This is a genomic window from Corallococcus sp. AB030, from assembly GCF_003668965.1.
GTDB classification, from domain to species: Bacteria; Myxococcota; Myxococcia; order Myxococcales; family Myxococcaceae; genus Corallococcus; species Corallococcus exiguus.
Map to the genome: position 1 here is coordinate 1 of NZ_RAWQ01000030.1, position 55,903 is coordinate 55,903.

Sequence of the window (55,903 nt, forward strand, 5' to 3'; positions counted from 1 at the left end):
CGGCGACTCCGGTGGAGAGGGTGGGGGCGGGCACGGGAGCCCGCTCGAGGTCGATCCAGTGGCGCTGCCGCTGGAAGGGATACGTAGGAAGGGTGACGCGCTGGCGCTGCTCGTCGGCGTGGAAGGCCCGCCAGTCGAGGGCCACGCCCCGGCGCCAGAGCTGGCCCGCGGCGGTCAGGAGGGCGCTCCAGTCCGCGGCATCGCCGGTGGACTCGCCCAGGGAGGCGAACACCCGCGAGCGCTGGTCGGCCGTGGCCTGCTGCCGCGCCAGCGTGGCGAGCGTCACGCGCGGGCCCACCTCCAACATCAGGTGGTCGCCCTTGTCCCAGAGCGTGCGCAGCGCGGGGGAGAAGCGGACCGTGTCGCGCAGGTGCCGCGCCCAGTAGTCAGGGGACGTCGCCTCGGAGTCCTTCAGCCACGTGCCCGTCGCGGTGGAGACGATGGGGATGCGCGGTGCGGACAGGCGCATGCCCTTCACCGTCTCCAGGAAGGGCGCCACCGCGGCGTCCATCATGGGCGAGTGGAATGCGTGCGACGTCTGGAGCATCCGGCACGCGGTGCCCTCCGCCTCCAACGTGGCCTGCAGCCGCTGCACGGCCTCCGTGGGGCCGGACACCACGCACAGGCGGGGTCCGTTGTCCGACGCGATGGCCATTCCGTCCGTCAGCTTGGGGGCCACCGCTTCGGCGGACAGGCGCACCGACAGCATGCTGCCCGGCGCCTGCGCCTGCATGAGCTGGCCGCGCTTCGCCACCAGGTGCAGCGCGTCCTCCAGCGTGAAGACGCCCGCGAGGCACGCGGCGACGAACTCGCCCACGCTGTGGCCCACGAGCGCGCCCGGCCGCACGCCCCAGCTCCACCAGAGCTGCGCGAGCGCGTACTCCACCGTGAAGAGGGCCGCCTGCGCGAACGACGTCTGGCGCAGCGTCTCCGCGGCCTCGGGAGACTCCGGGTCCTTCGGGAAGAGCACCTCGCGCAGGTCGCGCCCGAGCAGCGGCTTGAGCACCTCCGCGCACGCATCCACCGTGGCGCGGAAGGCCGGCGCGTGGCGGTACAGCCCGTGCGCCATGTCTGGATGCTGCGAACCCTGTCCCGGGAAGAGGAACGCGACGGGCGGCGTGGACTCCAGCGCGGAGGCCTCCGGCTCGGCGGCCGTCAGCGCCCGCACCGCTTCCTCATGGGTGCCCGCCACCACGGCGCGGCGGAACGGGAACGCCTTGCGGCCCGTGGCCAGCGTGTGCGCCACGTCCGCGAGCGAATCCTCCGGATGCGCCTGGAGGTGCGCGGCCAGCCGCAGCGCCGCCTGCGTCACGGCCGCGGGCGTCTTCGCGGACAGCGTGAGGAGCTGGCGCGGCTTCGACGGGCCGGAGGCGGGACGCTCCGGGGCCTCCTCCACCACGACGTGCGCGTTGGTGCCGCCCACGCCGAACGAGCTCACCCCCGCGCGCAGGGGGCCGGTGCCCTCCGGCCACGCGGAGCGCTTCGCCTGCACGAAGAAGGGGCTGCGCGGGAAGTCGATTTTCGGGTTGGGCGTCTGGAAGTGCAGCGTCGGCGGCAGCTCGCGGTGCTTCAGCGAGAGCACCGTCTTCAAGAGGCCCGCCACGCCCGCCGCGGCGGTGAGGTGGCCGAAGTTGCTCTTCACCGAACCGATGGCGCAGAAGCCCGTGTCGGAAGTGTGCGCGCGGAACGCCTGCGACAGCGCCTCCACCTCGATGGGGTCGCCCAGCGGCGTCGCCGTGCCGTGCGCCTCCACGTAGCGGATGGTGCGCGGGTCGATGCCCGCGTTCGCGTGCGCCGTGGCGATGGCGGTGGCCTGTCCCTCCACGCCCGGCGCCGCGAAGCTCACCTTGGCCGCGCCGTCGTTGTTGATGCCCACGCTGCGCAGGACGGCGTGGATGACGTCGCCGTCCGCCTGCGCGTCCGACAGGCGCTTGAGCACCACCGCGCCCAGGCCGTCGCTGAAGAGGGTGCCGGTGGCGTTCGCGTCGAAGGGGCGGCAGTGCCCGTCCTGGGAGAGCATGCCGCCCTCCTGGTACAGGTGGCCGGACTTCTGCGGCACCGTCACGGACGCGCCGCCCGCCAGCGCCACGTCGCACTGGTGCGTCTGGAGTGCCCAGAAGGCCTGCGCTACAGCGACGAGCGACGTGGAGCACGCGGTGTTGAGCGACAGCGCGGGCCCGCGCAGGTCCAGCTTGTGCGCGACGCGGGTCGCCACGTAGTCCTTCTCGTTGGCCACCATCGCTTGGAAGGCGCCCACCCGGCCCACGATGTCCTGCCGGGGCAGCACGTGCAGCGGCTGGTAGCTGTTGTTGTGCGTGCCCGCGAAGACGCCGACGAGGCCGGGGTACGTCTCCGGCACGCAGCCAGCGGACTCCAGCGCCTCCCACGCCGTCTCCAGGAACAGGCGCTGCTGCGGATCCATCACCTGCGCTTCCTTCGGCATGATGCCGAAGAAGGCCGCGTCGAACAGCTCCACGCCCTCCAGGGTGCCGCGCGCCCGCACGTACTCGGGGGCGTCGCGCTCGGCGGCGGGCACGGACGGGTCCACCTCCTCGCGCGTGAAGGTGGCGACGGACTCCACGCCGCCCACCAGGTTCTTCCAGAACGTCTCGATGTCGGGCGCGCCCGGGAAGCGGCCCGCCATGCCGATGATGGCCACCGGCTCCGCGCCGCCCGCCGCCTGCTGACGCTTCGCCTGCCGCGCCTCCGCCAGCTGCTTGAGCGACGGACGCGACGCATCCCCCGTCAGCACCGCCGCCAGCTGCGCCACCGTGGGGGACTGGAACAGCTGGACGATGGGGATCTCCAGCCCGTGCGCCTGCCGCAGCCGCGCCACGCACTGGAGCGCGAGCAGCGAGTTGCCACCCAGCTCGAAGAAGCTGTCGTGCACGCCCACCCGGTCGATGCGGAGCAGCTGCGCCCACGCGTCCGCGAGCGTGCGCTCCAGCGGCGAGCGCGGCGCGACGAACGCCTGCTGCAGCTCCGGCCGCGTGGGCAGCGGGGCGGGCAGGCTCCGGCGATCAATCTTGCCGCTGGGCGTGCGAGGCAGGGCGTCCATCACCACGAACGCGGAGGGCACCATGTAGTCCGGCACCCGCGTGGACAGGTGGCGCCGCAGCGTCCCGGCCGCGTGCTCCAGCGTGCCGTCCGGGACGACGTAGGCCACCAGCCGCTTGTCGCCGGGCACGTCCTCGCGCGCCACCACCGCCACCTGCTTCACCGCGGGGTGGCTGCCCAGCGCGACTTCAATCTCGCCCAGCTCGATGCGGTAGCCGCGCACCTTCACCTGGCCGTCGATGCGGCCGAGGAACTCCACGTTGCCGTCCGGCAGCACGCGCGCCAGGTCGCCCGTCTTGTAAGCGCGCTCGCTGGTGCCGGGCTTGAGCGGGTGCGGCACGAAGCGCTCCGCCGTCAGCGCCTCGCGGTGCAGGTAGCCCTTCGCCAGGCACACGCCCGCGAGGAACAGCTCGCCGGACTCACCCTGCGGCACGGGCTTCTTCTGCTCGTCCAGCACCAGCAGCTCGCAGCCGTCCACCGCCATGCCAATGGGCGGCAGCGCGGGCCACGTGTCGGGCGAGCCCCGGAGCACGTAGCTGGAGACGACGTGCGTCTCCGACGGGCCGTAGTGGTTGTGCAGCGCGCAGCCCGGCAGCGCGGCGAAGAACGCGCGCAGGTGGTGCGTCACCTGGAGCTGTTCGCCCGCGGTGACGACCTCGCGCAGGGTGGGCGGCACCTTCTGGTGCGAGGTGGCGATCTCCGCCAGGTTCTGCAGCGCGATGAAGGGCAGGAACAGCCGCTCCACGCGCTCGTCCGCCAACAGCTGCAACAGCAGCACGGCGTCCAGCCGCAGCGCGTCCCGCACCAGCACCAGCGTTCCGCCGGAGCACCAGGTGCCGAACAGCTCCTGGAACGACACGTCGAAGGACAGCGGGGAGAACTGCAGCGTGCGCGTGCCCGGCCCCGCGATGGACTGCCCCAGCTGCCACGCGATGAGGTTGGCGAGCGGCCGGTGTCCCATGGCCACGCCCTTGGGCGTGCCCGTGGAGCCGGACGTGTAGATGGCGTAGGCCAGCCCCTCCAGGCTGGACGCGTCCACCGGCGTGGCCGGGACTTCCGGAGCGAAGAGGGCAGGGGACTCATCCAGGCACAGTACCGGGCCCGCGAAGGCAGGCAGCCCCGCGCGCAGCTTCGCCTGGGTGAGCAGCACCGGCGCCTTCGCGTCCTCCAACATGAAAGCCAGACGTGGCGCGGGATAGGCCGGGTCCAATGGCAGATACGCGCCGCCTGCCTTGAGCACGGCCAGCACCGCCACCACCATCTCCACCGAGCGCTCCAGGCACACGCCCACGAGCACGTCCGTGGTGACGCCCAGGCCCCGCAGGTGGTGCGCGAGCTGGTTGGAGCGACGGTCCAGCGCCGCGTACGTCAGCCCCGCGCCTTCGAACCGGACCGCCTCGGCGTCAGGCGTCCGGGACGCCTGCGCGGTGAAACGCGCCACCACTGTCTGCATGAGCGCTGCGTCCACGGACTTATCCCCCGGGTCCATCAGACCGTCAGGTACCGAGCGTTTGAGATTGAAGAGAATGGGAAAGACGGGCCAATCCGGGCACGCAGCATGCCATGCCTGGAAAGGAATGATCGCGTCTGGGCAGATTCCTTACATCCGGCCGACCCCTCGGCCGCTCCCCAACCGCCACATTCAGAGAAAGCGCGAGAAGAACGCCAACACCCTGCGTGGATATTCTTCGGGCGAGGCCTGGAGGTAGCTTTCGTGCCCCGCACCCGGCACGCGCCACTTCTCCCACGGGCCTTGACCCTGGCGAAGCAGGTTTTCCAGGGCTGCGTCCGGCACCCATGGATCCGAATCGCCCGCCACCAGCAGGACGGGGCGACCCGCGAGCGCGGCCATGTCCCGCGCGGGTTGCACGGCGTTCACGTCCACGCCCGCGCGCTTCATCACCCCCAGCGCCGGCCACAGGCCCAGGGGTCCCCAGTGTCCCAGCTCGTCCTGGAGCGCCTGCGCGGGCGCCACGGCCGCGGCCTCCACCACCACGGCCTTGATGCGCGGATCCTCCGCCGCGGCCTTCAACACCGAATAGCCCCCCAGGGAGAACCCGAGCGCACCGATGCGCTTCGCGTCCACCTCTGGCTGGAGCGCGGCGAAGTCCACCGCCGCCCGCACCTGGGTCGCCTCGCGGTCGCCATAGGTGGACACGGTTCCGCTGCTCTCGCCGTGCGCGCCCAGGTCGAAGAGCACCAGCCCGTACCCGGCCCGGGCCAGGAACCGCGCCTCGGGCAACAGCTGCGTGCGGTTGCCTGACAGCCCATGGACCAGGACGACGAGCGCCCCGTCGCGCGGAGGCAGGTACCAGCCCTTGAGCTGGAGGCCGTCGCGGTCCTGGAACGCCACGTCGCGCAGGCCGGCGAACTCCGCTTCCTGGGGAGGACTGCCCACTGGTTGCCGGGGCGGGTGCACCTCCTGGGAGATGTATCGCGCGCTGCGCACCGCGACCCAGGCGGCCATCGCCAGCAGGGCCACGCCTCCCAGCAGAAGCCCGGCGACGAGCGGACGCTTCACGCGGACTCCCGGGCCACCCAGGCGTCGAGCTTCGCCTCGAGCACGTCCAGCGGCAGCGAGCCCGTCAGCAGCACCTCGTCGTGGAAGGCCTTCACGTCGAAGCGCGTCCCCAGCGCGGCCTCTGCCTTGTCTCGCAGCGCGCGGATGCGCAGCTGGCCGACCTTGTACGCCAGCGCCTGCCCGGGCCACGCGATGTAGCGGTCCACCTCGTTGGTGACGTCCAGCTCCTGGCGCGGCGCGTTCTCCATGAAGAAGTCCAGCGCCTGTTTCCGCGTCCAACGCTTCGCGTGCAGGCCGGTGTCCACCACCAGCCGCACCGCGCGCCACATCTCGTAGGCCAGCTGGCCGAACTTGTCGTGCGGGTCGTCGTACAGGCCCAGCTCGTCGCCCAGGGACTCGCTGTACAGCGCCCAGCCTTCATCGAAGGCCACGTAGGACGTGAAGCGGCGGAAGGCCGGCACGTCCGTCTGCTCGTTGGCGAGGCACACCTGGAAGTGGTGGCCGGGCACGGCCTCGTGCAGCGTCAGGGGCACCATCTCCCAGACGGGCCGCGTCTCCGGCCGGTAGAGGTTCACCTGGAAGGTGCCCGGGCGCGAGCCGTCCGCGGCGGCCGGGAAGTAGAAGCCCGTCGTCACGTCCGGGGCCATGGCCTCCGCGATGGGTTCGACCACGTAGGGGGTCTTCGGCATCGTCCGGAACAGCCGCGGGAGCAGCGGATCAATGCGGCGGGCCAGCGTCCGGTAGCGCGTGAGCAGCGACTCGCCCGTGGGTTCGTAGAAGCGCGTCTCCGTGCGCAGCGTGTCGAAGAAGCCCTGGAGCGTGCCGGTGAAGCCCGTGCGCGCCATCACCGCGTCCATCGCCGCGCGCAGCCGCTGGACCTCCGTCAGGCCCACCGCGTGGATCTCCTCCGGCGTCATCCGCGTCGTCGTGTGCCGGCGCGCGAGCACCGTGTACATCGCTTCACCGTCCGGGAACTGCCACACGCCCACCGTCTCCGGCGCGGCGGGCAGGTACTCCGTGGTGACGAAGTCCAGGGCGCGCTTCAGCGCCGGCACCACGGTGTTCCCGATGGCGTCGCGGCCCGCCTGCGCAAGCCTCCGCGCGTCCTCCGGCGTGAAGTCCTTGGGCATGCGGGTGAAGGGACTGAAGAAGCCGCTCTTTGTCGGATCCTTCACGACCTGTCGCTCCAGCTGCGGCGGGATGCGCTGGAGCACGATGCGCGGGTGGATGCGGTGCTGGCGCATTCCCTCGCGCATCAGCGCCACCACCTGATCCGCGTAGGCGCCGAAGCCCTCCAGCCGCTTCACCCAGTCCTCGTAGTCCCGCACCGTCTCGAAGCGCAGGGTGTCCGCGAGCTGGTACGCCGTCTGGAGCCCCGGCGGCTGCTTGAGCCCCTCCGGCAGGCCTCCCATCTGGTTGAGGGGCAGGAGGTGACTCTTCACCCCGTACTCTTCCAGCCACGTCTCGTGCATCCGGCGGAAGAGGTCCAGGTGCAGCCGGTCCGCGTCGTTGTCCAGCGCGGCGCGGTCCACGTCCTGGAGCCTGCGCAGCACGGCGTGGCTGTGCTGGTGATCCGCTTCCAGCGCCGTGAGGCTCAGGTCATCCCAGCGGTCATTCCAGCGCCGGTCCCCCAGGAGCGACGCGTAGGTGGGGTACTGCTGGAGCGAGTACTGCCACTCCGCTTCCAGCAGGGTGTGCAGCGAAGCGGACGCGACGCCGCGCTGGGGGACGGACTGGGATGACATGGACGGACTCCGGCTTGGAAACCGCGGCTAGACGAACAGAGAAGGATCGAACTCGTCCACGTTGACCGGCAGCAGCCGGGGCAGGGGGCGCTGGAACACGCGGGCGTTGAGCTCCAGGTCGACGACCTTCAGGCCCAGCGGGGTGAGATCGCGGAATTTCTGGCTCACGTACTCGCGCAGGCCCAGCACGGCGACCTGCCGCTTCTCTTCGAGCAGGGGCTTGAGCGCCTCCGCGAAGTCCGCGCCGTCGTGGCTGGCCAGGCCGACCGCCGCCTGCGGACGCTGGGTGCGGATGTTCTCCAGGAGCTTGAGGATGCCCAGGTCCACGACCTTCTGATCCGGACGGCCGTGCAGCAGCGCCACCTCACAGCCCGCGGACTTCAGCGCGCGCACGAAGCCAATCATCGCGTCCGGCAGCTGCTCACCCCGAGAGTTGAGCACCACCACGCAGCGCACCGGCTTGGGGAAATATGTGTCGCAGAAGGCGACGAGCCGGTCGAACTGCACCCGGTCCTGCGGCTCGGGCTTGCGCCCGACGATGTTGGAGACGGCCCAATCGACGTTCTCGGCGTCGATGAGGACGTAGGATGCGGCGGCGGGGCGGACGGATTGCATGGCGGGCACAATACGCGGGCTGCCGGCCGTTGGGGGTTTTCATCGACCCAGGCGAATTCGTTGGAACTCCTCGCGCAACAGCTCTGACACACGCCGCACCCGGGGAATATCCAGCGCGGATTTCGCGCACACCAGGTGGGTCTGACTCCGGGAGAAGGGCCCCAGGTCCACGTCCAGAGGGACGAGGCGCGAGGGGCGGGTGAAGCGGTGCGCCATGCGCGCCATCACCATCGCGCCCAGGCCCGCCTCCGCCGCCGCGACCAGCACCAGGTAGTTGTCCGCCGTGAATGACGGACTGAAGCCGGGGATCATCGACTCCAGTTGGGGGTTGGGCGGGACTGCTTCGAAGGGGGGCGCCCAGGCCACCCAGGGCAGCTGCTGGAGCGATAGCTTCTTCGGCAGCCGGGCCTTCAGGGCCTTGGACACGAAGACGGCGTTGGGGACCTCCAGCGTGTCCACGAGCTTCAGGTCCGCGCTGGTGGGAAGCCGTCCGCGCAGCGCGAGGTCCGCCTCACCGCGCCCCAGGTCCAGGTATTGAATCTGGGATTGCACCTCCAGGCGCAGGCCCGGGTGCTTCTGGGAGACGAAGGCGGCGAAGGGGGCCAGGAAGTCGAAGCTCATGTAGGGCGTGGCCGTCACGCGCACGATGCCCCGGGGCGAGCTGTCCGCGGACTCCGCCGCGCGGTGCAGCTCCCCGGCCCACTCCGCCATCTTCTTCGCGGGCACGAGCAACCGCTCTCCCGCGGACGTGAGCGCCGCGCCATCCACGCTCCGGCGGAACAGCGCGGAGCCCACCGCGTACTCCAGCGCGGCCAGCCGCCGGCTCACCGTGGGTTGTCCGATGCGCAGCCTCCGCGCGGCCCCGCTGAAGCTGCCCGTCTCCGCGATGGCGAGGAACAGCCGGGCGTCGTCCCAGGAGATATCCATGAATGGATGGCATCATGCCGATTTCGCGGATTCCCATCCATGAGCGCATCGCGCATCGTGCCGCCTGTCCCGAACGCCCGGTGCCTCGCGCCGAAAGGAAGAAGGTGTCCGTCATGAAGTCCTCCCTGCTCGCGCTCTGCCTCTGTGTCGCTGGGTTCGCCACTGGCTGCGCCACGTCCTCGCACGGCGTCCAGAAGTCCACGCTCGGCGTGACGCGGCCGGCGGACGCGCTGCTCGCGGAGCTGGATGTGCCCGGGCCGGTGGAACTGGAGACCGTCACCTCGTGCGACTGGGCCGTGGACCGAAGCGGCCTCATCAACCTGGACCACCCGACGGCGAAGGCGGCGCACCTGGAGGACGGGGACGAGCCCGTGCAGGTCTTCTTCCACGCGATTCGTCATCCCACGAAGGGCATGTACATCGTGGACACCGGCGTGGAGACGGCGCTGCGGGATGCGCCGGACCGCGCGGCGCTGGGCGGCATCGTCACGAGCGCGATGCACATGGAGAAGATGACGGTGCTGGCGCCGCTGGGCGAGTGGCTGGCGAAGCAGCCCCAGCCGCTCTCTGGCGTCTTCCTCACGCACCTGCACCCGGACCACATCAGCGGCATGGCGGACGCACCGGCGGGGACGCCCGTGTACACCGGCCCGGGTGAGGCGGGCCTCCGCGCCTTCCGGAACCTGGTGGTGCAGGGCGCCACGGACCGCGCGCTGGAGGGCAAGCCGGCGCTGTCGGAGTGGAACTACACGGCCGACCCGAAGGGCCTCTTCGACGGCGCGGTGGACGTCTTCGGGGACGGCTCCGTGTGGGCTCTCTGGGTGCCGGGGCACACGCCGGGCAGCACCGCGTACCTCGTGCGCTCCACGAAGGGGCCGGTGCTGCTGTTGGGCGACGCCAGCCACACGCGCTGGGGCTGGGAGCACGACGTGGAGCCGGGCTCCTTCACGGACGACGGGCCCCGGGGCGTGGAGAGCTTCAAGAAGCTGCGCGCCTTTGTCGCGGCGCACCCGGCGGTGGAGGTGCGCTTCGGCCACCAGCACTGAGGCGTTCTGCTCCCCGGAACGCGCGGCGGTAGGCGAGGGGGCTGGTGGTGACGAAGCGCTGGAAGTGTTCGCGGAAAGAGGTGGGCGAGCCGAAGCCCACTTCTTCAGCGACGGCCTCCACGGACTGCTCGGTGGTCTCCAGCAGGTACTGGGCGCGGCGCACGCGGGCGTGGAGGAGCCACTGGAGGGGAGTGGTGCCGGTCTGCTCCCGGAAGCGGCGGCTCAAGGTGCGCTCGCTCATCGCCGCCTTCCGGGCGAGGGCTGGGAGCGTCAGTGGCCGGTCCAGGTGGTCCTCCATCCAGTGCAGGAGCGGCTCCAGCGACGCGCCTTCGGGGGCGGGAGGCACGTGGGTGATGAACTGGGACTGGCCGCCGTCGCGCTCCAGCGGCATCACGGCCAGCCGCGCAGCGTCCGCCGCCACCGCGGCGCCATGGTCGCGCCGCACCATGTGCAGGCAGAGGTCCAGCCCCGCCGCCGCGCCCGCGGAGGTGAGGAACTGGCCGTTGTCGACGTAGAGGACATTCGGATCCACCTGGATGGACGGGAAGCGCCGGGCCAGCTCCTCCGTGGCCATCCAGTGCGTGGTCGCGCGCAGCCCATCGAGCAGCCCTGTCGCGGCCAGGAGGAACGCTCCCGAGCAGATGGATGCGATGCGCGTGCCCCGGCCCGCGGCCGCGCGGAGGACCTTCACGAGCCTGGGCGGCACGGGCCCGGAGACATCCGTGATGCCGGGCAGGATGATGGTGTCCGCGCGCGCCAGGGCGCCCAGGCCATAATGGGTCTTCACCCGGAACGCGCCCGCGTGGACCTCCGGCGTCAGTCCGCAGACGCGGACCTGATAGCCGGGGCCGCCGAAGGGCAGCCGCACATGGCGGAAGACCTCGGTGGGAATCGAGAGGTCGAAGGGCACCACTCCGTCCAGCGCGACGATTGCCACGGTGTGCATGTCGGGACGATGCCAGGGCTGGTGGGTTCCCGCCAAGGTAAGTCGTGGCGGGAAGTCGTCGAAATATGGCGTTTCCGCCACTTACGGTGGGCGTGGGGCCCGTGTCATACGGACGGGGCTTCGTGGCGATGGCCGCCACGGCGTGCCAGGGACGTGTGACGGGGTGTTGATCTACCGCTTGCTGCTCCTGCTGAAGTTCGTGGGCGTGGTGCTCTACGGCGGCGGGCTCGTGGGGGCGCTGGTCGCGACGGAGTCCCGGGACCGCAAGCGCGCGGTGCACGCCATCGCGTCACCGGGGTTGGTGGTGACGTGGACGGCGGGCTACCTGCTCACGCTCCAGTTCAACATCGCATTGACGGAGGCGTGGATCCTGGGCGGGTTGACGCTGTCGCTGGTGTCGCAGCTGGCGCTGGTGGCCATGGCGTCCCGTGAGCGGCGCACGGTGGCGGGGGCACTCTGGGCCGCCGTGCCGTTCTTCTGCGTGTTGGTTCTGATGGTCTTCCGGCCGCGCTGGCCCTGGGTGGACACATGAATGCGCTGAGACAGCTGCGGTGGGTGGCCTTCCTGGAGGGGATGTCCTTCCTGGGGCTGCTCTTCATCGCGATGCCGGTGAAGTACCTGTTCGCTCAGCCCCTGGCGGTGCGGATTACAGGCAGCGTCCACGGGCTGTTGTTCCTGCTCTTCGTGTCCTCACTGTTCCGCGCGGCATCCGAACACGGCTGGACGGCGCGCCGTTCGCTCACGGTGTTCGGCGCGTCGCTGGTGCCGTTCGGGACTTTCGTGCTGGACCGCTCGCTGCGGCGGGAGGAGCAGCGAGCGGAGAGCTCCACACCTACCGCAGGCGGAACGAGCCCTCGGAGATGATCAGCAGCTCCACGCCGGTGGTGGCCTTGGGTCCGAAGGCCACCAGGGTGGCTGTGGCGCCGCCTCGCACCGCGGCGTCATAGGTGGCGAAGGCGTTGACCACCGCGTCCGCGAGCGCCGTGGCGGACGCCTTGCCGGACTGTTCCAGCACCGTGCCCAGCGCGGCTTCGAGCGTCGCGCCCGCCTGCGCGCCCGCATGCACCGCCGAGTCGAAGGCGAGCTGGTTGCTGCTCGTCACCCCCAGCTGGGCCCCCATCACGGACGCGCTTCCGCCGGTGGCGAGCTGGGTGTTGTAGTTCGCCCAGGCCGTCGCGGCGGCGTTGGCCGCCGTGGCGGAAGAGAGGTTCGCGCGCAGCGACGTGGCGGCGGTGTTCGCCTGTTGCAGCGTCAGGTCGGTGGCGCTCGCGCCCTGGAGCAGGGCCTTCACGGCGGCCTCGGTGGCCCGGGCCTCCAGCGCGGCGGCGGCTCGCACCGACGCGTCCGCGACCGCGATGCCCGCTCCCGAGGACAGCCGCGCGTCCACCGCGATGCGATAGGACACGCTCGCCTCGCGCTCCGCCTGCTGGTCTTGCGCGTCGTTCGCCTGGGGCGTGGCCGCGCGCACCGCCGCGAAGAACGTGTCGTAGGCGCCCACCGCGGACTGTCCGCCGGCATCCAGTGACGCGTCCAACTGCGCGGACGCAGCCCACGACGCGCTGAAGAGCTGCTCCTGCGTGACGGCCACGCCAGCCCGGGCGTACGCCTTGATCCGAGTCGCCTGCGCCGCGCGCACCGCCGCGCTCAACGCCTCCACCGACTCCGCCGCCGTCGCCTTGAGCTGGCCGCGCACCGCCGCCGCCTGCTCCGAGTTCAACCGCGCGCGCAGGTCCACCGTGTCCACGCCTTCCGGCGAGTCCCCGTCCCGCACCATCTGGACGAAGACCTCCGCCTCCAGCGAGGACTCACTCGTGATGGGCGGCGCCGTGCGCGCGTCCTGGCCGGACCGCGGCGTCGTGGAGTCCAGCACCGCGGAGCCCACCGTGGCGGCGGACGCATTCACCGCTTCGATGATCAGCCGCTGCCCCTCGTCGTCCAGCTCCAGCGTGTAGCTGCCATCCGCCGCGACGTCGGCCTCCGCCAGCGTCGTCAGGTCTCCGGACGCCACCACGCGGCTGATCCGCACCGTGGTCGCCGCCGAGACCGTTCCATCCCCGGCCAGCGCGGGCGCGCCGTCGACGAGCCCCTGTGATTGCTGACCGCCTCCGTTGGTGACGTGCCCCCGGACCTTCACCTTGTCGTCGCCGCCACAGGCCGCGAGCATCCAGCACACCAGTGCACCCAGAACCACTTCACCCGCACGACGCTTCTGCATGGATGGGAAACCCCCGGCCGGGCGAAAAGTCGCCTCGGCGTCATGGCCGGAATTACGCACCAGGGGTTCGGCAGGATTCAAGCCGCCGTCAGCTCAGCTTCTCGAGCAGGCTCCGGAGCTCGGCCTGCTCCGCCGCACTCAAGCGACCGAGCCGCGCGCCGAACGCCTCCGACAGCATCGCGAGCCCTTTCGCCGTCACCTTGCGGCCCGCCGGGGTGACCTGCAGCCGGTGCCGCCGCAGGTCCTCGGCGTCAATCTCCCGGCGCAGGAAGCCCGCCGCCTCCAGCCGCTTCACGTACACCGTCACCGTCGGCTTCGGCATGCTCAGCGTCGCCGCCAGCTCGGCCGGGTAGGGGTGCTCCTCCACCTGCGCCAGCACGAACAGCTCCTTCGTGTCCAACCCCAGCCCGGAGATGTCGGGGGAGACACCGGAGATGACCGACATCAGCAGGTTGTAGTTCAGCGACCAGATCTTCGCCGGGTCGATTCTCGACATGAGCCCTTGCGCGGAAATTGGTACAAAATTAAATCAGTTCAAGGCTGAACCAGTTCGGCCTCCCTGAAACGGTAACACATCCCCAGGAGACCCCATGCCTCTCGACCACTACGTCACGCTCGGCCGCTCCGGCCTGCGCGTGAGCCCGCTGTGCCTTGGTGCGATGACGTTCGGTGAAGACCTCGGCTGGGGCACCAGCGTGGAGGAGTCCCAGCACATCATCGACCGGTTCATCGAACTGGGCGGCAACTTCATCGACACCGCGAACTTCTACACGAAGAGCCATTCCGAGAAGATCATCGGTGACCACGTCGGCAAGCACGCTGCCCGGCGCGACCGCCTGGTCATCGCCACGAAGTTCAGCGGCAACCTCTACCCCGGCGACCCGAACGGGGGCGGCTCCGGCCGCAAGTCCATCATCTCGGCGTGCGAGAACTCGCTCCGCCGCCTGCAGACCGACTACATCGACCTCTACTGGCTGCACAACTGGGACAAGCACACGCCCATGGACGAGACGATGGCCGCGCTCGAGGACCTGGTCCGGGCCGGCAAGGTCCGCTACCTCGGCGTCTCCGACACGCCTGCCTGGAAGGTCGTCGAAGCCAACGTCACCGCGCGCTTCCGGGGCTGGTCGGCCTTCATCGGGTTGCAGATTGAGTACTCGCTGCTCGAGCGCAGCGTGGAGCAGGAGCTGGTCCCCATGGCCCTGGAGCACGGGCTCGGCATCACCCCCTGGTCCCCGCTCAAGAGCGGCGCGCTCAGCGGCAAGTACACCCGCAAGAACGCGGGCCAGCTGAAGGGAGACCGGGGCGCCTTCATCGAGCCCTACCTGAACGAGAAGACCTACACCGTCGTCGACGCGCTCGAGGCCATCGCTCGTGCGCACGAGAGCACCCCGGCGCGCGTGGCGCTGGCCTGGGTCATGGCGAAGCCGGGAGTGGGCTCGACCATCATCGGCGCGCGGCGGATCGCGCAGCTCGAGGACAACCTGAAGGCCGCCGACGTGAAGCTCACGGCCGAGGAGATGGGGCGCCTGGATGAGCTCACGAAGCCCGCGTTCGGGTTCCCGCAGAGCATGGAGCCCATGTTCCCCGCCATCCACAACGGCGGGACGACGGTGAACGGAATCCAGATGCCGGCTTCCCCCTTCGGCGTGGAGAAGAACGACAAGGTCTACTGACCGTCGTCACCGGCGAGGCCGGGGCTTCGTGCCCGGCTTTGCCTCCTCGCGCGCGAACGCCTCCACCACGAAGTCCACGAACACTCGGACGCGAGGCGACAGGTGCCGGCGCTCCGGATAGACGACGAACACGTCGGGCCCCGGCGAGTGCACCTCGCCGAGCACGGCCCGCAGCCGTCCGGACGCCAGCGTCTGCGTGGCGACGAACTCCGGGATGCGCGCGATGCCCAGGCCCTCCTGCGCCAACATCAGCAGCGCTTCGTTGTTGTCGGACGCGAAGGGGCCGGGCACGTCCACCTCCTTGCCATCCAGTCGCCACGGGACGCGCTGGCCGCCGCGCAGGTAGGCCAGACACGCGTGGCGCTGGAGGTCCGCCACCTTCCGCGGCGTGCCGTGCCGGCGCAGGTACGCGGGCGAGGCGCAGATGACGGCGCGAGACTCTCCCAGCCGCCGCCGCACGAGCCGCGTGTCCGCGCTCTCCCCCATGCGCAGCCCCACGTCCACGCGCTCCTCCACCAGGTCGATGAAGCGGTCCGTGAGCCCCAGCGCGCACTGAATCTGGGGATACGCGGCGAGGAACGCCGGCAGCCGTGGCACCAGCCAGTGACGGCCCAGGTCCATGGGCGCGGTGACGTGCAGCGGGCCCCGTGGGCCTTTCGACTCGCGCAGTTCGCCCTGCGCCGCCTCCAGCTCCGCCACGATGCGCTGGCCCCGCTCGAAGAGGGACAGCCCCTCCGGTGTCGGCTGGAGCCGCCGCGTGCCTCGCTGGAGGAGCAGCACCCCCAACCGGCCCTCCAGGCGGGCCACCGTCTTGCTGACCGCGGAAGGGGAGACGCCGAGCGCCCGGGCCGCCGCGCTGAAGCTGCCCGTTTCGAGCGTGCGCACGAAGGCGCCCAGCCCTGCGAGCGGCTCCTGGATGAGGGTCATTCGAGAACTCTAGGAACAGGACATGTGCCCGGCAAGCCACTACCCGCCCATGGGGGAACAATGCAGGTTCCCTCCCATTCACGGGAGCGGATCATGAAAGTCTTCGTGTTGGGCGCGACGGGGTACATCGGCGGATCGGTGGCGGCGCGGTTGATGGCGGCGGGGCACCAGGTGGTGGGCACCGCCCGGACGCAGGACAAGGCGAAGGAACTGGAGGCGCGCGGCATCCAGGCGACGGTCGCTTCGTTCGATGACCTGGACGCGCTCGCGCGGCTGGCGAAGGAAGCTGACGCGGTCATCAACGCGGCGTCCGCGGACGAGCGCAAGGTGGTGGAGGCGCTGCTCGCCGCGCTGAAGGGCTCCGGCAAGCACTTCATCCACACCAGCGGCTCCAGCATCGTCGCCACCGACGCGGGCGGCGAGCTGACGGCGGGCGTGCACGACGAGGACACGCCCATCGAGCCCGTCCCGGAGAAGGTGGCGCGCATCTCGTTGGACAAGACGGTGCTGGACGCCGCGAAGGACGGCATCCACACGAACGTCATCTGCCCGTGCCTCATCTACGGCAAGGGCCTGGGGCTGAACCCGGACAGCGTGCAGCTGCCGCCGCTCATCCAGTACGCGCGCGAGACAGGCACGGCGCGCTACATCGGGAAGGGGGAGAACGTCTGGTCCAACGTGCACATCGAGGACCTGGCGGACCTGTACCTCCTGGTGCTGGAGCGCGCGCCGGCCGGCACGTTCTTCTTCGCGGAGAGCGGCGAGGCGAACTTCCGCGACGTGGTGACGGCCATTGGCAAGAGCCTCCACCTGCCCGTGGGCAGCATGCCGCTTCAGGAAGGGGAGAAGCGCTGGGGCGTGGAGCTGGGGCGGCTGGCGCTCGCGTCCAACAGCCGCATCCGCGCGAAGCGGGCCCGCGCGCTGGGCTGGAAGCCGCACCGTCCCTCCGTGTTCGACGTGCTCGCGGAGCTGAAGTAGTCACATGCCCGCGAAGAAGGCCGTGAGCCCGGCGAGGCTCGCGGCCTTCTTCATTCATGCCGGCGTCAGTCCGCCAGCATGAAGCCCACCTTGGCCTTGCGCGCCTGCGCCGGGAAGTTGCGCGCCACCGCGTCCGCCAGGTAGCCGGTGAGGTTGGGGAACACGTAGTCGCGCTCCGCGGCGGTGTTCAGCCCCAGCCACGAGGCCAGCGTCCAGCCGTACTGCTCCACCGTGAGCGTGGGAATCCAGCGGCCGCGCTCGTCCGTGGACCCGTCCAACGAGCCCGACAGGTCCAGGTTGGGGAAGGTGCCGTAGAGCCTCTTGCCCGCCACGCGGTTGCCCAGGACGATGGCGTGGCCACCCCAGGCGTGGTCCGTGCCGCTGTCGCCGTTCTCCAGCAGCGTCCGGTTGAAGTCGCTCATGGTGAAGAGCGTGGCCTGCGGCGCGTTGGAGCCGAACGCGGCCTGGGTCTCCAGCAACGTCACCGACTTCTGGAACGCGTCGAGCGCGAAGTCCAGCTGCTCCAGGAGCTTCGGCTGGTCCACGTCCTGGTTCTGGTGCGTGTCGAAGGAGCCGAAGCCCACGGAGAACACCTGACGCTTGAGGCCCAGGCCCGCGTTGCTCACCGGCATGGCGCCCGCCACCAGGTCGCGCACCACCTGGTAGAGCTGCGTGTGCAGCGTCCACTTCACGGTGTCCTCTGGCGGCAGCGTGGGCACGAAGTAGCCCTCGATGGCGTCGCGGGTGGCCTGCGGCAACTGGGCCCACGCCGCGTCGCGCGCGGCGGCGCGGGCGGCGGAGAAGGTCTGCGCCGTGGTGAACACGCCCGCGTAGGCCGTCTCCAGCACGTTGCCATCCTGCACCGTCATCACGTCCGCCAGCGCCGCCTGCTGGAGCAGGTCGAAGTCCGACGCCGGGGTGTTGACGGTGCGGAACGAGAGCGTGCCATCCGGGGCGACCATCATGGGCTTGCGGTCCACGCCCGCGCAGAAGCGCGGCTTGCCTCCGAACGACGTCACCTCCGGGTAGTCCGGCGGCGTGCTGGTGTTGAGCACGTGGAGCTTGTCCGCCGTGCGGCCACCCCAGCCCGTCACCTTGATGTCGGAGGTGACGGTGCTGGAGCCAGGGTTGGCCAGCGCGCTCGCCCAGGCGTCCTGCTGGTCGCTGTGGGAGAAGAGGTTCTCCGGAACGGTGGTGCCGCCGGCCAGGTAGTCCGCCTTGGTCAGCGGGAGCACCAGCGGGCCCACGTTGCACACGAACGCGGCGCGGCCCGCCTCGAAGTGCGCGCGCAGCTTCGAAAGCGTCTTGGGCAGCGCGAACGAGCCCGCGGCCAGGTCCGTGGGGTTGATGAGGTCCATCTGGTCCGTCTTCAGACCGATGGTGGGACGGGCGGCCAGGTACTTCGCGTAGGCGTTCGTCTCGCGCGGGATGAGGATGTTGTTGCTGTCATTGCCTCCGAGCAGGAAGACACAGACGGCGACGCGGCTGCCGGAGTAGCCACCGATGGTGGCGGCGTGGGCGTTGCCCACCCAGCGGGGAAGGGCGGCCGCGGCGGCCAGGAATCCCAGGCCCTGCGTGGCGCGCCGGAGGAACTGTCGACGGGTCGTGGTCATGGGGTTCACCGCTGGATCTGGAAGGAGGGGGAGAGGAGCGTCAGGTAGAGCGCCAGCTTCTTCTTGCGGATGAGCGTGTTCGCCCGGCTGTCACCCATCGCCGTCAGCAGCTTCTGCTCCAGCTCCGGCGCCATCGTGCCGTGCAGCCAGTAGCGGCCCACGTACGCGACCAGCTCCGGGTTGGTGGACGGCAAGAGGTCGTAGTCCACGGTGATGCCCGCGTTGGCCGCGCTGTTGGCGTAGAGGAACTCGTGCAGGAAGTTGGCGCGGGCCGTGATGGTGGCCGTGTCCAGGATGGCGAACTCCGGGCCCACGAGGCCGTCCGCGCCCGGCAGCGGCGCGTTGGGCGGGTAGAAGCTGAACACGGAGGGCGGACGGCTCACCCACTGGTTCATCGACTTGCTCCAGTTGCTGAGCTTCAGCCCCGGGTCCTTGGTGGCCGTGTCCAGCGTGGGATCCAACCAGCGGACCACGTTGGTGACGAACAGCGCGGGCGAGCGCAGGTGGCCATAGCCGGGCCTGAGCGCCACGGGCGGCTGGGCGCCACGCGCCTCGGTGTCCTCCAGGATGGCGCGCACCACCGCCTGGAGATTGCCGCGCGTCCCGGTGCCGTCGTTCTTGAAGACGTTGGCCACGCGCCGGACGTAGTTGGGCGTCGGGTTGCTCGTGACCAGGTGCTGGATGAGCTGCTTGCTGATGAAGGGCGGGACGTTGGCGTCGTTGAAGACGTTGTTCAGCGCCTGCGTCAGATGCGTGGTGCTGTTCCCGCCCGCCGTGGTGGTGACGCCCCGCAGGAGCGTCTGGCTGCTCGTGTCGTGGTTGTTGTCACAGGGCATCAGCGGGTTCTTGTAGTCGGGCGTATTGTTGGCGGCGCCCTTGGCCGGACACCCCGTGGCGTTCCAGGTCCAGCCGGACAGGGCGTGCGCGAAGGCCTTCACCTGCTCCTCGCTGTACGCGCGCTGCCGGTTGCCGCTGGCGTCCAGCAGCGGGGTGCCGTCGTTGTTCAGCTTGTCCGTGCCCAGCGTGAAGAGCTGGAGCATCTCCCGCGCGTAGTTCTCGTTCGGGTCAATGGGGTTGCCGTTCTTGTCGAAGGCGCGGTTGTTCGCCATGTCCAGGTAGCGGCCCATGGCGGGGTCCTTCGTCACGGCCTCCAGCAGCGTGCGGAAGTTGCCGAAGGCGTGCTGCGACAGCAGGTTCATGTACCCCGCGAGCGCCACCTTGGAGTCCGCGTAGGGCGTCTTCGTGGACTCCGGGATGCCGTTCTGGGAGACGACGAGGATCTGACTGAGCGCGAACGCCACGCGCTGGCGGAGCTGATCCTCCCCCGTCACCGCGCGCTGGAAGAACTGCGAGCCCAGGTCCTGGGCGCTCTCTCCGTCATACGGCGTGGCGGGCTGGAGCGCGAACTGGTCCGTGAGCGACTGGGTGATGCCCACGGACATCACGCGCTCCACGGTGCCCACCGGCGCGGGGGCCACGCCGCGCGCCAGCTTGGGACCGAAGGAGGACTGCTCCAGGAAGCGGATGCTGTTCGCCTCACCGGGCGTCTCCAGGGACTCGGCGGCCTGTTCGGCCCGGCCCAGGACTTCCTGCTGTTCGGGGGGAGGGGACTCTGTTGCGGAGGGCCCTTCAGCCTGTGTGCAGGACGTGGCGCACAGGACGAGGGCCAGGGCGGTGCGACGAAGCATCCGGAACCTCCTGGAGACTGCGGGGGTGATCGACCCCGGAACGCCGGGGCCGCGACGTCGGAAAAGATTCTAAGAGATAGGTAAATTCATTGAAAGCGGCTTTTTCTGGTAGTGCCGGAACCATGGGATGCCGGAGGTTTCCCGGGTGGGTGCTCGGGTCCTGGGGCTCAGGTGGTGTAGAGACAACCGGGTGAGTCGTTCCCTGGTCCCCACGCGCCCCGTCTCCACGGCCGCCTTCCATGGCGTGACGCTGGCCTTCTTCACGGGCTCCGCGGCGTGGCTCGTGCGCGAGTCGCGGGAGCTGGGAGGCCGTCCCGGGATGATGGCGCTGGCCGTGGCGGTGGCCGCGGCGGGACTGGCGCTCGTGGCGCTGGGCGCGCTCGTGGGGCTGCTGCGCGGCGGAAGGCTCCTGGCGCTGCGCTCGCGCGCGGAGATGGGCACCTATGCGCTGGTGCTCGCGACGATGGCCGTGCTGGCGCTGGTGGGTCTGCGGCTCTTCTCGTCGGAGGGCCGGCCCGCGCTCGCCACGTTCTGCCTGGGCGTCGCCGGGTGGCTCGCGGGCGTGGGCCTGCATGGAGTGCCCGCGCTGTTCCTGGGCCCCCCGGGCTTCATCGATTCGCTGGGGCGGCGCACGCCGTTCTCCCGGCTGGAGTGGTTCACGTTCCAGCGGGAGACGGGGGACCTGCCTCGCGTGCGCCTCCAGGCGGGGCACGGGACGCGGCTGCTGCTGGCGGCTCGGCTCGCGAGCTCGGACGAGGACGCGGTGCGGGCCGCGCTCGTCGGTGCGGGCCTTACTTCCCGGCGGCGGTAGCGTCCTTCCACGGGTCTCCGCCCACGCCGAAGGCCTCCAACTGGAACGACTGCGTGCCGGAGACGCGCACCAGGCCCAGCACCGGGACGCTGGGGGACCACTGGGCGGTGATGCCTCCGGCGTACGAGTACTCCGACACCGCCAGCTTCTTGCCGGCGAGGGTCTCCGTCGTCGTCCGCAGCGGGTGGGGCCTCCGCTCGGCGCCCGGTTGGTTGAACGGCGCGGGCGTGTCGTTCGGCGGACGGCCGGGCACTCGCAAACGCATGAGCAGCACGCTCTTCGCGCTGAAGCGCTCGCCCTCCACCAGGAAGTCGAAGCCCACGCGTCCGGTGGCGGGGACGTCGAGCTCGATGAGGACCCAGCGGCCACGCTTGCCCTCGTGGCGTCCCGGACCGCCCAGCTTGATCACGAACTCCGGAGGCCCGTCCGGCGACGTGTTCACGTAGCGCGCCCAGCCGCCTTCACGCACGACGAGCGGCAGGCCGAACAACGCATCCGGTGCGCCGTCCTGCGCCCGCGCGGGCAGGGCCCCCAGGCCCACGAGCAGCAACGCGAGCAGCGTCAGCAGCCGTCCCATGTGTCCCCCGGACTTGTCCGGCGCGGAGCCCCGGACCGATAGTGCTGTTCCCATGCGCCGCCTCCTGTGTCCCGTGTGCACCGCCGTGCTGCTCTCCGCCACGCCGGCCACGTCCGCCGCGCCCGACGCGGGCATCGCTCCCGCCCCGCCCACTACGACGGTGGCCACCTCCGACGCGGGAACGCCCGCCCCCGAGGATCCGCCCATCGCCCCCGAGCGCCTCGCGGAGGCACGCGCCCTGGTGCCGCCGCTGCTGCTCTACGGCCAGCTCCAGCCCGTCGTGGGCACGTGGGTGGAATACACCGTCCGTTCGAAGCAGGTCACCTTCCCCGTGCGCGCCGCCGTCGTGGGCGAGACGCCGCGCGAACGCGACACGCTCTACCAGGTGGAGCTGGACTACCAGACGACGCCCCGCGCCCTCATCATCGCCTGGGTGGCTCGCGCCGGTACCGGCCGCGCCGTGGTGGAGCGGCTGGCCATCACCGTGCCGCCCAACACCCCCGTCGCCATCCCGGTGGACCTGGTCGCGGACCACGCCGCGCTCCGGGGCGCGCCCGTCCGCCAGCGCGACACCGACCTGCGCACCGGCCTCTTCGCTGGCAAGGGACGGGAGCAGACCTTCCGCCTGGCGTCCGGCGAGCAGGTGACCGTGGTGACGGCGGCCACGGTGCCGGTGTTCGGCGTGGAGTCCCTGCGCGACGCGGAGGTCACCTGGACGGCGCGCAAGAGCGGCACCGGAGCCCGTCCCATGTTGGACGTTGTGCCGCTCACGCTGCCCCGGCTGCCTGTGCCCTGAGCCGGGGCCTCAGCCGAAGGGGTAGCCCAGCACGCAGTAGAAGCCGCGGATGTAGATGGTGAGCGCCGCGAACATATCCGGCGCGAACGTGGTGATGGAGACGCCGGTGAGAATGAACACCATCAGCAACACCGTGAACTCCGCCATGGCCTGCCCCCGCGAACGGGGACGCCGCAGCCACCGGTAGCCTCGCGACAACCAGCCATTCATCGATTCGACTCCTGGGGAAGAGGGGCACGTTCCATCACGAACGTGATGAGGGATTCGGGGGGACCGTCCTTGTCGAGCGGCGACAGCGTCAGCGACAGCCGCTCACCGGGGCGCTCGAACTCCAAAAGCTCCACGCCCTTCGCCAGGCGCCCGCCCGAAGGCATGTAGCCGCGAGAGGGCATCTGCGCCCGGTAGAACTCCGCGAGCATCGCGGGCGTGCCATGCGCCACCTGCGTGAGCGTGGTGCTGCCCGCGCTGGCGCCGCCGCTGCCTTCGTCCAGGCGCAGCACCGTCACCACGCCCGGAGGCTGCGGCAGCGACGCGGGCGCCGTCCCCTGCAGGTGGATGCCCTCGGGCGCCTCCACCAGCGAGGGGAACACCAGCGTGCGCGTCGTGGCACCGCCCGCGCGGATGGTGGTGACGGCCACCAGCGCGCCCATCCGCTCGTCGTAGTAGTTCACGGAGCCGCCACCCGAGCCGTCGTCCTGCGTGACGATGTTGCGGCCGCGCAGCCGGAACTCCCGCGCGTAGTACTCCAGCACCTCGCCCGGCGGATGATCCGTGTCGAAGTAGCCCATCTCCATGGGGCTGCCATTGGTCATCAGCCGGCCCATGGGCACCATCACCGCGCCAGGGAAGGACGGCATCACGCGCATCAACTTGCCCACGCCTGCGTCAGGGAACGGCGGCGCCGGGGGCAGGGCGACCTCCGGCTGCGAGGGCGGCTTCGCCGGGAGCGCCGTCGCCGGAGCCGGCGGATCCTTCAACACCACGGCGGTGGCCACGAGCGCGAGCAGTCCGCCCAGGCCCAGCCAGCGCGTGAGCGCGCCCGTGCGGTCCGTCAGTCCACTCATGGGAGGGTGCAGGCGTCGTCGCTGTAGTGGAAGTACGCCGCCGCCGCGGAGGTGGACTTCGTGTAGATGGATTCCGGCGCGTTGGAGATGGTGGCGCCCTGGAAGAAGTTGCCCCGGCACCGGTACGCGCGCATGGGCCAGTTGGCATCCCGGCCGGTGGAGCTGGAGAGGCCACGCTTGGTATTGATGGCGCTGGGCTCGCAGTTGCCGTAGCAGTAGCTCGTGTCGTTGCGCCAGTAGGCGGCCTGGAGCACGTCGCCGGGCACCGTGCGCGTGGGCCGGACCGCGTTGAAGTTGCCCGCGGCCGGCACCTCGCGGATGACCACGGACTGGCGGATGTATTCATCGGAGAAGGGGAAGTCGATCCCCAGCACGCCCAGCACCGACCCGATGGAGTTCAGCGTCCCGCCGCTCACGCCCGCGTAGACGATGTTGCTCGAGCGGTCGTGCGTGAGCTGCTCCACGCGCGGATAGGTCTGCGCGGGATTCTCACCCGGCCCCCAGGCCCTCCACGTGTCGTGGTAGAGGTAGAAGTGCTCCTCGAAGTGGAGGTCCAGCTGATTGCCGTCGAAGCCCGTCGTGTAGAGGGCGATCTCCCGGGGGATGATGCGGTTGACCAGGCGGATCCGCACGTCCGTCTGGACCGCCCCGACGCTGGGGTCGAAGCCCATGTCCTGGGCCAGCTGCGCCGGCGAGCCGCCCAGCGCGCTGACCGCGGCGGCCGCGATGCCCCCCACGCCCGACTGCGCACCCAGGTCGGACATCCCCACCTCTTCGAGCGGCGCCTCCGCGTTCCGGGCCTGGACGTTGATGGTGAGCCCGTTGCGGTAGGCCGTGCCCAGCGTGCCCGTCTTGGTGGAGCCGTCCAGGTCCTGGTAGCGCGTCCTCGCCTCGGCGACGACGGCGTTGAGGTCCTGGCGCACCGTGCGCTCGAAGGCCACGAAGCGCGCCATCTCCGCCATCTTCAGGCGCGCGCGCTGCACCTCCCAGAAGTAGTTCGCCCAGAGGACCAGCACGACGAGCAGCGGCGCCAGCAGCGCCAGCTCCACCGTCGCTGAGCCCCGCGCCGCGCGGCGGCCCGGCCGCGTCAGTAATTGATGCCGTTGAGCAGCCATTCGCTGTCCTCCCAGGCGGGCACCATCCACTTGAGGTGGTCTTCGTCCCAGTGCGTGTTGATGGGCGCCAGGCGCGCGGTCCAGAGCGGGTTGAAGAAGTTGGGCTCCTCCTTCCACGCGTTGGGCCGGTGGTAGATGGCGCGGCCCACCGCCATGGCCATCATGCCGCCCGTGCGCTCGCGGAAGTCCGCCGCGTAGCCGTCCTGCTTGCCGCCCACGTAACGCCAGGTCATGTCCAGGTACGACTCGCGGATGCCCTCTTGGGTGTTCTCTTTGAGGAGTTTGTCGTACTCGCCGCTGCCGCTGCCCGCCATGAACGCGTTCTGGGACAGGTTCTCCATCTCGTAGACCGGCTTGTTGCCGGTGCGGTCCGCGCCCATGTCCTTGCCCAGGACGATGAGGTTGCACGGGTAGCCGAAGTGGTTCTGCCGGGGGGTGACGAAGCTGGTGTCGGACGTGACGAACGGCGTGATGCCCATCCAGGGGTGGTGGTCATCCGTCTTGTTGGAGCCGTATTCCTGGTGGAAGCCGCCCCGGTTGTCCGCCGCCGCCCGGAAGCGCAGCCGGAAAACGTCGCTCCAGCCGAAGATGAAGCAGGTGGGGCGCACCTCGATGCGGATGTCGTCCGACGCGAAGAGCTGATCCTTGCGGTTGTTCTCGAAGTTCTCGTCGAAGCTCTTGATTTGACTGTCCGCCGTCTTGCGGATGCGCAGCTCGCCAATGACGACGCACAGCCGGAACTCCCACCTGCGCCCGATGAGGATGGGCCCCTCGCCCTCGGCCGTCCACCGCCGGCGCACGCCGTTGGCCAGGTTGCCCATGAGCAGGCGGTACTTGGCCATGTTCGGATCCGACAGCTTGTTGCCCGTCACCAGCTTCCCCCGCGTCATCATGCCGGTGGGGTCCACACCCATGGTGGGACTGCTGCTGAAGGGGCCGTCGTCCAGGACGTGCAGGAAGTTCTTGGCGTTGGAGTAGTTGATGTCGGTCGAGTTCTTGAACAACGCGGAGACCGTGGCGGTCTTCGTGAAGGAGTCCCCTGAATTCATGTCCTTGGTGACGACCGCCTTCGGGTCGGTCGTCTCGATGACGTTCCCGTGCCCCTTGGAGGTGTAGAGGTCGAAGAGGGTGCCCGTCAGCATCGCCTCCTGGGCCAGCCACAGCGCGATGTTGAGCGCTGTCAGCACCGGGATGAGTAATCGGGAGACGGTCTCCACCGTCACCTTCCACGTTTTTATCGCCGTGGAGACGGCGGCGAAGACGGCGCCGATGCCTGGGATGTATTGCAGGTACTTGGCCGCCACGCCGATGGTGCGGTCCAGGTACACCGCGTGGCTCACGTAGGACATCACCGTGAGCATCGCGGAGTAGTGCACGATCATCGCGCGGTTGGTGTACGCGAGGAAGTTGTAGGCCCGCGCCTCCTTCACCGCCAGCGAGTACGCCTGCGCGTCCGCGGCGTCCTGCAGCTTGATCTTCTCGTACACGCCCTGGCCGATGTTCACCGACACCATGACGGTGACGGCCAGCACCAGCATGACCACCACCCCCAGCACCATGGCCTGTCCGCGCTCGTCGCGCCGCAGCCTCCGCAGAATCCGAAACATCGAGGGGGTCCTTCTGGCCGGCGCCGGGGGAGACGCTAGCCGTCCACGGCGCACGCGTTGGGGCCGTGCGAGCCGCTGTTGAGGAGGTTGGACTGCATGCGCATCGAATAGGTCGCGACGACGGGGATGGCGAAGACGTTGCTGTCCGCGAGCGCGCGGATCTTCTTGTGGTCCGGGCTCTGGCCCGCGCCCGCGTCCTCCAGGTGGTCCGTGAGGCTGCCGCCGTTCACCTTCTGGGTGGTGAAGTTGACGCCCCGCATGGCCAGGCCGTTCAGCGCCTCGCGGCCCATGTAGAACGCGTGCAGCTGCCAGTTCGCGAACGGGATGCGCATCTCATAGAAGTAGGTGATGCGCACCGTGAGGAGGTTGGCCTCGATGACCTGCGCATTGCGGATGTCGTCGTAGTCCACCTCCAGGCCCTGCATGTGTGAGCCGTAGGAGGCGAAGAGGGTGGGCAGCTGGCTGCGCCGGGGGTTGGTCACCTCCACCCGCACGCGCTCCAGGTCCACCTGCTGGAAGCGCTGGTTCTGGGCGGCCTGGCTTCCGACTGTGTACGCGTCATGGACCTTCGCCACGTTGATGAGCGTGTCCACCCGGCCCTTGCCGCCGGAGCTGGGGGGGCCCAGGGTGGGCAGGACCGCCGCGTAGGCGGCCTTCTTCATGATCTCGCAGTCGCCGCTGTTGACGATGCCCGCGCGCGCCGCCCGGTACGCGGCGTACTCCGTCATCAGCCGCGCGTGGTGGAGCGTCCCCAGCTGGAGGATGCCCAGGATGAGGAACACCATCACCGGGATGACCAGCGCGGACTCCACGAGCACCTGGCCCGACTCACCGGGATGGGTTGAAAGGGACCTTTTCATGGGACGTCCAATCTTCACACGGCGTGTTACCGGGATGCCAGTCGGCGGCCCTTCGGTCGCCCGCCAGCCTCCCCCATGAAACAGGGCCCTATCCAATACACGACGTAAAAAGACGGTATCGGGCACGTGGCCGCGCCGTGCCGCGGGACGCCACCCGGCGGGTGGAGGCGAAAGCTACCGGGAGCGCCGCGCGGGCTTCGAGGCGTGCACCAGCGAGGCGACGAGGGTTCGCGCCAGCGCCTCCGCCGGTGAGCCCTGGAACCCGGAGCAGGTGAGCTTGAGGCTGATGATGCCGTGCAGCCCCGCCCAGAAGACCTCCGCCAGCTGCTCCGCGGGAGTGGCCTCCGGGGCCCGGCCGGCTGCCTTCAGGTCCTCGAAGGCCCTCACCAGCAGTGCGAAGGACCGGGGGCCCTCGCCGTGCTGCTTGTCCTGGAAGAGCTCCGCGGACAGCTTGGGGTCCTCCATGAAGATGAGGCGGTAGGTCTCCGGGTGCTTCAGGCCAAAGGCCACGTAGGCCTCCGCCATGCGTGACAGCCGCTCCACGGGCTCCTTCACGGTGGCCGGCGGCTCCAGCGCCGCGAGCAGCTCCTGGAAGCCGCGCACGCACAGCTCCCGCGCGATGGCGTCGCGGTTCTCGAAGTGCAGGTAGAGCGTCGCGGGCGCGTACTCCACCGCGTCCGCCAGCTTGCGCATGGAGAGGGCCCCGAACCCCTCCTTCATCACCATGTCGCGAGCCACCCGCAGGATGTTCTCCCGCAGCTCCGCCCGCTGTCGCTCCTTGCGCTCCGTGATGCCCATGTCACGAGGGTAGGCCTTGACGGAACGAACGGACAGCAATAAATGAACGGTGTTCACCGAACGGTGTTTATAAAAAGTTCGACCGTTCAATTTTCCGGGAGAGCGACATGGAAACGGTGGCGTTGTTCGGCGCCTCGGGCGTCATCGGTCAGTCCGTGGCGCGGGCGCTCCAGGCGCAGGGGCGGGCCTACCGGGTGGTGGGGCGCTCGGAGGGCAGCCTGCGCAGGGAGTTCGGCGCGGATCCGCGAGCGGAGGTGGTGACGTGGAATCCGGAGGACCCGGCCTCCATCCGGGCCGCGGCGCGGGGCGTGCGGACCCTCATCTACATGGTGGGGGTGAACTACTGGCAGTTCCACCTGCACCCGGAGTTGATGCGCCGCACGTTGGACGCGGCCATCGCGGAGGGCGTGGAGCGGGTGGTGCTCATCGGCACGGTCTATCCCTACGGCCTGCCGCGCACCGCGACGGTGACGGAGTCCCATCCGCGCGAGCCGAACTCCTACAAGGGCCGCATGCGCAAGGCGCAGGAGGACCTGCTGCTGGAGGCGGACGCCGCGGGGAAGATCAAGGGCACCATCCTCCGGCTGCCGGACTTCTACGGGCCGGGCGTGGAGCGCAGCTTCCTGTACCGGGCCTTCGTCGCGGCGAACCAGGGCAAGCGCGCGCCGCTCATCGGGCCGCTGGACACGCCGCATGAGTTCGTCTTCGTGAACGACGTGGGCCCCATCGTCACCGCGCTGATGGACGAGCCGCGCGCGTACGGCCGCTTCTGGAACCTGGCGGGCGCGGGCGCCACCACGCAGCGCGAGATGGTGAAGGAGATGTTCGCGCAGACGGGCCACGCGCCGAAGACGATGGCCATGGGGAAGGGGATGGTCCGGCTGGCGGGCCTCTTCGATCCCTTCATGCGCGAGCTGGTGGAGATGTACTACCTGCTCACGAACCCCGTGCTGATGGACGACTCCGCGCTGCGCGGCCTCTTGGGCACGGTGCAGAAGACGCCTTACGCGGAAGGCATCCGCCAGACGCTCGCGGCGCTGCGCCGCGAGCAGGAGGCGAAGGCAGGTCCGGCCCGGGTCGCCGCGACGACCTGAGCCGGAGCGCTCACGCGGGGCGGGGCGCCGGAGGACGCGTGGGGCCCAGGCCGCGCTCCCGCGTGCGTTCGTTCGCCAGCCGCTGCCGGTGGCCCGCGAGCAGGTCGCTGCGGGTGAGGATGCCCACGACCTGCTGGGGCTGCACGCGGGAGACGACGGGTAGGCGGCCCACGCCCTCGTCCATCATCAGGTCCGCCGCCTCGCGCAGGGAGCTGTCCTCGAAGACGACCGCGGGCGGCCGCTTCACCACGTCTCGCAGCCGCCGGCCTTCGCTCGCGAGGCCATCCAGCAGGTCCCTGCGCGTGACGACGCCCACGAGCGTCCCTTCCCGGGACACGACGGGGAAGCCCTGGTGTTTGGAGCCCGAGGCGTCGGACGCAAGCCACGTGCGCACCTCTTCCAGGAGCATGTCCGCCTGCAGCGTCACCACGAGCTTGAGGCCGTGGTCGCGCACGAGCGCCGTCCCCAGCGCGTCCGCGCCCAGCTCCGTGGGGATGCGGGCGCCTCGGCGGGCCAGCTTCTCCGTCATGATGGAGTGCCGCATGAGCAGCGCGGACACCAGGTAGGACGCCGCGCAGCCGGCGAGCAGCGGCAAGAGGCCCAGCGGCTGCCGCGTGGTTTCAAAGGCGAACACCACCGACGCGAGCAGCGCGCGTGACGCCCCCGCGAAGAGGGCGGCCATGCCCACCAGCGCCGCGACGCGCACGTCCACGCCCAGGCTGGGGAACAGCTGCGTGGCCAGCAACCCCAGGCCGGAGCCCAGGCCGCCGCCCAGCGTGAAGATGGGCGCCAGCGTTCCTCCGGAAGTGCCGCTCCCCAGCGCGACGGACCAGGAGATGAACTTGAGCGCGCAGAAGACGAGCATCGCCGTCCCCACGAAGCGGCCGGACAGGATGTCCTCGATGTTGGTGTAGCCCACGCCCAGCGTGCGCGGGGACACGAAGCCCACCACGCCCACGACGATGGCGCCCAGCGCGGGCCACCACATCCAGTGGATGGGCAGCTTCTCGAACATGTCCTCCAGCCAGTACACCGCGCGCGTGCACGCCACGGAGGCTGCGCCGATGAAGAGGCCCATCACGCCGTAGAACGCGAGCGCGCTGCCGGACGGAGTCGTCAGGTCCGGGATGGCGAACGCGGGCGCGCCGCCCATGAAGGCGATGCGCACGCCGGTGGCGGTGGCGGTGGCCAGGGCCACGGGGATGACGGAGCGGGGCTTGAACTCGAACAGCAGCAGCTCCACGGCCAGGAGCACGGCGGACACCGGCGCGCCGAACGTGGCGGCCATGCCCGCGGCGGCGCCCGCGGCGAGCAGCGCCTTGCGCTCGTCCGCGGTGACGTGGAGCACCTGTCCCAGCAGCGAGCCCAGCGCGCCACCCGTGGCGATGATGGGCCCCTCCGCGCCGAACGGGCCGCCCGTGCCGATGGCGATCGCCGCCGACAGGGGCTTGAGCAGCGTCATGCGGGGCGGGATGCGGCTCTGGTTGAACAGCACCTGCTCCATGGCCTCCGGGATGCCGTGGCCCCGGATGGCCCGCGAGCCGTAGCGCGCCATCAACCCCACGATGATGGCGCCCGCCACGGGCACCAGGATGACCCAGCCGCCCAGCGTGTTGTCTCCGGGCGACACCGGCTGCACGGACAGGCGCCCGAAGAAGGCCAGGTTGGTGACGAAGTGGATGAGGGAGCCCAGCCCCTGCGCCACCAGGCCCGCGAGGACCGCGAGCACCACCGCCATGCCGCTGATGAGCACGGTGCGGGAGTCCACCGACACGGAGACGGGAGGGGTGCGCAGGCTGGCGAGCGCGGGGCCCATCGACGGGGCCACGGGGAGGCTGGAACGCGCCTCCGCGCCCTCGCCCAGGCCCTCTTCGATGCGTTCCCCATCAGGTTTCTTCATCGGTGTGCTCCTGTGTCTTTCCGCGCCGCGAAGGGCGCGCGTTTTCTTCCTCGAAGAAGAGCGGGGCCACGTCCCCGTCGAGCCCCAGGGCGCGCACCCATGCGTCCAGCCCCTGGACCAGTCCCGCGCGCACGTCGGGCTTCATCCCGCGCAGCCCGGAGATGAGCCGGGCCTGGGCCATGGGCGGCGCCTTGCGGATGAGCGCGCGGCCCTTGGGCTCCAGCGCCACCTCCACGCGGCGGCCGTCCTCGTCGGAGCGGCGGCGGCTCACCAGCCCCTGCTCAATGAGCCTGGTGACGACGACGGACACGCTGCTCTGGTGCGTGAGCGTGCGCTCCGCGAGCGTATTGATGGAGCAGGGCCCGCTCTCCGCCAGTTCCTGGAGGATGAAGAGTTGGGCGCCGCTGATACCGACCAGCCGTTCGGAAGCGCGAGCGGAGACTCGCAGCAGCCGTACCAGCCGCCGCACGCCGTCCATGGCCGCGCGCACCTCTCCGGATACCTCCGGGGGTGGTGGCGGCCGATTTGTATGGGAGCCCATATAACTGCCCGCAACCTACGGAGCAGGGGAGGCGGACACAAGCGAAAGTGCGGGGGTGCCTGGCTGCCTGGGGGCTGGGGAGTGGTTCACCGTCGGAGCGCACGGCCGGTACGTGTCACGACAGGAACGACAGCGAGGCCCGGACATGAAGCCCGGGCCTCGCGAGGAAACGGACCGCGGCTCAGGTGCCGGCGGTGAGGGACTGCTCGGCGGCGGGGTGCTCCTCGTTGCACACCTGCGAGGACTCCTCTGCCTGGCGGGCCTCGGCTCCGGTCACGGATGCGGTGGGCTCGGAGACCGCCGCGCCGGCAACGCAGGCGTAGCCGTAGTACTCAGCACAGGTCATCTGCTCCGACCCAATGTGACACAGCACGTTGCAGTCGGGCAGCCAACAGTCGATGCACTGGGGCGGAATGGCAAGGGCAGCCGTGGGGGCCAGCGACACCACAGCGGAGAAAGCCAACAGCGACTTCACCAGAGTGCGCATGCGTGCTCCTCGTGAGGGAACGGCGCGGCCACTGTGAACCTGTTTCCCAGACAAGTAAATGCATGTCATTGGGAGGGTTTGTCATCACCCTGGGCTGAAGCATGTTGTTGGGAAACTTTCCTGCGTGACGGTGCAACGCCTTGCGTCGTGGGCGGCGGCACTGACGCGCTGTCGCGTTGTGCCAAGAGCCAGTCCACGAAGAGGCGCGCGGCCGGACGCAATCGCCGGTGCGCGGGGTACACCACGAAGTAGCTGGCGCGGGTGGGCACGATGGGCCCGGGCAGCCGGATGAGGCGGCCGTCCGCGAAGTAGGGCGTGGCGATCTTCTCGCGCGCCAGCGCCGCGCCCAGGCCCTGCACCGCGGCCATCAGCGCGCCGGTGGTGTCGCTGAAGCTGTAGCGCTCCTCGAACCTGGCCCCGCGCACGCCCGCCGAGCGGAACCAGTCCTGCCAGCCCTGACGGCTCAGGTCCGCGATGAGCGGGAGCTTCGCCACGTCCGCCGCGTCGCGCACGTGCTCGATGCCCGCGAGCCGCGCCGAGGCCACGGGGAACAGGGCGTCGTCCATGAGCGGCTGCGCGCTGAGGCCGGGCCAGGGCCCCTGGCCGTAGCGGATGCCCAGGTCCGGCCCGCCCTCGTCGAAGCGGGTGAGCGCCATCTCCGTGTCCACGTGGATCCGGATGCGCGGATGCCGCGTGGTGAACTCCGGCATGCGCGGCAGCAGCCACGCATAGGCCAGCGAATGCACCGTGGTGACGCGCACCACGGCGTCCTCGTCCCGCGAATGCTTGAGGCCCCCGAGCACGTGGTCCATGTCCGACAGGGCGTTGCTGGCGGCGTCCGCGAGCTGGCGCCCCTCGGCCGTCAGCGCCACGCCCCGGGCATGCCGTTGGAAGAGCGCGACGCCCAGGCGGTCCTCCAGCTTGCGGACGTGGTGGCTGACGGCGCTCGCGGTCAGGTGCAGCTCCTCCGCCGCGCGGGCGAAGTTCTGGTGGCGGGCGGCGGACTCGAAGGCCGCCAGGGCGGGGAGCAGGTCGGTGTGAAGGGGCATGGGGACGAGCCTCAAATCTGGCTCATGTCTGACACGGAAAGGATGCGCTTGTGAAGAAAGGGCCTCGGCGTGAAGAGAGGGCCAGACAGAAGTCAGATTCCTTCCTCGTACGAGGGGGCCGCCATGAGCGCATCCGTTCCCACCCATCCCCAGGCCGTGACTCCCACCTTCAACCGGGCGTGGCTCACGCCGCTGGAACTGGGCGGGTTGGCGGCCATCTGGGGCACGTCCTTCCTGTTCCTGCGCATCGCTGCGCCGGCCTTCGGCCCCATTCCCCTGGTGGCGCTGCGCCTGGTGCTGGGCGCGGCGGTGCTGATGCCCTTCCTCTGGCGCGCGCGCTCGGCCCTCCGTCCCGCGCTGTGGCCCCGGCTGGCGCTGGTGGGCGTCGTCAACGCGGCGGTGCCCTTCACGCTGTTCGCCTGGGCCGCGCGGCAGGCCCCCGTGGGCGTCGGGGCCATCACCAACAGCATGGCGGTGCTCTTCACCGCCCTGGTGGCGTTCCTCTTCTATGGCGAGCGCATCGGGGGCCGGCGCGCGGTGGCGCTGTTCGTGGGCTTCGCAGGGGTGGTGGTGCTGGCCAGCGGCAAGGCCGCGGGCACGAGCGTCGCCTGGGCCGCGGCGGCGGGGACCACGGGCGCGTTCCTCTATGGCATCGGCTCGAACCTGGTGCGCCGCCACTTCACCGGACTGCCAGCCGCCGCGGTCGCCGCCGCCACGCTGGCCTGCGGCGCGGTGCTGCTGCTGCCCTTCGCGGTGGCCACGTGGCCCACGGAGCCCATCGGCATGCGCCCCTGGCTGGCGGCGACGGCCCTGGGCGTCATCTGCACCGGCTTCGGGTACGCGGTGTTCTACCGCCTCATCCAGCGCATCGGTGCGCCGCGCGCCGCCGTCGTCACCTACCTGGTGCCGCTGTTCGCGCTGACCTGGGCCTGGCTGCTCCTGGGCGAGCCGGTGACGCCCACCATGTTGGCGGCGGGCACCCTCATCCTGGGGAGCGTGGCGCTGGGGCAGGCTCCCGCGGCGCCGAAGGCGAAGTGAGGCGTCAGCGCCGCTCGAACTTCCAGATGCGGTAGCCGTCGCGAACCGGCTGCATGAACCGCCGGACGAGGAACGCCGGGACGCGCTTCCCGGCCAGCTCCAGCGCGCGCTGGGGCACGGAGGTGGAGGACGCGGCCGTGTAGCCCGCCTCCAGGAAGAGGGACTCCGGCGTGTCCGTCATGTCCTGGAAGGACGCGCCCATGCTGGCGAGCACCGCGTGAATGTCGGCGCTGTACTCGCGCTGGAAGCTTTCGCGCATCAGGTCGCAGTACACGGCGTGGTGGGGGAACACCTGCTGGAGCACCGCGAGCATGTCCCGGCGCTGCGCGGTGGACAGGTACATGAGCACGCCCTCGATGATGACGTGCGTGCGCCGCGGGTCCTGGTAGGGCTGGAGCTTCCGGGCGAGTGACTCCGTCCCGAAGTCGATGGGGAGCCGCTCGAGCGGATTCTTCGCCTCCGTCACCGGCAGCTTCGCGTCCTTGAGCGTGAGGATGGCGGGCTCGTCCACCTCCAGCCACCGGCCGCCGCGGAGCCGGTAGGCCCGCGTGTCGAAGCCCGCGCCCAGCACCACCACCCGCGCGTCGGGAGCGCGGTCCAGCTCCTCCTGCACCAGCGCGTCGATGATCTGATGCCGCGCGGCGTTGCTCGCGTTGGGCCGGTCGAAGGACTGGAAGTTGGACCAGATCCGCCGCGCCTCGTCATCCATGAAGCGGGCCGCGAAGGTGTCATTGCACAGCGGCCGCGGCTTGCGCGCGTCCTCCGCCCGGCAGGCCAGGGTGTAGTACGCGGTCTTCGAGATGGCGTTGGCCATGGTTGGGGCTCCTTGAAACCTGCGCGCAGCTTGCATGAGATACGCGCTTTCTCGAAAGGTTGGTCCAGATGCGATTCGTGATGGCGCTGGGTGTGGTCGCGTTGGGTGCGGGCTGTGCGCATGCTCCAAAGCCGGCGGACCCGGCGGCGCGAGCGCAGCAGCTCTCGGCGGAAGCAGAGCAGGCCTATGAGGCGCTGGACTTCGAGCGGTGCGCGGAGCGCTTCCGCGCCTCCGGAGAAGCGAGCGGGGAGGGGCCGGACCGCGCGGACTCCCTCTATCGCGCGGCGGGGTGTGCCTCGCTCGCGGGCCACACGGACGCGGCCGTGGAGGTGCTGAAGCAGGCGGTCCAGGGTGGCTACTTCGACGCGGATCACCTCGAATACAACCCGGAGCTGGCGGCGCTGCACACGCTGCCCGCGTGGAGCGGCATCGTGGCGGAGGCCCGCGCCAACCTGTCGAAGGCGCCCGAACCTCCGTTCCCTGTGATGACGCTCATGGGGGTGGATGCGTTCGGTTCGCGGAAGGTGGACCGCGAGGCGGTTCAGCGCGTGATGGGGCTGGAGTTGGGCAAGCCCATCGTGCACAGCGCCGCCGTCTTCAAGCAGAAGGAGGCCGCGCTGCGCGAGCAGTACGGCCTCGCCTACGCCCACGTGGGCATGTCCATCTACTTCGCCGATGAGCGCAAGGGCACCGCCTATGTGGTGATGGACATGGTGGACGCCGAGGACGCAGCCCGGCTGCGCTTCCTGCCCGAACCCAAGGGCCACCCCGCCGATCCAGAAGGGCTGGTCGCCCGGTGGGACGCGTACAAGGAGCGCCTGAACATGCTCCAGATGATGGGCAAGCTCGCCGAGGACTCCAGCTGCAAGGTGGCGCACTGCATTGGTGGGTTCGGCCATCCGGACCTCGCGGCCTACGAACCGGAGTTCCTCGCGAAGGTGCCCCAGCAGATGGACGCGCTGAGCGCCGTCCTGCGCGAGGAATCGGACCCGGGGAAGCGAGGCGCGGCCGCGTCCCTGATGGCCTACGCGCCTACGGCCGAGGAGACCGTGAAGCGGCTGGAGCCCTTCATTCGGGATCCGGACTACGGGGTGCGCAACAACGTGCTGCGCGTGCTGACGGCCACGCAGGAGGCCGCGACGAAGCCGCTGCTGGACGTGGCTACGGTGGCGGACGCGGTGGCGCTGCCAAACTCGAGCGACCGCAACAAGGCGACCTATCTGCTGACCTACCTTCTGGCGGACCTGCCGCCGGAGGCCCTGAAGGCACAGCGGGCCGGACTGCTCCGCCAACTGGGGGAGCGGCTGGTGGAGATGTCCGCGCTCCAGATACCCATCAACAGCGAGCCTGCGGTCCTGGTACTGAAGCAGCTCTCCGGTGAGCAGTACGAGACCGCCGAGGAGTGGCGCGCTTGGCTCGCGCGTCAGCCGAAGACGGAAAGGTAGGGGACTGCTCAGTCCCCGACGACGACGGAGACGGGCGTGGAGAACTGCCGCACGATGCAGTCCTCCGCGCGCCCGTCCTCCCACGCCAGCATCGCGAACTCGGCCGGTTCATCGAGCGCGATGATGGGGTGGTGCCACACGCCCTGGTGGTAGTTCACGCCCTGGCCGGGGCCGCAGACGAACGCCACGAGCCCGTCCAGGTCGGGCCCGCCCGAAGGCGCGGTCGGCGCGACGCACACCAGGAAGCGCGAGCAGCGCATGGGCAGGAACGCCTGGCTGGACTGGGGATGGTGTTCCAGCAGCTTCACGGTGAAGGGAAGCGGCTGCGGCACGGAGCGGAACACCGCGAGGTTGGGCTTCGCACCCGGCCGGCCGTTCTCCAGCCGCGCCGACCAGTCGAAGCGCACAGCGGTGCCCTGGTTCGCCGAAGCGCCGCTCTTGAGCCCGGCGGACACGACGTCGCCAAAGGGCGCGAAGCCCTCCTGCGTCAGGGGCAGGGCGACGATGGAGCGGAGCGGGGCGGAAGCGTCCTTCATGAGAGGACTATAGGAGCGAGTGCCAGGACCGGCGTATCGGGCTCGACTTCCAGCTCCCCACCGGCGAGTCCCCCGGCAGCGCGAGCCGCCTCGCCATGGCGCACGACACGGACTGGGACGTCACCTACGGCGAAGAGCTCCGCCTCGGCGGCGCCTGATTCCGAAGGGCTCCCACCCCACCCCCGGTAGTCCTGATTCAAGGAGAACACGTCTCTTTCTTGACATCACGCGTCTAGACCTCTAGAGGGGATGAAAATGAGAATGCCTATCATTTTCATGTCCGGGCCCCCGTCCCGGCTGAAAGGGCAGGCGCTCATCCCCCCACTCCAAGAGGCCACTGCCGATGAAGCATCTGTTTGCCTTGCGTTCCTTGCGACTCTCCACCGCGGCGATCGCCCTGACCCTGTTCGCGGGCTGCGGCGACGACGAAGAGGAAGGAACGGACACGGACGGTCCGCTGTACGCCATCACCACCCAGATGCTCGCGGAGGATCCCTCCGACAGCTACGTCCTGGTGACGCCGGACGCGGAGAAGGCCGCGTCGCTGTCGCTGGACGGCGCCATCAAGATTTCCGGCCGCGCGCTGGGCGTGGGCATCCCCAAGACGGGCTCCGTCTACGTGGTGAGCGACGAGAGCGCCACGGTGACCCGCTACAAGCTCAACAGCGCCGGCAAGCTGGAGGCCTCGGGCACCGTGAGCTTCAGCGCCCAGGGTGTGACGTCGCTGGGCGAGTACCAGGCCAACTTCCAGTTCGTCTCGGAGACGAAGGCGTACTTCTTCGACGGTAACGCCGCGAAGATCGTCATCTGGAACCCCACGGCGATGACCGTGACGGACACCCGCTCGCTGGACGCCCTGGTCCTCCCGGACACGGTCATGGCGTTCTCCGGCGCGGTCGTGCAGACCGGTGGGCAGATCATCATGCCCGTGGGCTGGAGGCCGGTGGAGGGCAGCAGCGTCACGAAGAAGGCGGGCGTGGTCTCCATCGACACGGCGACGGACGCCGTCACGCTCGCGACGGACGACCGCTGCGGCTACACGCACGACGCCGCGCTCGGCACCGACGGCAAGGTCTACATCGCGACGGAGGCGTACGGCGCGGCGTCGCGCCGGGTGGTGGGCGCGGACTCGCCGGAGCCCTGCCTGCTCCGGTTCGATCCCACGACGCGGGACTTCGACAAGACCTTCTACCGCTCGCTGGCGGAGCTGGTGGGCGGTGGCACCGCGGGCGCGCTCATCCCGAGCCACACGCCGGGAACGGCGTACGTGCGCGTGCTCGATGAGAGCATCACTCCGGTGTCGGAGGGTTCGCATCCGCGCACGCTCGCGAGCGGCACCGGCTGGCAGTGGTGGGAGCTGAACCTGGCCACGCTGACCGCGACGCGGAAGGCCGACTTCCCGTCCACCTCCGGCAGCGTCTTCCTCTTCGAGTCGGAGAACCAGACGCTCTACACCGAGTTCGGGGCCGGCGCCTCGTCCACCACCTTCCGGGTGCTGGGCGACAACGGCAAGGCCACGGTGAAGACGCCGGGCCTGTCCTTCTCCTTCCTCCAGCTGCGCTAATCCCAGGACCCAAGACCATGAACAGCAATTCGATGCGCCACGCGGGCGTGTTTGTCATTGCGCTGTTGGGGGCGGCGTCCGCCTTCGCCACCAGCACGGGCATCAGCGGCAATTCCGGCAAGGACACGGCGACCTGCAACACGTGCCACAAGGGCGGTGAGGCCCCCACCGTGGAGTTCGAGGGCCCCTCGACGCTGGAGAAGGGCGCCACCGGCCAGTACACCCTCATCATCCGGGGCGGGACCGCGAAGACGGGCGGCGCGGGCATCGCCGTGGACGACGCGGGGGCCAGCCTCGTGGCCGGCACCGGGCTGAAGAAGCTGGGCAGTGAGCTGTCCCACTCCGCGCCCCAGCCCTTCACGGGCACGGAGCTGCGCTTCAACTTCTCGCTCGTCGCGCCCGCCACGGACGTGACCCTCAACCTCTTCGGCGCGGGCAATTCGGCGAACGCGGACCAGAAGAGCGACGGCGACCGCGCGGCGGCCACGAAGCTGAGCATCAAGGTGGGCAACGGCACGCCGGTAGTGCAAGAGCCGGGTGGCGACGAAGACGAGGGCGGGGGCTGCGCCGCCGCGAGCAGCGCTCCGTTCTGGGCGCTCGCGCTGGCGGGCCTGCCGCTGGCGGTGATCCGCCGTCGCCGCCAGAGCTGAAGCACCCCCGGTCGTCTTGAAGTATCGGGCCCCTTTCTCGCATGCGTGGGAAGGGGCCTTCTTTTGCGTCAGTCCGTGAAGGAACCGGGCTCCTTGCTGAACCCCGCCTTCGCATGGTGCGCCAGCCGCTCCGAGCGCGAGGCGTGCTCCAGCGCGGCGATGATGGCCTTCTCCGCGTCCGGCCCCCATTCCTTCACCTTGGCGGGGTCCACGCCCTTGTCCTTCACGTACTTCTCCAGCGCGGCGGCGGCGACCTTTCCGCCCGACCCGGCGTTGACCGCCAGGTCGGTCATGATGGCATTGCCGTACTCGCTGGTGACGACGTCCTTGAGCTTCAGCTTCGCGCTCTTGGGATGGCCCTCCGCGTCCTTGCCCGTCACGGACACCGGCCTGTCGCGGGTGCCGGAGATCTTCCCCTCGTTGGCGAACTTGATTTGAGCCTGCTGCATGGCCGGGTCGGCGCCCGCGGCCATGAAGATGGCGGACAGCTTCACGTCGGTGCGGATGGCCTCGGCCGCGGCGACGCCCTTGAGCACCGTGCCGTCCGGCCGGGTGAGCACCACGCCCTCCTTGCCAATGTCGATGCCGAACTTGCCGAAGCTCTTCTCGTACTGGGCCGGGTCGGTCGTCTTCAGGTCCCGCATGAACTCGGCGAGCGTGCCATTGCCATTCTTACCGAGCGTCCACTGGGTGAAGCCCCACGACACGCGCCCGATGTCCCAGGTGTTCACCTTGCTGAAGGTGCCCTCCAGGCCGGAGATGGACCCGAGGACCTTCTGCCGGTCCTCGCTGATGCCGCTCTTCTCCAACTGGGACGTGACCTGCGCGGCCGAGTCCCCGGAGACGGCGCCGCCATCCACCGCGTTCCACGAATTCGTGTAGGCCGTCTCGCGGCCATCCCGCATGCGCACGGTCGTCCCATTCACGGTGACGTCCGAGCGGGTCTGCTTGACGCCGACCATGGGCGCGTACGCGTCGACCCGAGCGAGCAGCCCGTCCTTCACGGTCTTCATCCGGGCCTGCGCGTCGGTGACCTTCGCCTTCGCCGCGTCGAGCGCCGTCTTCTGGGACTGCCGGAACGTCTCCGCTTCGGCGGGGGCCTTGGGAACCTTCGCCTTCTTCTGCTTCGCCTCCAGCCCGGCGAGCGCGCGTTCGGAGACCTTCACCGCCGCCTTGGCATCGCGGAGGGCGGGATTGTCGCCAATGTTCTTCCTGAGCCACTCCTTGACCTTCTCGCCCTCGGCCTTGACGGTCTCCTGCGCGGCCTTGAGCTTCTCCTGCGCGGCCTTCTTCGCGGGCTCGGTGGTGGCCGCGTTGACGGCGGCCTCCGCCTTGTTGCGCGCCTCCACCGCCTTCTTCAACGGGGCGTAGGCCTTCGCCTTGGGGGGCTTCAGGGTCGCGACGTTGCGGGGGATGAGGTCGTTGAGCTCGACGGCGTTGCCGCGCTGGAGGGTGCCCTCGTCCTTGGCCGTCACCTGGATGGCGTCGAGGTTCTTCTGGATGTCGCTGACGGACGCGGCGGCGACCTTCGTGGTCGCGGCGGCCTTGGTGGAGGCCTGCACTGGCGCGGATTGAGCGGCCGGTGCTTGGGGCTGGAGCGCAGTGAGCGCGCGCTTCAGGTCCGCGCCCTCGAGCTCCAGGTGGAGCGCGTCTTCCAGAGGGGTACTGGTCAGCTTCTCGTACTTCTCCGCCACCTGCTTGAGCTGGGATGCATCCAGTCCCTCCAGGACCTCGAAGACGGCGGCCTCGTCGGTGCCCCAGATGTCATCCATCGCCGTCTTGAGCTTCGCCGCGGCGGTGTCCACGGCGCTGGTGGGGGCCGAGCGCTTCGTGGCCCCCGCGGACGCGGACATCGGGTTGAAGGAGAAGCCCTGATGGGAAGGGGGCCGCCCTCGAATCTGATCCGCCAGGCGCTTGAGCGTCGCGCCGGAAGCGCCGCCCGCCACGGCCTTGAGGAGGAAGGTGCGCTCCGCGTCCGCGTCGGAGCGGGGCGAGGCCTTGGTGCTGACCCCCGCCTTCGACAGCAGGCTCGACAGCTCCTTCTGTTGCGCGGGGCTGAGTCCGCCCACCGCCGAGGCGATCGCGCCCGCGTCGGCGGGGGGCAGGCCGCTCGAAAGCGCCTTCAACAGGGCCTGCCGCGTGGGGCCCTCCGGAAGCGCGGAGAGCTGCTGCTCCGTCTTCCGCTGTGCTGGAGACTTCGCGCCCGCGGAGACCGCGGCGGCCATGGACGAAGTGGCGCTGGAGGGGCGCGAGGGCGCCACGGTCGCGGCGGAGCGCGCCTGCGTGACAGGCGTGTCCACACTCGCGACGCGCGTCGCCTTGGGGCCAGGGGAGCCGGTAATCTTGACCATGCGGCCCCGAGCCTAATGCACTGTCAACGTGTCTGATATCCGGCCGCCGGACAGGGGAGGGCCCTGTCCGGCGCGTCAAAGCCGGTTACTTCGCGGTGACGGTGGACTCGCCCAGGATGTTGAAGGTGCTGGCGGCGGCCTTCACGTCGATGGAGGAGAAGCCGGTGTACGGATAGTGGCCGTCGCCGATGTCCTCGACGATCTCCAGGAAGTCGCCGCTGATGCGCTTGCCATCCACATCCAGCGTGAAGGCGTCACCGGTGCCGCGGAAGGTCCAGCTGCAGGCGCCCGGGGCGACGCGGCCGTACATGCTGCTCCCCATGCCGTGGTTCTTGAAGCCGAAGTCGTACCGCGTGAGCCCGATGTGGATCTGGTACCACACCGAGCCGACGCCGTAATCGGGCTCGAAGTAGTGCGAGTTCATCAGCATGTTGCCGCGCCACAGGTTGACGGTGAAGGGCGAACCGCCCGACCGGCCCGTGAACGAGGGCCGCAGGGTCACCTGATCGCGGTCCTTGCCCGGCTGGACGCTGATGGTGCTGACCACCTGGTCGCCGTCACGCGCGGCGAGCGTGAAGCCCTGGCCCGCGGCGCCCACGCCACCCAGCTCCGTCTTCAGCACCCAGTCGACGGCGCGAGGGAACTCGCTGGAGAAGCCGTCCGTCTTCACGTTGGTCAGGTTGGACACGGCGATGCTCTTGCCGGTCTTCGTGAGCGTCGCGCGGCCCGTCGCGCAGTTCTTGATGCCCTCGAAGCCTTCGATACAGGTCCGCTCGGCCTTCGCTTCCTGCGTGGCGAGCGAGTCACCCGTGCTCGTGGTGGGCTCTTCACCCTGGCAGCCCGCGGCCGTGACACTCAGGAGCGCGGCCGTCAGCAGGCGGCCCGTCAGCTTCATCATCATGGAGAGATCTCTCGTAGGTGGGGGATGACTGCGTGCCGGTTCCGGTAAAAGCCCGGCGCGGGTCGTTCATGCACTCACCGAGCCACCCGTCGACCCGGTGGCTCCTCCTCTGGGCAGGGCGCCGTGAGGCCAGTCCGCGTGGCGTGTCAGGTCACAGCCGGACGCGCTGAGTAACCCGTCGTGTCACACGGGAGCGGAGGGAGCGAGCCCCGGGTTCCCGGTCGGGACAGGGCCGGAAGGACGCGGCGCGCCCCGCCCCCTCCCTGCCATCCCGGCCGTCCGTCTCCACCGTGAGTGAAGGAGGCAAAGACTGTCATGGCGCAGGGATATTCCATCAACATCGGTTTGAACGCGGTGGATCCGAAGCACTACGCGGGCTGGGATGGCCAGCTGCAGGCGTGCGAAGCGGACGCCGAGGACATGGTCAGCATCGCGAAGGCGCAGGAGTTCAGCCGCGTCCGCCCCTTCCTCACGAAGGACGCCACGCGCGCGAAGGTGCTGGCGGAGGTGGGCGAGGCGGCGTCGGTGCTCCAGGCAGGGGACCTGTTGCTGTTCACCTATTCGGGGCACGGCGGTCAGCTCCCCGACATGAACGGGGATGAGGACGACGGGCTGGATGAGACGTGGTGTCTGTATGACGGGGAGCTCGTCGACGACGAGATCTACCAGGCGATGGGGAAGCTCAAGGCGGGCGTGCGGGTCTTCATGCTCTCCGACAGCTGCCACAGCGGTTCGGTGAGCAGCGTGGCCTATGCGGCCCTGCGCTCCAGCGGCAGCCTGCAGCTGCTGGCGGATTCGTTGCGGAGCACGGAGCCCACGGAGCGGCGCTTCAAGGAGATGCCCCTGGGCATCGAGCAGCGCACGTACCGCGACAACAAGGCGATGTACGACGCCATCCTGAAGGGGCTGCCCAAGGAGGACCCGAGGCTGACGCTCAAGGCCACGGTGCTGCTCATCTCCGGCTGCCAGGACAACCAGCTCTCCAGCGACGGCGTCCACAACGGCCTCTTCACGGCCAACCTGCTGCGCGTGTGGAACGGGGGGAAGTTCAAGGCCAGCTACCCGACCTTCCACCGCCGCATCCTGGGCCTCATGCCGCCCATCCAGTCACCGGCGTACTCCGTCATCGGAGTCCCCAGCCGCGAGTTCGAGCGGCAGATGCCATTCCACGTCAGCTGACGCACGGCGGTGGGTCTCAGTCGATGTAGTGCTCGGTGACGGCACCATCGAGGTGCCGCACGCGAACCTTCGCGAGGAGCTCGAGCGGCATGCGCCGGGCGTTGACGCCCATCCGGTCGCGGGCGGGGTCGAGCGAAGCCCAGTGCGAGACACAGCCGCAGTGCGCGCAGCGGTGGAAGGCGATCTTCTCCTCGCCCCACTGGTACGTGTCCTGGGCCGCTACTTCCGCTCGAATGTGGACCTGGCGGGGCGCGTAGTACGACCACAGCACGCCGTAGCGGCGGCAGATGGAGCAATTGCAGTCGGTGACAGTAGTCGGCTCGGACTCCACCTCGAGTGAGGCGCGACCGCAGTGACAGGTGGAGAGAATCATCACGGCCCGAACGTACTGTGAACAGTGCAAGCACACCAACCCCTGGGCTGTCAGCACCGGGCAGGGGTGGCGTATGATTCCTCTCATGAGAGGCCTGATCGTCCTGCTGTGTTCGTGCTGGTGGCTCAGCGCGATTCCCGCTCACGCGGAAGCACCGGCGCCCGCCGACATCGAGCGCAAGCTTCGAACGTTGCTCACACGCTGCCTCGCGGGGACCGATGAGTGCCAGGAGTTCGACTTCCGGGTCCCAGCTGAAACGGAGGACATGCAGCAGGTGGCCAGGAGCGTGAAGGGGCTCATCGACGAGCTTGGCGAGCACGGCGGCGCGGAGGTGCTTCCACTTCTCTGGCAACTGGATGCACGAGGCTCCTTCGACGCGATGCAGGCCCGCGAGGTCATCCAGACGCGGTCGATGCTCCGGGCCCTCGCCACGCGGTCCTGCGCTCCCCCTTCCAACGAAGAGATCGCCGCGGAACGAGCCGGCCTGGGCCACTTCGCGGTCCTCCGTGCCCAGGGTGGGAAGCTCGTCGCCGTGCGGCCTACGCCGGAGGAACTCGAGGACCTCTCATACTTTCTTGTCGCGGTCCGTGAGGCAGGCCCGCCGGTGGGGGAGACTCAGGAGCCCGGTGGTGACTGGCGCAAGCCGGCGCAGGCCAATGCGTCGCTCGACGCTGCCGATGCGGAGCTGCGGTCCGCCCGCCTCCGAGGCGACATCCGGGGCATGGACACCGCCGCACGGCGCTACCTGGTGCTCCTGGGCTATCCCGCTCCCCTGAAGGCGTCCGAAGAGAACGCCTACGGCTGGCACGGTTCCCGCTTTGCATCGGTGATGCGGGAGTGGGCCGCGGTGCAGGAGGACCTTGGCGCGTTCAGTGAGGCTGCGGCCCTCTATCGCCGCACCAGTCCCGTCGATGGCGCCTGCGGGACGGGATGGGAAATCACGCTGAACGAACAGATCCTCGGCGTCATCCGGACCACCGAACAGCACGCGGGCTGCCGTGGCATCGTCGCCGAGCGGCTCCTGGACGTCGGAGACCGGTACTGGGGAGACCTGGCCGCGTCGCCACCCTATGGTCCGACGCGGCTGCGCGAAGCAGGCTTCGACGTGGCGCGGCTCTACCGGGGCGCCCTGGTGACACGTCACCGGGATCTCCCGCCGGAGGAGTTGAAGCGGGTGCTCTCCGCGGCTCCGGAGCCCTTGCGCACGGACGCCCTCCGGCGGCTCCAGCAGCGCGGACCGGAGGCGTGGGAGAAGCGCGTGCTGGCGCTGGAGGGCTTCGCGGATGTCGGGCAGCGTGACGCGCTGGATCCGCTGGCCGCCCTGGCCTTGGACTCCCTGGGGGAGACGCAGCACCGTGCGGTCGCCGCGCTCGGCATTCTCACGGAGCGGCCCCGGTCAGACCCCTGTTCAAAGAACCATGTCCTGGGCGGCGGATCCGGCGAAAGGCGCCCCATCCGCATGCTGGGGGATCAGTGCGCAACGGCGCTGAACCCGCAGGAGCGGGATGCCATGGCGACACGACTCCTGCCGCTCCTCAAGGCGAAGGATGGGCAGACCCGCGAGGTGACGGCGAAAGCGCTGGGCCAGCTCGGCTCGCCGTTGGCTGCTCCCCAGTTGCGGAAGCTGTCCAAGGATCCGTACACGCAAGGTGGCTACTTCTCCGAGGACCACACCCGGACGTATCCGCGCTACCCCGTTCGGGAAGCCGCGGCTGATGCCCTGAGTCAGCTCAAGCCGTAGCCCTGGGAGCGATGAGGCTCCACGCCCCATCGCTCCCGTCATCTCAGCGACGATTCCTAGTCCTTCGTGCAGACGACGTCGTCGACCTGGAGGTGGTCGCGGTCGGCGACGCTGCGGCTCGGATAGAAGAACAGGCGCCAGTCGCGCACGTTGCCGGTGAAGCGGAAGAACACCGGCTGCCACTCGTCGCTGTCCACGGTGACGAAGTCCGTCTGCGGGCTCCAGCCGCCGCTCGAGTAGCTGCGGTGGCGGATGCTGCCGTGGCCGCGCACCCGGTACGAGCAGGAGTAGTTGCCCACCGGCACGTTGAACTTCTCGGTGGTGAAGCGCTCCGCGACCTGGATGGGCACCACGAACTGCAGCGCCGCCGAGCCGCCGTGCACCGCGCTCGTGTAGCGCGCGAGGCGCGAGGGCTTGATCTCCGTGCCCGGGTCCGTGATGCCGTTGTCCAGCCCGTACCAGGAGTCCGGGACGTAGTTGTTCCCGTAGTAGGGGATGGCGCGGGTGCTCCAGTTCTCGAAGCCGCCGTTGCGGATGATGTTCGCGGAGTGCTCGGCCGCGACGCAGCGGCGGGTGGCCGGGTCGCAGGCGGGCAGGGCGCCGCGGCAGTCATACGTCGTGAAGCAGGCGCCTTCGGCCAGCTCGCACACGCCCGTGCTGGGGTTGCAGCTCGTCGCAGGGTTGCTGCACGTGACGCCGGCGCAGGGGTCGCCCTCGATGCAGAGGTGCGAGGCGGTGTCGCAGACGGGCGTCTCCGGGGTCCCCGCGCAATCCGCGTGGCGGGTGCAGCGGTCCTCGGCGGTCACGCAGGTGTGGGTCGCGTCGCAGGACTGCCACTCGCTGCAGTTCGTGGTGTCGTCGCAGCGGCCGGAGAGCGGCTTGCAGGTCACGGTGGTGTTGTCGCAACGCGCCCAGGCCTCGCAGCTGACTGAATCGCACGGCTCGGGGGCCCGCACACAGCGGACGTCGTCGATGAGCAGGTGATCGCCGCTGGTGTTCCGGACGCTGAAGATGAGCTCGAAGGTGTCGAAGACGGAGTTGGCCAGGTTGAAGTTGTAGCTCACCTGGGTCCACGACCGGGAGTCGACGGAGGTGTAGGACGAGTAGCTGGAGTAGTCAGTGCCAAACCAGGCGTTGCGGACGTCACCGGTCCCCCGCGCCTGGTAGGTGCAGGAGTAGCGGCCCGCGGCCATGGACTTCGCCACGGTGGTGAAGCGCCTGTGGGTGGCCGAGGTGTTGATCAGCTGGGCCGCGTTCACGCCCTCGAAGGGCTGCGTCGTGACCTTCCGCACCACTTCTTCGATGTTCGTCGTGCTCCCGGACCACCGCGCCGGAAGCGCGCCGGGCCACTCCTCGAAGCCACCGTTGTCGATGACGTTCACCTCGGTGGGCCCGCCCGCGTCCGGATTCCCGGAGCCCGCGTCGGTCGGCTCGGTGCCGGAGTCAGGCGTCTCGGTGCCCGAGTCCGGGGTCTCCGAACCCGCGTCAGGCGTCTCGGTGCCGGAGTCCGGCGTCTCGGTGCCGGCGTCAGGCGTCTCGGTGCCGGAGTCCGGCGTCTCGGTGCCGGAGTCCGGCAGCGGATTGCCCGAGTCGGGCGTCTCGGTGCCCGAGTCGGGCCGGGTCTGCCCGGCGTCGGGCGCCTCCGGAGAATCCGAATCACCGCCGCACGCGACGGCCAACACCAACAGCGAAGTCAGGCACACTCGAAACAACTTCAACGCAGCCTCCGGTTTCAGAACTGGATCTTTCGTACCACACTGTACCGGAGAGCAACCTCCCCAGGGGCCGGTGGCGCGTTTCTTCCTCCGGAATGGGCCGCGGACTGGCGGGCCTCAGCGGCTTCCGGACGGAGCCCGCCGCTTCGCGCGAGCGCGGATGGGCGCGAGCACGAAGGAGAGGCTCATCAGTTGCTCGCGACCGGGCGCCCTTGGCTGGCTGGTGAGCTCGCAGAGGCGCTCGATGAGTCTGTTGACCTCCTCGACGTCCCTGGCGCTCAGCCAGCCCTTGTTGCGAGCGGTCCAGAGTTCGCGTCGTGGACCGTCGAGGGCCACGTCCTCCAACTTCAGCGCCTGCTCGAAGTCGCGCGTCGCGACGCGCAGGAGGCCCCGGGCAAATCCGCCCACGGCCCCGAGATTGCCAGCTCGTCCCGCGCGGTAGGCCAGCCGGAGCGGTGCATGGTTCGTGCTGGTCCGTCCCTCGGGCGCGAGGGAGCAGCTGCTGCTGCGGCCCGAGGTGGTGCTCGACGACGATCCACTGCACCCGCGCGCCGCCGTGGATGTCTTGTTGTCGCGGCCCGTGGGCTCGCACCTTCCCTGAGGTTGTCCTCACGGAGGCCGCTCGTGGTCGTTTCAGGTGGGAAGTTCACGCTTCCCGGGTGAGGTCCGGTTTCCAAGTATGTCTTTGGAGCCGCACTGCTCGCGGGTGAGTGTGTCCGAACCCGGTTTGATCTGGAGTGGCTCCTCCGGCGATGTTTCCCGGCATGAGTTCGTTGGGGTTGAGGCTGTTCGCGGTTCTGGCCGCGGTGGGGGCGCTCATTGGCGTGGGCGGTTGCGAGGAGGCGAAGGAGAAGCCCTTCTCGCCCGTCACTCAGTCGGCGCGACTGCTGGACCCGCCCCAGTACGCCGCTGAGTTCCTGGGCGACCTGTGGCCGGGGGACACCGATTCCTCACCCATGACGCTGACGGAGGCGAATGGACTCCTCTATTTCTCGGCCGGACTCTTTCCCGACTTCCATGCTCCCTGGAGGAGCGATGGGACCGTCAACGGGACCGTCCGCCTTCTTCCTCCCTACCCGCGCCCAGAGCTGAGCCTTCATGAGGTGGCGTCCTTCACCGCGGTGAACGGCACCGTCTTCTTCACCGCCGGAGATGCGGACACCAGCAATCAGGATGTTGAGCTGTGGAAGACCGATGGCACCGCCATGGGAACCTCGCGCGTGAGGAACCTCCACCCGTCGGATAGCTCGTATCCGGAACAGCTCACGGCGGTGGGGAACACGCTGTTCTTCACTGCCGACGACGGCGTGTACGGAAGACGCCTTTGGAAGAGCGATGGAACGACCGCGGGCACCGTCCTGGTGCAGCCCCAGAAGCCCCCCACGATGCAGGAGCCCGGCTGTCTGACGAACTTCAACGGGACGCTGTTCTTCGTCGCAGACAGCTCGACGTACGGCCTCGCGCTGTGGAAGAGCAATGGCACCGCGAACGGCACCGTCGTCGTCAGGACCCTCAACGAAGAGAACTTTGGCGACTTCATACCGACCCCGGACCTGGCCTGCGCGGTCATCGGGAACCGGCTGTACTTCGAGGGGCCCAAGCCATCGGGTGGACGGGCGCTGTGGCGGAGCGATGGGACGGCTGCGGGCACCGTGCGCATCAAGGACATCACCTCCCGTGGCGCGGACAACCGGCTTGGTGTTTTCACGAACGTCCATGGCACGCTCTTCTTCACCGCTCAGGATCGAAGCCTTGTCGCGTTGTGGAAGAGCGATGGCACCGCGGAGGGGACGGTCGAGGTCTCGCTGTTTCCCGCCTCCCGGGAAGAAGACAGGCCGCAGTCTCTGACCGTGGTGGGCAACCTCCTCTTCTTCACCCGTCGCACCGGGGCGGGCGTCCGCGAGTTGTGGAAGAGCGATGGCTCGGAGTCGGGGACCCAGCGCGTCATGGTGATCCGTCGCGGGAGCTCGGTGCAAGAGCGCGTTTCGCTCGCCGCCTTCCAGGGCCTGCTGTACTTCACCGCCGAAGATGAGACGAGCGGAGCCGAGTTGTGGCGCACCGACGGCACGGAAGCCGGGACGGTCCGGGCGGTCGACCTGTGGCCTGGCGCCGCCAGCTCGGCGCCATCCTCCCTGCGGGTCGTCCGGGATGCGCTCTACTTCGCGGCCAATGACGGGGTGAGCGGCCGCGAGCTCTGGAGGAGCGATGGCACCTTGGCTGGCACCGTGCAGATGCGGAATATCTCCACCTTCAAGAAGAGCTCCGCTCCCTCTTTCGGCGTGGCCTTGAATGGCGTGCTGTACTTCGACGCTGAGGATGGCCCGCATGGGCGGGAACTCTGGCGGACGGATGGCACTCCGGCGGGAACCGCGTTGGTGAAGGACCTCTTGCCAGGGCAGAAGCGGGGCATGCCCACGCAACTGACGCCGATGGGGGGCCTGCTCTACTTCACGGCTTTGGACGCCGCGGGGTCCTCCCTGTTGTGGAAGAGCGACGGCACCGAGTCAGGCACCATGCAGGTGCTGAACAGCTTTCCCGAAGGAGGGAGGGATGTCGCGAACCTGCGGCGACTGGGGAACCTGCTGCTGTTCACGGCCTCGGAGCGAATCGGGGGGCGAGAGCTGTGGCGGAGCGACGGGACCGAGGCAGGCACCGTGCGGGTGAAGGACATCAATCCCGTGTCGCAAAGCATTCCGCCCCTTCCCGGGCTCGCGATCCTCAAGGACCACGTCTACTTCACGGCCTCCGAAGGCACCTCGGGCTACGAGCTGTGGAAGAGCGACGGGACCGAGGCGGGCACCGTGCGGGTGAAGGACATCGCCGTGGGCAGCGGGAGCAGTACCCCCATCGACATCTCCACGGTGGGCGAGCAGCTCTTCTTCTTCGCCAATGATGGCGTCACGGGCTCCGAGTTGTGGAAGAGCGACGGCACCGAGGCCGGCACCATGCGGGTGAAGGACATCTGGCCCGGGACCGCCAGCAGCAGGACGCCCGACTGGGGCCAATTCGTCGATGTGGACGGAGTGGCCTTTTTCATGGCCAATGATGGCTCGAGTGGCACGGAGCTTTGGAGGAGTGACGGCACGGAAGAAGGCACCGTGCGCGTCAAGGACCTCTCTCCTGGGAGCGCCAGTTCCACCATCTCCGCATCCAACCTCAAGGTCTACCAGGGGCAGCTCTTCTTCGGATTCTTCGACGGCCAGCAGGGCAACGAGCTGTGGCGCACGGATGGCTCCGAGGCGGGCACGGTCTGTGTCAAGGACCTCGTCCCCGGCGTCGGGGGTTCCTATCCCAGCAACTTCGTGGTCGTCGGGGGAACGCTCTTGTTCACAACCTTGTCTGGCCAGGGCCGAACGACGATCTGGCAGAGCGATGGAACGTCGACGGGGACGCAGCCCTTCGCGAGAGGCGGGGAGTGGTCCAATCCGGGGCAGCTGGCGCAGCTGGGCGACGATCTGATCTTCGTCGCCTACGACGGGTTGCACGGGAGTGAGGTGTGGCGCCTCCCGCGGGTCATAGACCAGACGCCACCCCGGTTGACGTGCCCAGCGTCCCTGGTGGCCGAGGCGACGAGCGCCCAGGGTGCGACGGTGGACTACCCGCTCGTGACGGCAACCGATGAGCGCGGGGAGACTCCGACGCTCCGCTACAGCCAGGAGAGCGGGACCCCGTTTCCGCTGGGGACCACGTCGGTGGTCGTCACCGCAGCCGACGCCGTGGGCAATAGCGCCACCTGCTCCTTCACGGTCGACGTGTGGGACACCACGCCGCCGGAACTCACCTGTCCGGTGGACGTGAGCACCTGGGCGACGGCCAATGACGGCGCCACGGTGGAGTATCCGGACGCCATCGCGACGGATACGGTCTCCGCCGCGACGCTCGAATACAGCCATGCGACCGGGACACGGTTTGGTCTGGGGCTCACCAAGGTCACGGTCGTGGCGACGGATGCCGCCGGGAACTCCTCTTCGTGCGCCTTCCAAGTCCAGGTGGCGGAGACGCCAGCACCGGCAATCACCTGTCCGGTGGACATCCAGGCCGAGGCCATTGCCGCCACGGGTGCGCCCGTCCATTACCCGGAAGCGAGCGCCACGGGGACCGGCGGGGTGTCGGTGACGTACAGCTCCGCGAGCGACAGCGTGTTCCCGCTGGGGGACACGTTGGTGACGGCGACCGCACGTGACGAACGAGGGCGCACGGCGAGCTGTGCCTTCACCGTCACCGTGCGCGACACCACGCCGCCGCAAGTGGGCTGTCCGGGGGACCTCGTGGCCGAAGCAGAGGGCCCCGACGGCGCGTCCGTTCCGTTCCTTCTCGTGAATCCCCGGGACGCGGTGACGCCTTTCCCCTCGGTGACGTCCAGCGCCAGTGCGGGGGCCCGCTTCCCGCTGGGAACCACGGAGGTCACCGTGACGGCGACGGATGCGGCGTCCAATGCCGCCACGTGTGCCTTCTCCATCACCGTGAGGGACACCACGCCCCCCGAGCTCAGCTGCCCCTCGGATGTGGTGATCAAGACCGGGAGCGACGAGGGCACGGTCGTGACCTTCCCGGAGGCCGTGGCCCGGGATGCGGTGACGCCGGTGGTTCCCGTGACCTACAGCCACGCGTCTGGCAGTGGGTTTCCGCGCGGCGCGACGGTCGTGACAGCGACGGCCCAGGATGCGTCAGGCCTCTCCGCTTCGTGCACGTTCCAGGTGACGGTGGCGTACTTCGTGCCCCCACCGGCGGGCGGGGAGGTGACGACGGGGTGCGCGTGCTCGGCGGAGGCTTCCGGCGGTGGTGGAGGCGCCGCGTGGTTCGCGCTCCTGGGGAGCGCCCTCTGGCTCCAGAGGCGTTCCCGCCGGGAGTGTTGAGGCAAAGGGCCCGGGGCCACTCCCTCGTGCAGGGCGTCCCGGACCTGCTGGTGCTCAAGCGCGTGGGCTGGGGCGACTCCGCGCAGCCACGAAGGGCCACCTGGAACTGCTCCGCGAAAGCGCGGCACCCGAGCAATTCAGCCCGCCCTGCCAGCCAGCTCCTTCGCTGCCTCGATGAAGCGGCGCAGGGGCTCCGAGCGCTGTGCGCGGCTGGGGGAGTAGAGGAAGAAACCCGGCACGAAGGGCGCGTAGTCCTCCAGTACCCGCACGAGGCGTCCGGAATCCAGATGCTCCTGGATGGCTGGCTCTTGGACGTACGCCAGCCCCAGCCCCTCGATGGCGAATGTCACGCCGGCCATCTCGTCGTTGGTGGCGACATTGCCGCGCACCGGGATGCGCCAGGTCCTGCTTTCGCGCTCCAGCTCCCAGGCATAGGGAGTTCCGGTCGTCTGTGAGCGCAGGACGATGCATTCGTGCTGGAGCAGGTCCTCGGGGCGCTCAGGAGCCCCGCGCTTATCGAGATAGGCCGGTGCACCCACCACCACGAAGCGGAAGGCATCCGTCAGACGTACCTGCACCATGTCGCGCTCGATGGTCTCGCTCAGACGCACGCCTGCGTCGTAGCCCTCCGCGACGATATCGATGAGGCGCTGTTCGACGATGATGTCCACCTCCACGCGGGGGTATCGCGCGCGGAAGGCTGACAGCACGGGCGCGATGAGCAGGGACACCGCTGCTCGTGGCACGGACAGCTTCAGCCGTCCGACGACCTCCCCTGGCTCGGCCGAGGCACCGTGGAGCGCGGCGGCCGCCTGAGCAAGGCCCGGACCGGCCTCCTCCACGAGCCGCCGTCCCGCGTCCGTCAGGGACACGCTGCGAGTGGTGCGGTGGAGCAGGACCACGCTCAGCTGCTCCTCCAGCTGCCGGACGGACTGGCTCACGGCGGCCGTGGAGACGCCGAGCTCGCGCGCCGCGCCGCGGAAGCTCTGAAGCCGCGCGACGGCAAGGAACACGTGCAGCTGCTGGAAGAGGACCGTCTTCATGTCGGGACTCCTCTGGGGCACGAATCGCCGGGCCACCATCAACCCCTGCTTAACGGCCCGTTCGCTCCTCGACATCTAGTCCTCGGAGGGTGCGCCGCGTAGTTCTTTCACCGGGCCCTGCTGCTTCGGGGGCATGACGCGCACGGCAAGGGCCTTGCGGACGTCGAAGCCTTCCAGCGCGCCCGACAACCTGAGGGAGCCTCATGTCCATCTCACTCGCTGGCGCGTCCGTGGCGCCGGCCCCGCGCTCCGCGTCATGGAGCGCCGTGTTCGCGCTCACCCTGTGTGTCTCGACGCTCATCGCGTCCGAGTTCATGCCGGTGAGCCTCCTGACGCCCATCGCGTCGGACCTCCACCTGAGCGAAGGCCGCGCGGGCCAGGCGATCGCCGTCTCCGGTCTCTTCGCCGTGCTGACGAGCCTCTTCATCACGTCCTTGGCCAGGTCCGTCGACCGCCGGAGGCTGCTCCTCGGTCTCACCGGCGTCATGTTGGCTTCGGGGCTCGTGACCGCCTTCGCGCCCAGCTACGCCGTGCTCATGGTGGGCCGTGCGCTCATCGGCGTCGTCATTGGCGGCTTCTGGTCGTTGTCCGCGGCCACCGTCATGCGCCTGGTCCCCCAGGACGAGGTACCGCGCGCGCTTGGCCTGCTGAACGGTGGCAACGCGCTGGCCACCACCATCGCGGCGCCGCTCGGCAGCTTCCTGGGCCAGTACATCGGGTGGCGGGGCGCGTTCTTCGCGGTCGTTCCGCTCGCGGCCATCACCCTCGTGTGGCAGGCCTCCACCTTGCCCCCAATGCCCACGGAGCGCGCCGCTCCGCCTCCGAGCACCTTCGCCATCCTCCGGCGCCCGAAGGCGCGGTGGGGCATCCTGGCGGTCACGCTCTTCTTCATGGGCCAGTTCGCCCTCTTCACGTACCTGCGTCCCTTCCTGGAAACCGTCACACGGGTCGGGGTGTCCACCCTCTCGCTGCTCCTGTTGGGAATGGGCATCGCGGGGCTTCTGGGCACGTACCTCATCGGCTTCCTCGTGAGCAGGCGGTTGTCCGCGGTGCTCATCGCAGCCCCCGTGGCGATGGCCGTCATCGCGGTCCTGCTCATTGCCTTCGGCCCATCCCTCGCGGCAACGGCCGTCCTGCTGGTGGGGTGGGGACTCATCGGCACGGCGGCACCGGTCGCGTGGTGGACGTGGCTCAGCCGCACACTGCCGCGCGACGCGGAGGCTGGCGGCGGCCTCATGGTCGCGGCCATCCAGCTCGCCATCACCGTGGGCGCTTCGCTTGGAGGGCTGCTGTTCGACCGGAGCGGCTACCGGAGTTCGTTCGGAGTGAGCGCCTTGCTGCTCGGGGGCGCGGCCCTGCTGGCCATCCGAGCGTCGAAGCCTGAAGGCTCAATCAACCCATGAGGATGAAGACAATGAAATCACGTTTGCCTGGCGCGCTCCTGCGGGTGTCCCTCTCCGCGCTCGCGGCCTGCGCATCGCCGTCGGCAGCAGTGGCGCGTCCAACACCGGGCCTCGCGTCTGGTGACACATCCAACGGTGCGGACAACTTCTACACGAGCGACCAGGTCACCGTGGAGAAGGTTGTCTTCAAGAACCAATACAAGATGGATGTCGTTGGGAACCTGTTCGTTCCCAAAGGCCTGAACCGCGACGCGAAGACCCCGGCGATCGTCGTCGGACATCCCATGGGTGCGGTCAAGGAGCAGAGCGCGAACCTGTACGCCACGAAGATGGCGGAGCAGGGATTCGTCACCCTGTCCCTGGACCTGTCCTTCTGGGGCGAGAGTGCGGGCCAACCCCGCAATGTCGTCGCGCCGGACATCTATGCCGAGGACTTCAGCGCCGCGGTGGACTTCCTGCGCTCCCAGCCGTTTGTCGACAAGGAGCGGGTGGGCGCCATCGGAATCTGCGGCAGCGGGAGCTTCGTCATCAGCGCGGCCAAGATCGATCCTCGCATCAAGGCCATCGCGACCGTCAGCATGTATGACATGGGCGCCGCCAACCGGAACGGGCTCCGGCACTCGGTGAGCCTCGAGCAGAGGAAGAAGTACATCGAGGAGGCAGCCCTGCAGCGCGATGTGGAGTTCGCGGGCGGTGAAACGAAATATACGAGCGGAACGCCCGAGACCCTGAATGACCAATCCACTGCGACGGATCGCGAGTTCTACGACTTCTATCGCACCGCGCGTGGGCACCACTCGAACACCACGACGCACCCGACGCTCAGCAGCAATACCCGGTTCATGAACTTCTACCCGTTCACGGACATCGAGACGATCTCTCCCCGGCCGATGCTCTTCATCGCGGGCGAGAACGCCCATTCCCGGGAGTTCAGCGACGAGGCCTACCGGCTCGCCGGTGAACCCAAGGAACGGGTCCTCGTGCCCGGCGCGGGTCACGTGGACCTCTACGACCGCGTCGGCCGGATTCCCTTTGAAAAGCTGACCACGTTCTTCATGACGAACCTGAAGTGACCGAGGCAAGCGGGCCCTTCCTCCCGGAGGAGGCATCGGGTCCACCACGGCCGGTGCCTTCGCGCTCGAAGCGGCGACGGTCGCGGAGCTGCGGGCGGGCTGACTGAGGCCTACCTCGGGCGCATCCGTGCGCTCGGCCGCATCGAGGACCTGCCGCTGTGCTCGGTCATCAAGCTCAACGAGCAGGCTTCGCACGCGCGCCGCAAGCCCGGGTTCACGCGGAGCATGGACCCGCGTGGCGGGTAGGGTGGACCGGGCCGTGCCCACTTCTTGATCCTCGTCAATGCGGGCGAGGGCTCCCCCCTCCAGTCTGGAGGCCACAACGTCGCTGAACGTTCTGGTGCCCTCGTGATGAACATCTCCCGCCTTCACTCCCGCTCCCTGGGAGCTCTCTTTCTCCTTCCGTTCTTCGCCTACGGCATCGGCACCGCGCTCGTCACCTCGGTCCTGAATGAGCCGGAGCACCTGGCCGGACAGAGGACGCTGTTCGTGGGGGGCGCGCTGCTGCTCCTGTTGAACTCCCTCTTCGTCGTCGGAATTGGCGTGCTGTTCTTTCCCATCCTCCGTG

49 protein-coding genes (1 of these 49 cut by a window edge) are annotated in these 55,903 nt (G+C 69.5%); 19 read left to right on the forward strand and 30 right to left on the reverse strand.

What is annotated here, in order from left to right; all coding sequences use genetic code 11:
* From D7Y15_RS10305 to D7Y15_RS10325, 5 genes are all read right to left on the reverse strand, one after another.
* On the reverse strand, positions 1-4,525 hold a 4,525-nt coding region (locus D7Y15_RS10305; protein ID WP_158629031.1), incomplete at its 3' end, for a polyketide synthase.
* A 174-nt stretch (positions 4,526-4,699) separates the two neighbouring features.
* On the reverse strand, positions 4,700-5,578 hold the full coding sequence (locus tag D7Y15_RS10310; RefSeq protein ID WP_120579209.1) for an alpha/beta hydrolase: 879 nt from the start codon (positions 5,576-5,578) through the stop codon (positions 4,700-4,702).
* Positions 5,575-7,323, reverse strand: a complete 1,749-nt coding sequence (locus D7Y15_RS10315; protein ID WP_121752445.1) for a DUF885 family protein — start codon at positions 7,321-7,323, stop codon at positions 5,575-5,577. Before D7Y15_RS10315 ends, D7Y15_RS10310 begins: the two co-directional genes overlap by 4 nt.
* Positions 7,324-7,350: 27 nt before the next feature.
* Positions 7,351-7,938, reverse strand: a complete 588-nt coding sequence (locus tag D7Y15_RS10320; protein ID WP_120579214.1) for an NYN domain-containing protein — start codon at positions 7,936-7,938, stop codon at positions 7,351-7,353.
* Between the two features lie 39 nt (positions 7,939-7,977).
* Positions 7,978-8,865, reverse strand: coding sequence for a LysR family transcriptional regulator (locus D7Y15_RS10325; RefSeq protein ID WP_121752446.1), 888 nt, complete (start codon positions 8,863-8,865; stop codon positions 7,978-7,980).
* A gap of 113 nt (positions 8,866-8,978) precedes the next feature.
* On the opposite strand from D7Y15_RS10325, the gene D7Y15_RS10330 reads away from it, so the two are divergent.
* The gene (locus D7Y15_RS10330; protein WP_121752467.1) at positions 8,979-9,911 is read left to right on the forward strand and encodes an MBL fold metallo-hydrolase; all 933 of its coding nucleotides are present in this window, start codon (positions 8,979-8,981) and stop codon (positions 9,909-9,911) included.
* On the opposite strand, the gene D7Y15_RS10335 is transcribed toward D7Y15_RS10330, so the two are convergent.
* Positions 9,844-10,857 (reverse strand): GlxA family transcriptional regulator, encoded by a 1,014-nt coding sequence (locus D7Y15_RS10335; RefSeq protein WP_120579206.1) that lies wholly within the window; start codon positions 10,855-10,857, stop codon positions 9,844-9,846. The genes D7Y15_RS10330 and D7Y15_RS10335 overlap by 68 nt on opposite strands.
* A 163-nt stretch (positions 10,858-11,020) precedes the next feature.
* Here D7Y15_RS10335 and D7Y15_RS10340 point away from each other — a divergent pair, with 163 nt between their 5' ends.
* Both D7Y15_RS10340 and D7Y15_RS10345 read left to right on the forward strand, forming a co-directional pair.
* Positions 11,021-11,389, forward strand: a complete 369-nt coding sequence (locus D7Y15_RS10340) for a hypothetical protein (protein WP_120579205.1) — start codon at positions 11,021-11,023, stop codon at positions 11,387-11,389.
* Positions 11,386-11,721, forward strand: coding sequence for a DUF3817 domain-containing protein (locus D7Y15_RS10345; RefSeq protein WP_121752447.1), 336 nt, complete (start codon positions 11,386-11,388; stop codon positions 11,719-11,721). The genes D7Y15_RS10340 and D7Y15_RS10345 overlap by 4 nt, the downstream gene beginning before the upstream one ends.
* Here D7Y15_RS10345 and D7Y15_RS10350 read toward each other — a convergent pair.
* Both D7Y15_RS10350 and D7Y15_RS10355 read right to left on the reverse strand, forming a co-directional pair.
* The gene (locus tag D7Y15_RS10350) at positions 11,690-13,072 is read right to left on the reverse strand and encodes a hypothetical protein (protein WP_148712739.1); all 1,383 of its coding nucleotides are present in this window, start codon (positions 13,070-13,072) and stop codon (positions 11,690-11,692) included. The genes D7Y15_RS10345 and D7Y15_RS10350 overlap by 32 nt on opposite strands.
* A gap of 88 nt (positions 13,073-13,160) precedes the next feature.
* Complete coding sequence (locus D7Y15_RS10355; RefSeq protein WP_169819815.1) at positions 13,161-13,568, reverse strand: MarR family winged helix-turn-helix transcriptional regulator; 408 nt, start codon at positions 13,566-13,568, stop codon at positions 13,161-13,163.
* A 94-nt stretch (positions 13,569-13,662) separates the two neighbouring features.
* Here D7Y15_RS10355 and D7Y15_RS10360 point away from each other — a divergent pair, with 94 nt between their 5' ends.
* Positions 13,663-14,748: an aldo/keto reductase gene (locus D7Y15_RS10360; protein ID WP_120579202.1), complete on the forward strand. Its 1,086-nt coding sequence runs from the start codon at positions 13,663-13,665 to the stop codon at positions 14,746-14,748.
* 6 nt (positions 14,749-14,754) lie between these two features.
* Here the strand turns inward: D7Y15_RS10360 and D7Y15_RS10365 are convergent, their stop codons facing one another.
* Entirely contained in the window at positions 14,755-15,675 is a 921-nt protein-coding gene (locus tag D7Y15_RS10365; protein WP_121752449.1) for a LysR family transcriptional regulator, read from the reverse strand.
* A 93-nt stretch (positions 15,676-15,768) separates the two neighbouring features.
* Between D7Y15_RS10365 and D7Y15_RS10370 the strand changes: the two genes are divergently transcribed.
* A complete protein-coding gene (locus D7Y15_RS10370; protein WP_120579200.1) occupies positions 15,769-16,653 on the forward strand; it encodes an NAD-dependent epimerase/dehydratase family protein in 885 nt (294 codons plus the stop codon).
* A gap of 65 nt (positions 16,654-16,718) precedes the next feature.
* Here the strand turns inward: D7Y15_RS10370 and D7Y15_RS10375 are convergent, their stop codons facing one another.
* Positions 16,719-18,266, reverse strand: a complete 1,548-nt coding sequence (locus tag D7Y15_RS10375) for a DUF1501 domain-containing protein (protein WP_121752450.1) — start codon at positions 18,264-18,266, stop codon at positions 16,719-16,721.
* A gap of 5 nt (positions 18,267-18,271) precedes the next feature.
* Positions 18,272-19,954, reverse strand: coding sequence for a DUF1800 family protein (locus D7Y15_RS10380; protein ID WP_121752451.1), 1,683 nt, complete (start codon positions 19,952-19,954; stop codon positions 18,272-18,274).
* 190 nt (positions 19,955-20,144) lie between these two features.
* Between D7Y15_RS10380 and D7Y15_RS10385 the strand changes: the two genes are divergently transcribed.
* Positions 20,145-20,765 carry a hypothetical protein gene (locus D7Y15_RS10385; RefSeq protein ID WP_233604882.1) on the forward strand — a complete coding sequence of 207 codons (621 nt, stop codon included), beginning with the start codon at positions 20,145-20,147 and terminating at the stop codon, positions 20,763-20,765.
* Here the strand turns inward: D7Y15_RS10385 and D7Y15_RS10390 are convergent.
* Positions 20,746-21,396 carry a hypothetical protein gene (locus tag D7Y15_RS10390; protein ID WP_233604883.1) on the reverse strand — a complete coding sequence of 217 codons (651 nt, stop codon included), beginning with the start codon at positions 21,394-21,396 and terminating at the stop codon, positions 20,746-20,748. The genes D7Y15_RS10385 and D7Y15_RS10390 overlap by 20 nt on opposite strands.
* On the opposite strand from D7Y15_RS10390, the gene D7Y15_RS10395 reads away from it, so the two are divergent.
* On the forward strand, positions 21,395-22,138 hold the full coding sequence (locus D7Y15_RS10395; protein ID WP_121752453.1) for a hypothetical protein: 744 nt from the start codon (positions 21,395-21,397) through the stop codon (positions 22,136-22,138). The genes D7Y15_RS10390 and D7Y15_RS10395 overlap by 2 nt on opposite strands.
* 9 nt (positions 22,139-22,147) lie before the next feature.
* On the opposite strand, the gene D7Y15_RS10400 is transcribed toward D7Y15_RS10395, so the two are convergent.
* The 6 genes from D7Y15_RS10400 to D7Y15_RS10425 form a co-directional block, all read right to left on the reverse strand.
* Complete coding sequence (locus tag D7Y15_RS10400) at positions 22,148-22,348, reverse strand: hypothetical protein (RefSeq protein WP_120580979.1); 201 nt, start codon at positions 22,346-22,348, stop codon at positions 22,148-22,150.
* Positions 22,345-23,202, reverse strand: a complete 858-nt coding sequence (locus D7Y15_RS10405) for a hypothetical protein (RefSeq protein ID WP_120580980.1) — start codon at positions 23,200-23,202, stop codon at positions 22,345-22,347. Before D7Y15_RS10405 ends, D7Y15_RS10400 begins: the two co-directional genes overlap by 4 nt.
* Positions 23,199-24,317 (reverse strand): pilus assembly protein, encoded by a 1,119-nt coding sequence (locus D7Y15_RS10410; RefSeq protein WP_233604884.1) that lies wholly within the window; start codon positions 24,315-24,317, stop codon positions 23,199-23,201. The genes D7Y15_RS10405 and D7Y15_RS10410 overlap by 4 nt, the downstream gene beginning before the upstream one ends.
* On the reverse strand, positions 24,290-25,924 hold the full coding sequence (locus D7Y15_RS10415; protein WP_120580982.1) for a pilus assembly protein: 1,635 nt from the start codon (positions 25,922-25,924) through the stop codon (positions 24,290-24,292). The genes D7Y15_RS10410 and D7Y15_RS10415 overlap by 28 nt, the downstream gene beginning before the upstream one ends.
* Before the next feature lie 35 nt (positions 25,925-25,959).
* Complete coding sequence (locus D7Y15_RS10420; protein ID WP_121752455.1) at positions 25,960-26,784, reverse strand: TadE family protein; 825 nt, start codon at positions 26,782-26,784, stop codon at positions 25,960-25,962.
* A 174-nt stretch (positions 26,785-26,958) separates the two neighbouring features.
* Entirely contained in the window at positions 26,959-27,582 is a 624-nt protein-coding gene (locus tag D7Y15_RS10425) for a TetR/AcrR family transcriptional regulator (RefSeq protein WP_199745911.1), read from the reverse strand.
* Positions 27,583-27,689: 107 nt separating this feature from the next.
* Between D7Y15_RS10425 and D7Y15_RS10430 the strand changes: the two genes are divergently transcribed.
* Entirely contained in the window at positions 27,690-28,676 is a 987-nt protein-coding gene (locus D7Y15_RS10430; protein ID WP_121752457.1) for an NAD-dependent epimerase/dehydratase family protein, read from the forward strand.
* 10 nt (positions 28,677-28,686) lie between these two features.
* On the opposite strand, the gene D7Y15_RS10435 is transcribed toward D7Y15_RS10430, so the two are convergent.
* From D7Y15_RS10435 to D7Y15_RS10450, 4 genes are all read right to left on the reverse strand, one after another.
* Positions 28,687-30,576, reverse strand: a complete 1,890-nt coding sequence (locus D7Y15_RS10435) for a chloride channel protein (RefSeq protein ID WP_121752458.1) — start codon at positions 30,574-30,576, stop codon at positions 28,687-28,689.
* Complete coding sequence (locus tag D7Y15_RS10440; RefSeq protein ID WP_233597469.1) at positions 30,563-31,066, reverse strand: MarR family winged helix-turn-helix transcriptional regulator; 504 nt, start codon at positions 31,064-31,066, stop codon at positions 30,563-30,565. Before D7Y15_RS10440 ends, D7Y15_RS10435 begins: the two co-directional genes overlap by 14 nt.
* 232 nt (positions 31,067-31,298) lie before the next feature.
* Positions 31,299-31,604: a hypothetical protein gene (locus D7Y15_RS10445; protein WP_121752460.1), complete on the reverse strand. Its 306-nt coding sequence runs from the start codon at positions 31,602-31,604 to the stop codon at positions 31,299-31,301.
* A 65-nt stretch (positions 31,605-31,669) separates the two neighbouring features.
* A complete protein-coding gene (locus D7Y15_RS10450) occupies positions 31,670-32,653 on the reverse strand; it encodes a LysR substrate-binding domain-containing protein (protein ID WP_120577910.1) in 984 nt (327 codons plus the stop codon).
* A 123-nt stretch (positions 32,654-32,776) separates the two neighbouring features.
* On the opposite strand from D7Y15_RS10450, the gene D7Y15_RS10455 reads away from it, so the two are divergent.
* Positions 32,777-33,691, forward strand: a complete 915-nt coding sequence (locus D7Y15_RS10455) for a DMT family transporter (protein ID WP_120577911.1) — start codon at positions 32,777-32,779, stop codon at positions 33,689-33,691.
* A gap of 4 nt (positions 33,692-33,695) precedes the next feature.
* Here the strand turns inward: D7Y15_RS10455 and D7Y15_RS10460 are convergent, their stop codons facing one another.
* Positions 33,696-34,505 (reverse strand): class I SAM-dependent methyltransferase, encoded by an 810-nt coding sequence (locus D7Y15_RS10460; RefSeq protein WP_158629032.1) that lies wholly within the window; start codon positions 34,503-34,505, stop codon positions 33,696-33,698.
* Positions 34,506-34,573: 68 nt separating this feature from the next.
* Between D7Y15_RS10460 and D7Y15_RS10465 the strand changes: the two genes are divergently transcribed.
* Positions 34,574-35,950: a HEAT repeat domain-containing protein gene (locus D7Y15_RS10465; protein WP_120577913.1), complete on the forward strand. Its 1,377-nt coding sequence runs from the start codon at positions 34,574-34,576 to the stop codon at positions 35,948-35,950.
* Between the two features lie 8 nt (positions 35,951-35,958).
* Here D7Y15_RS10465 and D7Y15_RS10470 read toward each other — a convergent pair whose 3' ends face one another.
* A complete protein-coding gene (locus D7Y15_RS10470; protein WP_120577914.1) occupies positions 35,959-36,486 on the reverse strand; it encodes an ureidoglycolate lyase in 528 nt (175 codons plus the stop codon).
* A 343-nt stretch (positions 36,487-36,829) separates the two neighbouring features.
* On the opposite strand from D7Y15_RS10470, the gene D7Y15_RS10475 reads away from it, so the two are divergent.
* Both D7Y15_RS10475 and D7Y15_RS10480 read left to right on the forward strand, forming a co-directional pair.
* On the forward strand, positions 36,830-38,050 hold the full coding sequence (locus D7Y15_RS10475) for an MxcI protein (RefSeq protein ID WP_120577915.1): 1,221 nt from the start codon (positions 36,830-36,832) through the stop codon (positions 38,048-38,050).
* Between the two features lie 17 nt (positions 38,051-38,067).
* Positions 38,068-38,700: an MXAN_6652 family MXYO-CTERM-anchored protein gene (locus tag D7Y15_RS10480; RefSeq protein ID WP_120577916.1), complete on the forward strand. Its 633-nt coding sequence runs from the start codon at positions 38,068-38,070 to the stop codon at positions 38,698-38,700.
* Positions 38,701-38,768: 68 nt separating this feature from the next.
* Here the strand turns inward: D7Y15_RS10480 and D7Y15_RS10485 are convergent, their stop codons facing one another.
* Complete coding sequence (locus D7Y15_RS10485; RefSeq protein WP_120577917.1) at positions 38,769-41,051, reverse strand: hypothetical protein; 2,283 nt, start codon at positions 41,049-41,051, stop codon at positions 38,769-38,771.
* 85 nt (positions 41,052-41,136) lie between these two features.
* Positions 41,137-41,952: a hypothetical protein gene (locus tag D7Y15_RS10490; RefSeq protein ID WP_120577918.1), complete on the reverse strand. Its 816-nt coding sequence runs from the start codon at positions 41,950-41,952 to the stop codon at positions 41,137-41,139.
* A 315-nt stretch (positions 41,953-42,267) separates the two neighbouring features.
* On the opposite strand from D7Y15_RS10490, the gene D7Y15_RS10495 reads away from it, so the two are divergent.
* The gene (locus D7Y15_RS10495) at positions 42,268-43,131 is read left to right on the forward strand and encodes a caspase family protein (RefSeq protein ID WP_120577919.1); all 864 of its coding nucleotides are present in this window, start codon (positions 42,268-42,270) and stop codon (positions 43,129-43,131) included.
* A 16-nt stretch (positions 43,132-43,147) separates the two neighbouring features.
* Here the strand turns inward: D7Y15_RS10495 and D7Y15_RS10500 are convergent, their stop codons facing one another.
* Entirely contained in the window at positions 43,148-43,504 is a 357-nt protein-coding gene (locus D7Y15_RS10500; protein WP_120577933.1) for a GFA family protein, read from the reverse strand.
* Between the two features lie 85 nt (positions 43,505-43,589).
* Here D7Y15_RS10500 and D7Y15_RS10505 point away from each other — a divergent pair, with 85 nt between their 5' ends.
* Complete coding sequence (locus D7Y15_RS10505) at positions 43,590-45,245, forward strand: hypothetical protein (protein ID WP_148712740.1); 1,656 nt, start codon at positions 43,590-43,592, stop codon at positions 45,243-45,245.
* 56 nt (positions 45,246-45,301) lie between these two features.
* Here the strand turns inward: D7Y15_RS10505 and D7Y15_RS10510 are convergent, their stop codons facing one another.
* The gene (locus D7Y15_RS10510) at positions 45,302-46,963 is read right to left on the reverse strand and encodes an invertase recombinase-like protein (protein WP_121752463.1); all 1,662 of its coding nucleotides are present in this window, start codon (positions 46,961-46,963) and stop codon (positions 45,302-45,304) included.
* A 114-nt stretch (positions 46,964-47,077) separates the two neighbouring features.
* A complete protein-coding gene (locus tag D7Y15_RS10515; RefSeq protein WP_120577922.1) occupies positions 47,078-47,368 on the reverse strand; it encodes a hypothetical protein in 291 nt (96 codons plus the stop codon).
* A 58-nt stretch (positions 47,369-47,426) separates the two neighbouring features.
* Here D7Y15_RS10515 and D7Y15_RS46375 point away from each other — a divergent pair, with 58 nt between their 5' ends.
* Together D7Y15_RS46375 and D7Y15_RS10520 are read left to right on the forward strand one after the other, a co-directional pair.
* Complete coding sequence (locus D7Y15_RS46375) at positions 47,427-47,561, forward strand: hypothetical protein (protein WP_255424652.1); 135 nt, start codon at positions 47,427-47,429, stop codon at positions 47,559-47,561.
* A 163-nt stretch (positions 47,562-47,724) separates the two neighbouring features.
* A complete protein-coding gene (locus D7Y15_RS10520; protein WP_158629033.1) occupies positions 47,725-51,816 on the forward strand; it encodes an ELWxxDGT repeat protein in 4,092 nt (1,363 codons plus the stop codon).
* Positions 51,817-51,953: 137 nt separating this feature from the next.
* Here the strand turns inward: D7Y15_RS10520 and D7Y15_RS10525 are convergent, their stop codons facing one another.
* Positions 51,954-52,859: a LysR family transcriptional regulator gene (locus D7Y15_RS10525; protein ID WP_120577924.1), complete on the reverse strand. Its 906-nt coding sequence runs from the start codon at positions 52,857-52,859 to the stop codon at positions 51,954-51,956.
* A gap of 203 nt (positions 52,860-53,062) precedes the next feature.
* Between D7Y15_RS10525 and D7Y15_RS10530 the strand changes: the two genes are divergently transcribed.
* From D7Y15_RS10530 to D7Y15_RS10540, 3 genes are all read left to right on the forward strand, one after another.
* Complete coding sequence (locus D7Y15_RS10530; protein ID WP_121752465.1) at positions 53,063-54,262, forward strand: MFS transporter; 1,200 nt, start codon at positions 53,063-53,065, stop codon at positions 54,260-54,262.
* Between the two features lie 11 nt (positions 54,263-54,273).
* Complete coding sequence (locus D7Y15_RS10535; protein WP_199733811.1) at positions 54,274-55,335, forward strand: alpha/beta hydrolase; 1,062 nt, start codon at positions 54,274-54,276, stop codon at positions 55,333-55,335.
* Positions 55,336-55,686: 351 nt separating this feature from the next.
* Positions 55,687-55,903: the beginning of a DUF4386 domain-containing protein gene (locus tag D7Y15_RS10540; protein ID WP_121752469.1), read on the forward strand. Its footprint extends 425 nt past the window's final position; only the first 217 of its 642 coding nucleotides appear in the window; the start codon lies at positions 55,687-55,689; its stop codon lies off the right edge, out of view.

Bases quoted from the DNA above. Each gene is read 5' to 3' on its own strand.
- D7Y15_RS10525 (WP_120577924.1), bottom strand. From the start codon at position 52,859: ATGAAGACGGTCCTCTTCCAGCAGCTGCACGTGTTCCTTGCCGTCGCG.
- D7Y15_RS10535 (WP_199733811.1), top strand. From the start codon at position 54,274: ATGAAATCACGTTTGCCTGGCGCGCTCCTGCGGGTGTCCCTCTCCGCG.
- D7Y15_RS10490 (WP_120577918.1), bottom strand. From the start codon at position 41,952: ATGATGATGAAGCTGACGGGCCGCCTGCTGACGGCCGCGCTCCTGAGT.
- D7Y15_RS10475 (WP_120577915.1), top strand. From the start codon at position 36,830: ATGAAGCATCTGTTTGCCTTGCGTTCCTTGCGACTCTCCACCGCGGCG.
- D7Y15_RS10465 (WP_120577913.1), top strand. From the start codon at position 34,574: ATGCGATTCGTGATGGCGCTGGGTGTGGTCGCGTTGGGTGCGGGCTGT.
- D7Y15_RS10520 (WP_158629033.1), top strand. From the start codon at position 47,725: ATGAGTTCGTTGGGGTTGAGGCTGTTCGCGGTTCTGGCCGCGGTGGGG.
- D7Y15_RS10345 (WP_121752447.1), top strand. From the start codon at position 11,386: ATGAATGCGCTGAGACAGCTGCGGTGGGTGGCCTTCCTGGAGGGGATG.
- D7Y15_RS10320 (WP_120579214.1), bottom strand. From the start codon at position 7,938: ATGCAATCCGTCCGCCCCGCCGCCGCATCCTACGTCCTCATCGACGCC.
- D7Y15_RS10500 (WP_120577933.1), bottom strand. From the start codon at position 43,504: ATGATTCTCTCCACCTGTCACTGCGGTCGCGCCTCACTCGAGGTGGAG.
- D7Y15_RS10395 (WP_121752453.1), top strand. From the start codon at position 21,395: ATGCGCCGCCTCCTGTGTCCCGTGTGCACCGCCGTGCTGCTCTCCGCC.
- D7Y15_RS10505 (WP_148712740.1), top strand. From the start codon at position 43,590: ATGAGAGGCCTGATCGTCCTGCTGTGTTCGTGCTGGTGGCTCAGCGCG.
- D7Y15_RS10445 (WP_121752460.1), bottom strand. From the start codon at position 31,604: ATGCGCACTCTGGTGAAGTCGCTGTTGGCTTTCTCCGCTGTGGTGTCG.
- D7Y15_RS10430 (WP_121752457.1), top strand. From the start codon at position 27,690: ATGGAAACGGTGGCGTTGTTCGGCGCCTCGGGCGTCATCGGTCAGTCC.
- D7Y15_RS10350 (WP_148712739.1), bottom strand. From the start codon at position 13,072: ATGCAGAAGCGTCGTGCGGGTGAAGTGGTTCTGGGTGCACTGGTGTGC.
- D7Y15_RS10330 (WP_121752467.1), top strand. From the start codon at position 8,979: ATGAAGTCCTCCCTGCTCGCGCTCTGCCTCTGTGTCGCTGGGTTCGCC.
- D7Y15_RS10480 (WP_120577916.1), top strand. From the start codon at position 38,068: ATGAACAGCAATTCGATGCGCCACGCGGGCGTGTTTGTCATTGCGCTG.
- D7Y15_RS10450 (WP_120577910.1), bottom strand. From the start codon at position 32,653: ATGCCCCTTCACACCGACCTGCTCCCCGCCCTGGCGGCCTTCGAGTCC.
- D7Y15_RS10485 (WP_120577917.1), bottom strand. From the start codon at position 41,051: ATGGTCAAGATTACCGGCTCCCCTGGCCCCAAGGCGACGCGCGTCGCG.
- D7Y15_RS10365 (WP_121752449.1), bottom strand. From the start codon at position 15,675: ATGACCCTCATCCAGGAGCCGCTCGCAGGGCTGGGCGCCTTCGTGCGC.
- D7Y15_RS10380 (WP_121752451.1), bottom strand. From the start codon at position 19,954: ATGCTTCGTCGCACCGCCCTGGCCCTCGTCCTGTGCGCCACGTCCTGC.
- D7Y15_RS10335 (WP_120579206.1), bottom strand. From the start codon at position 10,857: ATGCACACCGTGGCAATCGTCGCGCTGGACGGAGTGGTGCCCTTCGAC.
- D7Y15_RS10495 (WP_120577919.1), top strand. From the start codon at position 42,268: ATGGCGCAGGGATATTCCATCAACATCGGTTTGAACGCGGTGGATCCG.
- D7Y15_RS10355 (WP_169819815.1), bottom strand. From the start codon at position 13,568: ATGTCGAGAATCGACCCGGCGAAGATCTGGTCGCTGAACTACAACCTG.
- D7Y15_RS10455 (WP_120577911.1), top strand. From the start codon at position 32,777: ATGAGCGCATCCGTTCCCACCCATCCCCAGGCCGTGACTCCCACCTTC.
- D7Y15_RS10460 (WP_158629032.1), bottom strand. From the start codon at position 34,505: ATGGCCAACGCCATCTCGAAGACCGCGTACTACACCCTGGCCTGCCGG.
- D7Y15_RS10425 (WP_199745911.1), bottom strand. From the start codon at position 27,582: ATGGGCATCACGGAGCGCAAGGAGCGACAGCGGGCGGAGCTGCGGGAG.
- D7Y15_RS10370 (WP_120579200.1), top strand. From the start codon at position 15,769: ATGAAAGTCTTCGTGTTGGGCGCGACGGGGTACATCGGCGGATCGGTG.
- D7Y15_RS10470 (WP_120577914.1), bottom strand. From the start codon at position 36,486: ATGAAGGACGCTTCCGCCCCGCTCCGCTCCATCGTCGCCCTGCCCCTG.
- D7Y15_RS10405 (WP_120580980.1), bottom strand. From the start codon at position 23,202: ATGAGTGGACTGACGGACCGCACGGGCGCGCTCACGCGCTGGCTGGGC.
- D7Y15_RS10415 (WP_120580982.1), bottom strand. From the start codon at position 25,924: ATGTTTCGGATTCTGCGGAGGCTGCGGCGCGACGAGCGCGGACAGGCC.
- D7Y15_RS10435 (WP_121752458.1), bottom strand. From the start codon at position 30,576: ATGAAGAAACCTGATGGGGAACGCATCGAAGAGGGCCTGGGCGAGGGC.
- D7Y15_RS10375 (WP_121752450.1), bottom strand. From the start codon at position 18,266: ATGACCACGACCCGTCGACAGTTCCTCCGGCGCGCCACGCAGGGCCTG.
- D7Y15_RS10530 (WP_121752465.1), top strand. From the start codon at position 53,063: ATGTCCATCTCACTCGCTGGCGCGTCCGTGGCGCCGGCCCCGCGCTCC.
- D7Y15_RS10400 (WP_120580979.1), bottom strand. From the start codon at position 22,348: ATGAATGGCTGGTTGTCGCGAGGCTACCGGTGGCTGCGGCGTCCCCGT.
- D7Y15_RS10360 (WP_120579202.1), top strand. From the start codon at position 13,663: ATGCCTCTCGACCACTACGTCACGCTCGGCCGCTCCGGCCTGCGCGTG.
- D7Y15_RS10420 (WP_121752455.1), bottom strand. From the start codon at position 26,784: ATGAAAAGGTCCCTTTCAACCCATCCCGGTGAGTCGGGCCAGGTGCTC.
- D7Y15_RS10410 (WP_233604884.1), bottom strand. From the start codon at position 24,317: ATGGCTGCTCAACGGCATCAATTACTGACGCGGCCGGGCCGCCGCGCG.
- D7Y15_RS10325 (WP_121752446.1), bottom strand. From the start codon at position 8,865: ATGGATATCTCCTGGGACGACGCCCGGCTGTTCCTCGCCATCGCGGAG.
- D7Y15_RS10315 (WP_121752445.1), bottom strand. From the start codon at position 7,323: ATGTCATCCCAGTCCGTCCCCCAGCGCGGCGTCGCGTCCGCTTCGCTG.
- D7Y15_RS10390 (WP_233604883.1), bottom strand. From the start codon at position 21,396: ATGGGAACAGCACTATCGGTCCGGGGCTCCGCGCCGGACAAGTCCGGG.